Origin of the sequence: Mycolicibacterium hodleri (assembly GCF_025822245.1) — a bacterium.
Taxonomy (GTDB): Bacteria; Actinomycetota; Actinomycetes; order Mycobacteriales; family Mycobacteriaceae; genus Mycobacterium; species Mycobacterium hodleri.
Genome location: NZ_JACKTL010000036.1, coordinates 57,672 through 113,860 on the forward strand (window position 1 = coordinate 57,672; position 56,189 = coordinate 113,860).

The 56,189-nt window shown below is 69.0% G+C and carries 55 protein-coding genes, 2 pseudogenes and 2 riboswitches (2 of these 59 cut by a window edge); of the genes and pseudogenes, 35 read left to right on the forward strand and 22 right to left on the reverse strand.

The features are described 5' to 3' along the window. Together H7J06_RS15795 and H7J06_RS15800 are read right to left on the reverse strand one after the other, a co-directional pair. Positions 1-1,667, reverse strand: partial view of an alpha/beta hydrolase gene (locus tag H7J06_RS15795; RefSeq protein WP_264039905.1) — the 5' portion only. 145 nt of this gene lie to the left of the window's left edge; the window shows 1,667 of its 1,812 coding nt (coding positions 1-1,667); it begins with the start codon at positions 1,665-1,667; its stop codon lies beyond the left edge, outside the window. A gap of 28 nt (positions 1,668-1,695) precedes the next feature. Further along, positions 1,696-1,995, reverse strand: a complete 300-nt coding sequence (locus H7J06_RS15800) for a type VII secretion target (protein WP_264039906.1) — start codon at positions 1,993-1,995, stop codon at positions 1,696-1,698. Between the two features lie 143 nt (positions 1,996-2,138). Between H7J06_RS15800 and H7J06_RS15805 the strand changes: the two genes are divergently transcribed. The 5 genes from H7J06_RS15805 to H7J06_RS15825 all read left to right on the forward strand — a co-directional run bounded on the left by H7J06_RS15805 (position 2,139) and on the right by H7J06_RS15825 (position 8,330). Then, positions 2,139-3,662, forward strand: coding sequence for a PucR family transcriptional regulator (locus H7J06_RS15805; RefSeq protein WP_264039907.1), 1,524 nt, complete (start codon positions 2,139-2,141; stop codon positions 3,660-3,662). Between the two features lie 126 nt (positions 3,663-3,788). Beyond that, entirely contained in the window at positions 3,789-5,054 is a 1,266-nt protein-coding gene (locus tag H7J06_RS15810; protein ID WP_264040117.1) for an NAD(P)/FAD-dependent oxidoreductase, read from the forward strand. A gap of 95 nt (positions 5,055-5,149) precedes the next feature. Then, complete coding sequence (locus H7J06_RS15815; RefSeq protein ID WP_264039908.1) at positions 5,150-5,644, forward strand: GreA/GreB family elongation factor; 495 nt, start codon at positions 5,150-5,152, stop codon at positions 5,642-5,644. A gap of 388 nt (positions 5,645-6,032) precedes the next feature. Further along, positions 6,033-7,478, forward strand: coding sequence for a hypothetical protein (locus tag H7J06_RS15820; RefSeq protein ID WP_264039909.1), 1,446 nt, complete (start codon positions 6,033-6,035; stop codon positions 7,476-7,478). A gap of 60 nt (positions 7,479-7,538) precedes the next feature. Beyond that, on the forward strand, positions 7,539-8,330 hold the full coding sequence (locus H7J06_RS15825; protein ID WP_264039911.1) for a bestrophin-like domain: 792 nt from the start codon (positions 7,539-7,541) through the stop codon (positions 8,328-8,330). 3 nt (positions 8,331-8,333) lie between these two features. Here the strand turns inward: H7J06_RS15825 and H7J06_RS15830 are convergent, their stop codons facing one another. Beyond that, positions 8,334-9,242 (reverse strand): hypothetical protein, encoded by a 909-nt coding sequence (locus H7J06_RS15830; protein ID WP_264039912.1) that lies wholly within the window; start codon positions 9,240-9,242, stop codon positions 8,334-8,336. Between the two features lie 106 nt (positions 9,243-9,348). On the opposite strand from H7J06_RS15830, the gene H7J06_RS15835 reads away from it, so the two are divergent. Beyond that, the gene (locus H7J06_RS15835) at positions 9,349-10,683 is read left to right on the forward strand and encodes an acyltransferase family protein (protein ID WP_264039913.1); all 1,335 of its coding nucleotides are present in this window, start codon (positions 9,349-9,351) and stop codon (positions 10,681-10,683) included. Here H7J06_RS15835 and H7J06_RS15840 read toward each other — a convergent pair. Then, positions 10,631-12,085: an FAD-binding oxidoreductase gene (locus tag H7J06_RS15840; RefSeq protein ID WP_264039914.1), complete on the reverse strand. Its 1,455-nt coding sequence runs from the start codon at positions 12,083-12,085 to the stop codon at positions 10,631-10,633. The two genes, H7J06_RS15835 and H7J06_RS15840, sit on opposite strands and share 53 nt — an antisense overlap. Positions 12,086-12,153: 68 nt before the next feature. Here H7J06_RS15840 and H7J06_RS15845 point away from each other — a divergent pair, with 68 nt between their 5' ends. The 3 genes from H7J06_RS15845 to H7J06_RS15855 are packed head-to-tail and all read left to right on the forward strand — an operon-like array spanning position 12,154 to position 16,257. Continuing rightward, positions 12,154-14,508: a Tex family protein gene (locus H7J06_RS15845; RefSeq protein ID WP_264039915.1), complete on the forward strand. Its 2,355-nt coding sequence runs from the start codon at positions 12,154-12,156 to the stop codon at positions 14,506-14,508. A 44-nt stretch (positions 14,509-14,552) separates the two neighbouring features. Continuing rightward, complete coding sequence (locus H7J06_RS15850; RefSeq protein WP_264039916.1) at positions 14,553-14,945, forward strand: DUF4267 domain-containing protein; 393 nt, start codon at positions 14,553-14,555, stop codon at positions 14,943-14,945. A gap of 31 nt (positions 14,946-14,976) precedes the next feature. Continuing rightward, a complete protein-coding gene (locus tag H7J06_RS15855) occupies positions 14,977-16,257 on the forward strand; it encodes a threonine/serine exporter family protein (RefSeq protein ID WP_264039917.1) in 1,281 nt (426 codons plus the stop codon). A gap of 9 nt (positions 16,258-16,266) precedes the next feature. On the opposite strand, the gene H7J06_RS15860 is transcribed toward H7J06_RS15855, so the two are convergent. Beyond that, positions 16,267-17,331, reverse strand: coding sequence for an aldo/keto reductase (locus H7J06_RS15860; protein ID WP_264039919.1), 1,065 nt, complete (start codon positions 17,329-17,331; stop codon positions 16,267-16,269). 196 nt (positions 17,332-17,527) lie between these two features. Between H7J06_RS15860 and H7J06_RS15865 the strand changes: the two genes are divergently transcribed. Further along, complete coding sequence (locus tag H7J06_RS15865; RefSeq protein ID WP_264039920.1) at positions 17,528-17,713, forward strand: hypothetical protein; 186 nt, start codon at positions 17,528-17,530, stop codon at positions 17,711-17,713. Between the two features lie 116 nt (positions 17,714-17,829). On the opposite strand, the gene H7J06_RS15870 is transcribed toward H7J06_RS15865, so the two are convergent. Further along, positions 17,830-18,414, reverse strand: coding sequence for a C40 family peptidase (locus H7J06_RS15870; RefSeq protein WP_264039921.1), 585 nt, complete (start codon positions 18,412-18,414; stop codon positions 17,830-17,832). Between the two features lie 332 nt (positions 18,415-18,746). Next, positions 18,747-19,532 carry an SDR family NAD(P)-dependent oxidoreductase gene (locus H7J06_RS15875; RefSeq protein ID WP_264039922.1) on the reverse strand — a complete coding sequence of 262 codons (786 nt, stop codon included), beginning with the start codon at positions 19,530-19,532 and terminating at the stop codon, positions 18,747-18,749. Positions 19,533-19,800: 268 nt separating this feature from the next. Here H7J06_RS15875 and H7J06_RS15880 point away from each other — a divergent pair, with 268 nt between their 5' ends. Next, positions 19,801-20,652, forward strand: a complete 852-nt coding sequence (locus H7J06_RS15880) for a cyclopropane mycolic acid synthase family methyltransferase (RefSeq protein WP_264040118.1) — start codon at positions 19,801-19,803, stop codon at positions 20,650-20,652. Here the strand turns inward: H7J06_RS15880 and H7J06_RS15885 are convergent. The 3 genes from H7J06_RS15885 to H7J06_RS15895 form a co-directional block, all read right to left on the reverse strand. Further along, positions 20,636-22,291, reverse strand: coding sequence for an acyl-CoA synthetase (locus H7J06_RS15885; RefSeq protein WP_264039923.1), 1,656 nt, complete (start codon positions 22,289-22,291; stop codon positions 20,636-20,638). The genes H7J06_RS15880 and H7J06_RS15885 overlap by 17 nt on opposite strands. A gap of 51 nt (positions 22,292-22,342) precedes the next feature. Further along, positions 22,343-22,774 (reverse strand): hypothetical protein, encoded by a 432-nt coding sequence (locus H7J06_RS15890; protein ID WP_264039925.1) that lies wholly within the window; start codon positions 22,772-22,774, stop codon positions 22,343-22,345. An 89-nt stretch (positions 22,775-22,863) separates the two neighbouring features. Further along, positions 22,864-23,235 carry an Rv0313 family protein gene (locus H7J06_RS15895; protein WP_264039926.1) on the reverse strand — a complete coding sequence of 124 codons (372 nt, stop codon included), beginning with the start codon at positions 23,233-23,235 and terminating at the stop codon, positions 22,864-22,866. 118 nt (positions 23,236-23,353) lie between these two features. On the opposite strand from H7J06_RS15895, the gene H7J06_RS15900 reads away from it, so the two are divergent. From H7J06_RS15900 to H7J06_RS15910, 3 genes are read left to right on the forward strand one after another with little or no spacing between them, the layout of a single operon-like run. Next, positions 23,354-24,151 carry a nuclear transport factor 2 family protein gene (locus H7J06_RS15900; RefSeq protein WP_264039927.1) on the forward strand — a complete coding sequence of 266 codons (798 nt, stop codon included), beginning with the start codon at positions 23,354-23,356 and terminating at the stop codon, positions 24,149-24,151. Between the two features lie 15 nt (positions 24,152-24,166). Next, positions 24,167-24,727 (forward strand): hypothetical protein, encoded by a 561-nt coding sequence (locus H7J06_RS15905; RefSeq protein ID WP_264039928.1) that lies wholly within the window; start codon positions 24,167-24,169, stop codon positions 24,725-24,727. 37 nt (positions 24,728-24,764) lie between these two features. Next, the gene (locus H7J06_RS15910) at positions 24,765-25,172 is read left to right on the forward strand and encodes a DUF732 domain-containing protein (protein ID WP_308205796.1); all 408 of its coding nucleotides are present in this window, start codon (positions 24,765-24,767) and stop codon (positions 25,170-25,172) included. Here H7J06_RS15910 and H7J06_RS15915 read toward each other — a convergent pair. Then, complete coding sequence (locus H7J06_RS15915; protein ID WP_264039929.1) at positions 25,140-25,943, reverse strand: SGNH/GDSL hydrolase family protein; 804 nt, start codon at positions 25,941-25,943, stop codon at positions 25,140-25,142. The genes H7J06_RS15910 and H7J06_RS15915 overlap by 33 nt on opposite strands. A 59-nt stretch (positions 25,944-26,002) precedes the next feature. Here H7J06_RS15915 and H7J06_RS15920 point away from each other — a divergent pair, with 59 nt between their 5' ends. Further along, a complete protein-coding gene (locus tag H7J06_RS15920) occupies positions 26,003-26,614 on the forward strand; it encodes a GIY-YIG nuclease family protein (protein ID WP_264039930.1) in 612 nt (203 codons plus the stop codon). Positions 26,615-26,618: 4 nt separating this feature from the next. Continuing rightward, on the forward strand, positions 26,619-27,086 hold the full coding sequence (locus tag H7J06_RS15925) for an NUDIX hydrolase (RefSeq protein WP_264039931.1): 468 nt from the start codon (positions 26,619-26,621) through the stop codon (positions 27,084-27,086). Positions 27,087-27,091: 5 nt separating this feature from the next. Here H7J06_RS15925 and H7J06_RS15930 read toward each other — a convergent pair whose 3' ends face one another. From H7J06_RS15930 to H7J06_RS15945, 4 genes and pseudogenes are all read right to left on the reverse strand, one after another. Beyond that, a complete protein-coding gene (locus tag H7J06_RS15930) occupies positions 27,092-28,192 on the reverse strand; it encodes a PDR/VanB family oxidoreductase (protein WP_264039933.1) in 1,101 nt (366 codons plus the stop codon). Beyond that, entirely contained in the window at positions 28,192-29,094 is a 903-nt protein-coding gene (locus H7J06_RS15935; RefSeq protein WP_264039934.1) for a metal-dependent hydrolase, read from the reverse strand. The genes H7J06_RS15930 and H7J06_RS15935 overlap by 1 nt, the downstream gene beginning before the upstream one ends. A gap of 77 nt (positions 29,095-29,171) precedes the next feature. Further along, complete coding sequence (locus tag H7J06_RS15940) at positions 29,172-29,594, reverse strand: hypothetical protein (RefSeq protein WP_264039935.1); 423 nt, start codon at positions 29,592-29,594, stop codon at positions 29,172-29,174. Between the two features lie 65 nt (positions 29,595-29,659). Continuing rightward, positions 29,660-29,899: pseudogene (locus H7J06_RS15945) on the reverse strand (4-alpha-glucanotransferase); the annotation flags it as partial. A 367-nt stretch (positions 29,900-30,266) separates the two neighbouring features. Between H7J06_RS15945 and H7J06_RS15950 the strand changes: the two are divergent. Beyond that, positions 30,267-31,400, forward strand: a complete 1,134-nt coding sequence (locus H7J06_RS15950) for an MFS transporter (RefSeq protein WP_264040121.1) — start codon at positions 30,267-30,269, stop codon at positions 31,398-31,400. Here the strand turns inward: H7J06_RS15950 and H7J06_RS15955 are convergent. Together H7J06_RS15955 and H7J06_RS15960 are read right to left on the reverse strand one after the other, a co-directional pair. After that, entirely contained in the window at positions 31,369-31,692 is a 324-nt protein-coding gene (locus H7J06_RS15955; RefSeq protein WP_264040122.1) for a DMT family transporter, read from the reverse strand. The genes H7J06_RS15950 and H7J06_RS15955 overlap by 32 nt on opposite strands. Next, positions 31,692-32,027, reverse strand: coding sequence for a DMT family transporter (locus H7J06_RS15960; RefSeq protein ID WP_264039936.1), 336 nt, complete (start codon positions 32,025-32,027; stop codon positions 31,692-31,694). The genes H7J06_RS15955 and H7J06_RS15960 overlap by 1 nt, the downstream gene beginning before the upstream one ends. 36 nt (positions 32,028-32,063) lie before the next feature. Here H7J06_RS15960 and H7J06_RS15965 point away from each other — a divergent pair, with 36 nt between their 5' ends. The 4 genes from H7J06_RS15965 (at position 32,064) to H7J06_RS15980 (ending at position 36,507) form a co-directional block, all read left to right on the forward strand. Continuing rightward, positions 32,064-33,611 carry a carboxylesterase/lipase family protein gene (locus H7J06_RS15965; RefSeq protein ID WP_264039937.1) on the forward strand — a complete coding sequence of 516 codons (1,548 nt, stop codon included), beginning with the start codon at positions 32,064-32,066 and terminating at the stop codon, positions 33,609-33,611. A 66-nt stretch (positions 33,612-33,677) separates the two neighbouring features. Then, positions 33,678-35,084, forward strand: a complete 1,407-nt coding sequence (locus tag H7J06_RS15970; protein ID WP_264039938.1) for an NAD(P)/FAD-dependent oxidoreductase — start codon at positions 33,678-33,680, stop codon at positions 35,082-35,084. Positions 35,085-35,172: 88 nt separating this feature from the next. Further along, the gene (locus H7J06_RS15975) at positions 35,173-35,868 is read left to right on the forward strand and encodes an Rv1815 family serine proteinase (protein WP_372515320.1); all 696 of its coding nucleotides are present in this window, start codon (positions 35,173-35,175) and stop codon (positions 35,866-35,868) included. A gap of 6 nt (positions 35,869-35,874) precedes the next feature. Continuing rightward, a complete protein-coding gene (locus H7J06_RS15980; RefSeq protein ID WP_264039941.1) occupies positions 35,875-36,507 on the forward strand; it encodes a SecDF P1 head subdomain-containing protein in 633 nt (210 codons plus the stop codon). Positions 36,508-36,517: 10 nt separating this feature from the next. Here H7J06_RS15980 and H7J06_RS15985 read toward each other — a convergent pair whose 3' ends face one another. Continuing rightward, positions 36,518-36,955: a nitroreductase/quinone reductase family protein gene (locus tag H7J06_RS15985; RefSeq protein WP_264039942.1), complete on the reverse strand. Its 438-nt coding sequence runs from the start codon at positions 36,953-36,955 to the stop codon at positions 36,518-36,520. Between the two features lie 112 nt (positions 36,956-37,067). Here H7J06_RS15985 and H7J06_RS15990 point away from each other — a divergent pair, with 112 nt between their 5' ends. Genes H7J06_RS15990 through H7J06_RS16000 form a run of 3 tightly spaced genes read left to right on the forward strand, consistent with a single transcriptional unit; the run spans position 37,068 to position 39,754 of the window. Beyond that, positions 37,068-37,751, forward strand: a complete 684-nt coding sequence (locus H7J06_RS15990; protein ID WP_264039943.1) for a TetR/AcrR family transcriptional regulator — start codon at positions 37,068-37,070, stop codon at positions 37,749-37,751. A 57-nt stretch (positions 37,752-37,808) separates the two neighbouring features. After that, positions 37,809-38,303: a VOC family protein gene (locus tag H7J06_RS15995; protein ID WP_264039944.1), complete on the forward strand. Its 495-nt coding sequence runs from the start codon at positions 37,809-37,811 to the stop codon at positions 38,301-38,303. Then, entirely contained in the window at positions 38,300-39,754 is a 1,455-nt protein-coding gene (locus H7J06_RS16000) for an FAD-binding protein (protein ID WP_264039945.1), read from the forward strand. Before H7J06_RS15995 ends, H7J06_RS16000 begins: the two co-directional genes overlap by 4 nt. Before the next feature lie 852 nt (positions 39,755-40,606). Here the strand turns inward: H7J06_RS16000 and H7J06_RS16005 are convergent. The 4 genes and pseudogenes from H7J06_RS16005 to H7J06_RS16020 all read right to left on the reverse strand — a co-directional run. Next, positions 40,607-41,251: pseudogene (locus H7J06_RS16005) on the reverse strand (DUF222 domain-containing protein); the annotation flags it as partial. Positions 41,252-41,476: 225 nt separating this feature from the next. Beyond that, positions 41,477-43,372, reverse strand: a complete 1,896-nt coding sequence (locus H7J06_RS16010) for an ABC transporter ATP-binding protein/permease (RefSeq protein ID WP_264039946.1) — start codon at positions 43,370-43,372, stop codon at positions 41,477-41,479. A 29-nt stretch (positions 43,373-43,401) separates the two neighbouring features. Next, a complete protein-coding gene (locus H7J06_RS16015) occupies positions 43,402-45,321 on the reverse strand; it encodes an ABC transporter ATP-binding protein/permease (RefSeq protein ID WP_264040123.1) in 1,920 nt (639 codons plus the stop codon). Positions 45,322-45,375: 54 nt separating this feature from the next. Next, the gene (locus tag H7J06_RS16020; RefSeq protein ID WP_264039947.1) at positions 45,376-47,286 is read right to left on the reverse strand and encodes an ABC transporter ATP-binding protein/permease; all 1,911 of its coding nucleotides are present in this window, start codon (positions 47,284-47,286) and stop codon (positions 45,376-45,378) included. 124 nt (positions 47,287-47,410) lie between these two features. Between H7J06_RS16020 and secA2 the strand changes: the two genes are divergently transcribed. From secA2 to gcvP, 11 genes are all read left to right on the forward strand, one after another. Then, positions 47,411-49,747 (forward strand): accessory Sec system translocase SecA2, encoded by a 2,337-nt coding sequence (gene secA2, locus H7J06_RS16025; protein WP_264040124.1) that lies wholly within the window; start codon positions 47,411-47,413, stop codon positions 49,745-49,747. 9 nt (positions 49,748-49,756) lie between these two features. Further along, entirely contained in the window at positions 49,757-50,365 is a 609-nt protein-coding gene (locus tag H7J06_RS16030) for a CDP-alcohol phosphatidyltransferase family protein (RefSeq protein WP_264039949.1), read from the forward strand. Further along, on the forward strand, positions 50,358-51,281 hold the full coding sequence (locus H7J06_RS16035; RefSeq protein ID WP_264039950.1) for a DUF881 domain-containing protein: 924 nt from the start codon (positions 50,358-50,360) through the stop codon (positions 51,279-51,281). Before H7J06_RS16030 ends, H7J06_RS16035 begins: the two co-directional genes overlap by 8 nt. Next, complete coding sequence (locus H7J06_RS16040) at positions 51,278-51,610, forward strand: small basic family protein (protein ID WP_149482834.1); 333 nt, start codon at positions 51,278-51,280, stop codon at positions 51,608-51,610. Before H7J06_RS16035 ends, H7J06_RS16040 begins: the two co-directional genes overlap by 4 nt. A 2-nt stretch (positions 51,611-51,612) precedes the next feature. Further along, a complete protein-coding gene (locus H7J06_RS16045) occupies positions 51,613-52,401 on the forward strand; it encodes a DUF881 domain-containing protein (protein ID WP_264039951.1) in 789 nt (262 codons plus the stop codon). Positions 52,402-52,417: 16 nt separating this feature from the next. Beyond that, on the forward strand, positions 52,418-52,813 hold the full coding sequence (gene gcvH / locus H7J06_RS16050; protein ID WP_264039952.1) for a glycine cleavage system protein GcvH: 396 nt from the start codon (positions 52,418-52,420) through the stop codon (positions 52,811-52,813). 138 nt (positions 52,814-52,951) lie between these two features. Then, positions 52,952-53,434: a glycogen accumulation regulator GarA gene (gene garA, locus H7J06_RS16055; protein WP_264039953.1), complete on the forward strand. Its 483-nt coding sequence runs from the start codon at positions 52,952-52,954 to the stop codon at positions 53,432-53,434. Continuing rightward, entirely contained in the window at positions 53,434-54,171 is a 738-nt protein-coding gene (gene ftsR, locus H7J06_RS16060) for a transcriptional regulator FtsR (RefSeq protein ID WP_264039954.1), read from the forward strand. Before garA ends, ftsR begins: the two co-directional genes overlap by 1 nt. Before the next feature lie 59 nt (positions 54,172-54,230). Beyond that, positions 54,231-54,725, forward strand: a complete 495-nt coding sequence (locus tag H7J06_RS16065; protein WP_264039955.1) for a bifunctional nuclease family protein — start codon at positions 54,231-54,233, stop codon at positions 54,723-54,725. A gap of 229 nt (positions 54,726-54,954) precedes the next feature. Continuing rightward, positions 54,955-55,578, forward strand: coding sequence for a MerR family transcriptional regulator (locus H7J06_RS16070; protein WP_264039956.1), 624 nt, complete (start codon positions 54,955-54,957; stop codon positions 55,576-55,578). A 42-nt stretch (positions 55,579-55,620) separates the two neighbouring features. Next, positions 55,621-55,718: riboswitch (glycine riboswitch) on the forward strand. Next, positions 55,719-55,824: riboswitch (glycine riboswitch) on the forward strand. A gap of 34 nt (positions 55,825-55,858) precedes the next feature. Continuing rightward, on the forward strand, positions 55,859-56,189 hold the beginning of the coding sequence (gene gcvP / locus H7J06_RS16075) for an aminomethyl-transferring glycine dehydrogenase (protein ID WP_264039957.1). 2,552 nt of this gene lie beyond the right edge of the window; only the first 331 of its 2,883 coding nucleotides appear in the window; it begins with the start codon at positions 55,859-55,861; its stop codon lies beyond the right edge, outside the window.

Sequence of the window (56,189 nt, forward strand, 5' to 3'; positions counted from 1 at the left end):
CCGAGCGCGTCGCCGTGCCCGGACACGATGTCGCCGATGCTGAACAACGACTCCGATCCGTTCTTGAAGTACGAGGTGTGCTCGTCGATCGGGTTCGGACTGAAGTCCGCCACCTCTGCGTGAAAGCGGGTGGAGCCGAAACCGTCCATGGCGGGGTCCCTGCCGAGTCCTACCCCGGGCACGTTGACGTGTTCACGTCCGAGGTTGGTGACGACGTCCGTCGACGCCGAGCCCACGTAGACGTGCCCGTCGGGTCGCAGGTGAAAGTCGGCCGCCGACTTCGCCAAATCGGTGCCCGGACACCCGACGAGGACGACGTCGTCGGCGTGCATTCCGTAACCCGCCGCGGCGTCGGCGACCGTCGTCGAGCCGTAGGAGTGACCGATCACCGTCGTGTGGGACGGGCTCGAATCATGCGTGACGGCAAGGGCGTTGACGTCTGGGGCCAGTATCTGGGCACCGTTGCGCGCCATGTTCGGCTCGGCCACCGCGAGATCGTCCGGTGCGTCGTAGCCCATCCACTGGACGACCGCCGTCGAGTGGTTCCAATCCGCCCGGTTCGCCTCGTTGTAGACGTTGACGCCGCTGCCGTCGGAGAGCGTCCCGGCCGACACCGACGTGGTCAGGCCCGAGACCATCACCGAGGTGTTCGCGGCCGTGTCGGGGTCACCGATGGCGATCGCGGCGGCGCCGTCACCGCCGAACGCCTCGGGCTCGTACTTCATCAGCAGGATTTCCGGGGTGTTGCCGTAGGCGTCGGTGGCGTTGGCGGCGTCCTTGTCCAGCGCGTCTTGGACCTTGAGGGCGTTGTGGTAGCGGTCCATCATCGTGCCGGCCATGCCGTACTTGTCGGGGTGCGCCAGGACTTCCTCGGTCGTGACCCCTCGAGAGGACGCGACCTGGGCCGGGCGATCGAGGTCTCGTCGCAGCAGGGCCTCGTTGGCGGTGCTGCGGTCGGCGACGGGAATGCCGTTGAGATTGCCCAACCTGTCCGGCCAGGTCGCCAACAACCGCGTGCGTTCGCCGTCGCCGAGCGAGGTCCACCACGCGTTGACCTGTTCAGGGCTCTTCCCGACGGGAATCTCGGCGCCCGTGTCGTACGGCGGTGGCGCCTCCGCCAGCGGCCCACCCGCGAACCGCGCCGGCGTGCGGTCAAGACCGGCGACGGCAGTGCGCAGTCGCCGGCTGACCGCGTGGTCGGCGGCGTCAAAACCCGCCAGCAGGGCCTTCACCCTCACCGAGTTGCTGGCCGCCAGCTGTCGCATCTTCATGGCGTTGACGGGACTGGTCTGGGCGTACCGATCCAACGGGCTGCCTGGCCGAACGGACACCGTTCCGTCTGGGGCGACCTGCCAGCCCTGAGCGGAGAACGTGCCGACGGTATGCAACAGCACGGTTCGGTTCTTGCCTAGCGCGGCACCCCCCTCGTGCAGGGCGGTCTGCGCCGTGGTCATCGCGTCGCGAATGTGCTGCATCCGAAGCAGGGTGGGTTGGGCCTTGGCGATGGCGGCATCTGCGGCGGTGCCCTGCCAGCCGGACCGCAACTCCGTCAACGTGGCGCGCTGGGCGTCGATCCGGGCGGCAAGGCCCGACGCTCGAGCGCCCAGTTGAGCGGCCGAGTGGCACAGCCCCTCCGGCCGGGACGCCTCGACCAGAGGAATCGTCACGGTCACGGCGACTGTCCCTCGGTCGGAGTCACTTCGCGATCTTGCTCAGCCGCCGACCGAGGTCGCCGTCGGTGTGGTGGTATCGGTCGGCGGCCGCCGAGAGGTTCGTGGAGTGGGCCGTCAGCTCCTCGTAGACGGCTGAGGCGGCGGTGTCGAACATCGTGGCGGCGAAGCGACAGGCGCCCTCGACGAGCAGCCCCGCCATGCCCGTGCCCGCGTCCGCCATCGACGGGCCCGTGGCCATGGCCGCGACGTAGGTCCCGACGTCGTTCTGTGCCGCCGCGGCGGTCCGAAGTCGGGCTGGGTCGACTCGCAAGACTCCTCCCACGCCCACGATCCTAAATCCGCCGCAGACGGGCCCCGTGCACCATTTTTCTAGGCCGCCGCCGCGCGACCTGCGGCCGCTTGAGTTCCCGGGTCGCGGACTATTGACTGGCATCCGGGTATATCCGCATCGATCAGGAGGCACGCGTGATCACGCTGGACAGGCTGGTCAACGTGCTCGGCGGTCACGGCGTCCAGATGCGCTCCTGCGCGATAGCGCGATCCACCGAATTGGGCAGCGTCGTGCTGCACGAGGCCGCGGACGGTGCGACGGTGACCGGCGACGTGCTGTTGGCCATCGGGGCGCGGTCGGCCGAGGAGGCGGTGCCGTGGGCGGTGGCGGCCCGCGCGGCGGTGGTACTCGTTCGCGACGACGGTTCCACCACGCTCGCGGCGCCGGTGGCGGGTGTCGCGGTGTTGGTCGTCGAGCCGGCCGTGCGGTGGAGCGAGCTTGCGGCGGTGGTCTACGGGCTGGTGCTGGAGGGCCGCGAAACCGAATCCGGCCGCGGCCCCACCGATTTGTTCGCCCTCGCCGACAGTCTCGCCGAGTCGACGGGTGGCGCGGTCACCATCGAGGACGCGATGGCCCGCGTCCTGGCCTACTCCAGACGGCAAGGTGGGGCCGACCCGGCCCGCGTCGCGACGATCATGGGTAGGCAGGCACCGGAGTACCTTCGCGAATCGTTCTCGGCGCGTGGCGTGTTCGCCCACCTCGCCGCCTCCGACGAACCCCTGTTCGTCGAACCCGACGTGGAGCACGGCTTGTCGGGGCGCATGGTCGTCGCCGTTCGGTCGGGGCGGGAACTCATGGGATCGGTGTGGGTCTCGTGCCGTGAACCCATGGTCGAACCCGAAGTCACCGCGCTGGCCCACGGCGCGCGCACGGTGGCGCTGCACCTGCTGAGGTCGCGCGCCAGCGCCGATCTCGAACGTCAGGTCGAATCGGAACTGGTGATCCGATTGTTGGACGGCAGCGCCGACGCCGCCGCATCGGCCAGCCGGCTCGGGCTGCCGCAGGGACCGATGCGAGTGGTCGCCGTGCAGGCGTCGATCGACGCGGAACGGGATGCGGCTCTGCTCTTGGCATTCGAGCGGGCCACGGCCGGGTTCGGATGGTCGCGTCCGGGTCGGAGCGCCTTGGCCGGAAACACCGTCTACACCCTGCTGCCCGGCGAACCCGCCACGGCCGCACGCACGTGGGTCGCGGGACTTCGCGCCGCTCTGCCGGACGAGACGACCGTGTCCGCCGGGATCAGCAAGGCGGCGACCCCGACCGACCTTCCCGCGGCCCGCCAGGAAGCCGACGAATGTTTGGCTCTGCACGACAGCTGGCCGACCGGTTCCGAGCCGCCGGCCTACGACGAGTCCTGGGACGCGATCCTGTTGCAGCGGCTCCGCGCCGCGGCCCACGTGGGCCGCACTCCCGACCGCGGACCGATCGCCGAGTTGCGCCGCCATGATCGAGCCCATGCCACGGAGTACGCGTCGACGCTGCGGGCATGGCTGGAAGCCCTCGGCGACCCTGCCGCCGCCGGTATCCGGCTGGGCGTGCACGAGAACACCGTGCGCTACCGGATGCGCAAGATGGCCGAGGTCACCGATCTGCCCCTGCACGACTCCCGGAAGCGCGTGGCGATGATGGTCGAACTCGCCGCCGTCCTCACCGACTGAACCCCGCGCTTGTCGTGATCCGACAACGAGGTCGTCGGATGTTGTCCCGAGCCGCCAAGTAAAGCCACGCCGTCCACCGCACCATGGAGTCATCGGGAGACGGTGACGAGGCGAGGAGGCATCACGATGGGCCACGACGGGCGGATCGACGGCGGACCACGATCGGCGATCGTGGTCGGCGCCGGCATCGTCGGATTGTCGACCGCGTGGTTCCTGCAGGAGCGCGGGGTCGAGGTGACCGTCGTGGACGGCTGCGGTGTCGCGACCGGCGCGTCCTGGGGCAACGCCGGTTGGGTGGCCCCCGCACTCACGATGCCCCTGAACTCCCCGGCGGTGCTGCGGTACGGCCTTCGCTCACTACGCGACCGCTCCGCCCCGCTGCACATCCCGATGAGCGCCGACGGCCCGATGTGGCGCTTCCTCGCCCTGTTCGCCGCCAACTGCCGTCAGTCCGCCTGGGACCGCGCGGTGCGCGCCAACGTGCCACTCAACGAGGAATGCCTCGAGGCCTTCGGGGTACTCGTCGCCAACGGGGTCGACGCACCGATGACCGACGCGCCCATCACCGCGTTGTTCCGCAGCGCCCTCGACGCCGAACGCCTGATGCGAGAGGTGCATTGCCTCGCCGACGCCGGCCAGAGCCTGTCGGTGACCGAGCTCTCCGGCGAGGCCCTTCGCGCCCAGGTTCCGCTGGCGTCGCCGGCGATCACCGCCGCGGTCAACGTCAACGGACAACGCTTCGTCGATCCGGGCCGCTTCGTGATGGCTCTTGGTCACCAGGTAATCGCCCGTGGGGGAACTCTGCTCACCCACGACGTCGCCGACGTCGTCAGCGCGGGCCACGGTGTGGTGGTGCGATCGTCCCGCGGTGCGCAGCTGGTCGCGGACAGCGCCGTGATCGCCACCGGGGCATGGTTGTCGCGACTGGCCGGCCGCCGCCTACGCGTCCCGGTGGGGTCGGGTCGCGGCTACTCGTTCACCGTCCCCGTCGACCGTCCGCTGCCCGGCCCCGTCTACCTTCCGGACGTCCGCGTGGCCTGCACCCCCTATCGCGGTGGTCTGCGGGTGGCGGGGACGATGGAGTTCCGCGGCCCGCACCACCCCGTCGTCGACGACCGGGTGAACGCGATCGTCGCCTCCGCGAGCCCCCTGTTGCACGGCGTGCGGTGGGAGGAGCGCAGCGACGTCTGGGTGGGTCCCCGTCCGGTCACCCCCGACGGTCGCCCACTCATCGGCGAACTGTCCCCACACGTGTACGTCGCCGGCGGTCACGGCATGTGGGGACTGGCCCACGGTCCGGTGACGGGTCGCCTTCTCGCCGAACAGATCACGACCGGCAAGCAGCCCGACGTGTTGCGCCCGTTCGACCCGCTGCGACGCGCCATCGCCTGACCCCCCGAACTCCGCCCCTCGAGGGCGCCACGAGTCGTCAGGGGCGGCGCACCTCCATCGCCCGCCCCTGACGGCAACCCAGGAAAGGACCCAAAATGACGACGACCCAGCGCATCTGGATATCAGCGGACGCCCAGGACCGGCTCAAGCGCGAATTCGCCACTCTGCGCGAGCTGTGCGCAAGCGCTCCCGACGAACACGCGGACGAGAACGCGATGGCCGTCAAGCGCGCCCGCCAATCGCGCATTCAACGAATTCACGACCTTCTGCTCAACGCGGTCGTCGGCGAGGATCCACCCGACGACGGCGTCGCCGAACCGGGGATGGTCGTCACCGTCCGCTACGGCGACACCGACGAAACGGAGACGTTTCTCCTCGGAGTTCGCGGCGCCGAGCACGGCGACGTGGAGGTCTATTCGGTCCACTCACCACTGGGCGCCGCGATCGTCGGCGCTCGACCGGGCGAGCGGCGCACGTACCGCCTGCCCAACGGCACCGACCTCGCCGTCACGATGCTCACCGCCGTGCCCTTCGGGCTGCACGACGGATGCCGCAACGCTCGAGATGCCGAAGCGCTGACGGCGAGGTAAGTTCCGTTTCGCGGGGCTGCGGTGACGTGGCCTGCGGCCCCGCCCTCAAACCTGCTGCAACCCCGAACCGCTCATTAGCCGGGGTTCGCTTCCAGCAAACGTGGCCCGGGATACATCACACCCGTCGGCGGTTTGCTGAAACGTCAAGTGGTCTACCCATGTGGTGGCGAAGACGGTCAGGGCAGGTTGCGTCCGATCGGCTGCCTTCGCAAGGCATGGGGTCGAGGCAATCCGATGTACCTGCAGGGGAGGACAGGCCGATCGCTCCCCCTTGCCGCTGGCGCATTCACGGGTCCGTCCCGGCCTGGATGCGTATACGATTCCTCGGTCGAGGACCGCTGAGAAGCACGCGTCAACCCTCGCGACGAGCGGATCCAGGGGGACGGCCATGGGGCGGCACAGCAGATCTACCCATCCGGCGCGGCACGCGGCGGAGACGAGCCCGAGTGCAGCGAACTACGTCGGCCGGGTCGGCGCACTGGCGCTGGCGCTGGGCATCGGCGTCGCCGTCGCCAGCGGCACCGCGGTGGCGCACGCCGACGGAACGACTGCTGACGGCTCGGCCGCAGGGGGACAAGCGCAGTCGTCGGCCAAGACGTCGGTCGGCGAGGCATCGTCCAGCGGACCCGCGGCGGTCGGCTCAGCCGCAACGGCGGCCGACGAGCCGACCGGTTCCATCTTCGGCAAACCCGGTACGACGAAAACCACGACGGCCCGGCATTCACCGCCCGTAGCGGTCGTCGGCGCCACCAAGACCGTGGGGATCACGACCACAGCCAGTCACACGTCGAGCGACGACACCCGTCACGACGACCCGGCTCCCAGCGCCGCCGACCGACCGTCACGTGCCACGCCGACTCAGGCCACCGTCGCCGGCCTTTCCACGGCGTCCACCGTGTCCTCGACCACCCACACCGGCGACGCACCGGTAGCTCCGGCACCGGACGTGCTCGGGGCGCTGCAACTCATTCGGCGCGAGACCGAGGGAACCAGCCTCGTCCGGCCCGCCGCCGCGGTGACGGGCGGGACGGGACTGGCCCAGCCCGACGTCGTCGCGCCCGTCGCCGGCACGGGTACGCCCAGCCCCACCGACGTCGCGCACACCGCCTACGGCGACATCGGCACCTGGCTGATCCAGCCGAACGGGCAGATCGCGAACTACGGGGGAGTGCCACACGACGGCAAGACGGTCCTGGAGCCGGTCAACGTGATCATTCTGGACCCGAGTTCGACCACCGCCGCGGAGTCGGCGGCCCGCCTCGACGCCGCCATGACCCGAGCCGGGTTCCCGGCCCAACCCATCCACAGCGTCGGCTTCTCGGGGATCATCGACGGCACGACCTACGGCCAGCAGCCCGCCGGATTCCTGCAGGCCTTCTCAGACAACTTCTTTCTGTTTCCCAACGATCACGGCCGGGTGTTCGGGGCCGCTCCCGCGGTGAACGGAACGGGCTACGTGTGGTCGGGTGCGTTCAGCACCGAGCAGCTCAACCCCGCCAACCCCTTCACCCACGAGTACGTCTCGTCCGACGTCGCCCGCGCGGAGCTCGCTCGCCGGCTCGTCGCCAGCGGGGCGGCGACCGTGGTCGGCGTCGTCCCCCTCGGCAACGCCTATGACGACGGAACGTTCACCACCGGCGATCACGACGGCTATGCCGTTGTCCTGCAACTGACTCCGGGCGTGGTCGCGGTGCTCCCGACGGGCGGCGTCCTCGGTGCCGCCTGCGGACTCGTCGACGATCTGCCCGGACCCGTGACCCGCCAGCTCGCCACGGCCGTGTGCGTCGTCGCGGCACAGGTGTCCAATGCGTTCGGGTTGCGCTCGATCATTTGACGGAACGGTCATAATGGCGAGGCGGACGGCTCGCGTCCGCGCGACTGGGGGACGCTGCCCGTGATCTGGCTGCTGCAGATGCCTGCTCCGCTACTCGGGTTCCTGGCCGTCGGCATCGTCGTCGGCGTCTCGGTGGGCGGACTGCTGATCTTCCGAAAGCTGGTGTCGCACACCAGGCTCGAGAACGCGAACCTGGTGTCTGGTCAGGTCTTCCAGCTCGCCGGCGTGCTCTACGCGGTGCTCGTCGCGTTCCTCGTAGTCGTGGTGTGGGAACAGTTCGGCGACGCCGAGGACGCCACCCAGGCCGAGGCGAGTGCCATCGCGGAGTTGCTTCGGGATTCCACCGCGATACCCGCGGCGTCGCGAGTGGAGGTGCAGCAGAGCCTCATCGCCTATACCCGCGACGTGATCGACGACGAATTGCCGCGCATGCGGCGCGGACAGACCGTCGAAGAGGAATCCGGACCGATGACCGACGTCTGGTCGGCGTACCTGGGCGTCCAGCCGCAGAGCCGCAACGAGATTGCGTTCTTCGACCACGACATCGTGAAGCTCAACGACCTGAGCGCCAACCGCAAGCTGCGGGTGTCGGCCGGCGAAGCGTCCGTGCCCGGTGAGCTGTGGGTGCTGTTGATCGGCGGCGGCGCGGTGGTCATGGCGTTCACGTTCCTGTTCGGCACGCGCGATCTTCTTCTGCACGCCTGCGCGGTGGGCCTGACCGCGGGACTGATGGGTTTCGTCATCTACCTGATCTTCGCGCTCGAGCATCCGTTCGTCGGAGCGCTGTCGGTCAGTCCCAGCCCCTACGTCAACGTGCTTCAGACGTGGGAACACCAGCGCCCCACGCCGTAGGCGTCACCCGCCGAAGGTCTTGACTCCCTTGGGTGTCACCTCGAAGGCGTACACCGCACCGTCCAACGTTCCCGTGCAGGCCACCCCGCCGGGGATCGCCATGCACTCCGCGCCAATCCCATGCACGCGATGTCCGACGGGCAGCTGCTTGACCGGGCCGGGATACGCCGGCGTCGTGAACCTCGGGACGTCGGTACGGCGGATCCCCGCGGCGCCGGGCAATTGGAGGAACACTTCGTTCTCGCCGCCGGAGACCCCCGGTAGTGGTCCGTCACAACCGATTTCGCCACCACTGAACATGATGATCGAGCAGGTGAGGCCACCCTCGACGGTGAAGACGGGGAACAGGTTCTTCGCGCCCTGGCCGACGATGTAGGTCTCGTCGCCCAGGACGAAGTCGTTGGGGTCGGGGAAGCCCGGCGGCAGACCGTCGGTCCTGGGTCCGATGCCGGTGCCGTTGGGGGACAACACCATCCACTGCGAGGCGGGCTCACCCTTGACGCACGCGGTGAAGGAGTTGGCGCCGACGGCGCATTCGAAGTCGCCGAAGGCGATCTTCTGTCCCTCGCGCAGCAGCGGCGCGGCGTTCCCGGTGGACTTCACGAAGCGGTGGTTGGTGGTCGCCAGCAGGCCCCGGGTGCTGGCGTCGGGGGTCAGGGCGATCTCGTCGACCTCTGCCGGCGTACCCGGCAGCCGTCCGTCGCACCCCGCTGCGCCGCGGGCCGGCTGAATCGCGCAGAGCAGCCCGTCGGGGGTTTGGAAGTACACCTCGTTGCCCATCACGAAGGGATACGTCGACACCGTGGCGTAGCCACTCAGATCGGGCAGCGCCTGCACGTCGGCTCCCGCGGGAGCGACGGACGACGCCATGACGCCGACGAGGACGGTGAGAAAGATCAGTACGGAACGCATTACGAGCAATGTAGGCGAATTCGACCCGCCGTCCCAAAGTCGTGATCTCCAGGACACACGTAGTCCTACTCATCCGCGCCCGCCTCCGGCGCGTCATGCTGGGGTCATGGCATCGCCCAAGTCGAGCTCGGACGCACCCACGATCGCCGACGACTCCGCACCCGTCCGCGACCGCGCGGTCGACGTCGCGCGCCTCGCCGCGCTCATAGTGGTCATGTTCGGGCACTGCGCCCTGCTGCTCGCGACGATCGACGCCGGCGGCCTGCGCATCGGCAACCTGCTGGGTGAGCTGCCCCCGCTGGCCCCGATCACCTGGATCGTGCAGGTCATGCCGCTGTTCTTCCTGGCCGGCGGGGCCGCCGGCGCCTACGGGTGGCGGCCGGGCACGGCCTGGGGCACCTGGCTGTTCACCCGGTCCCAACGACTCTGCCGCCCGGTGTTCTGGTACCTCGCGGCGTGGGTGCTGGGCCTGCTGGTGACCCGGATGGTGCTCGGCGCCGAGTCGGCCGCCGGATTGGGGCGCGAATCGGTCGCGCTGCTGTGGTTCCTCGGCGTGTACCTGGTGGTACTCGCCTTCGTGCCGGCCATGACCCGGTTGCAGACCGGGCGGGCGGTCGCCCTCGTCGTCGTCGCCCTGCTCGCCGCCTCGGCGGGGATGGACGCGATCCGGCTCGCCGTCGGCTCGCCGGACGCCGGAGTCGCCAACTTCTTGTTCGTCTGGCTGATCCCGGTGGTGATCGGCGTCGCCTACGCCCGCAATCTGGTCAACCGCGCCGTGGCGCTCGGCGCGGCGGCCGTCGCCTTCGCCGCCGCGATCGCGGCCGTCGCCCTTGGACCCTACGAGGTCTCCCTGGTCGTGACGGGCGCCGAGCGGCTGTCCAACGTCAGCCCGCCGACGCTGCTCCTGGCGCTGCACTGCACCTGGATGTCGTGCCTGTTCGTCGTGGCGGCGGGTGCGGTTCGGCGGTGGGCGGCTCGCCCGCGGGTCTGGAAGGCCGTGGTGGTGGGCAACGGGGGAGCGATGACGCTCTACCTGTGGCACATCCCGGCGATCGCGGTGGCCACCTTCGCGTTGCACGCGGTCGGGGTCGACGCCTACGACGTGCACGCACCCGGTTTCTGGGGTCGTCTGGCGCTGCGGGCCGCCGTGTTCGCCGTCGTCATGACCCTGACCTTCGTGCTGCTCTCGCCGCTGGAGCATCGCCGGTTGCCGTGGTGGGACGCTCCGGCGCGGGCGACGGGCGTCAGGTCGGCCGCCGCCGGGGTGTTGGTCTGTCTGGCGGGTGTCGCAGTGCTGCTGATGGCCAAGGACGGGCTCAGCGACGGCGAGGGGTGGTCGTCGCTCGGCGGCTTCGTGGCCATGGTGGGGGTCGCGAGGTGCTGCGCCGTCACCAGTCGAAGCTCGAGAACATCAGTCGCCCGGGGTCGTAGCGCCGCCTGAGCTCGCCGAGCCGAGGCAGGTTCGCCCCGAAGTACCGGGCCGCCGGGGTCGACGGCTCCAGGTAGTTGACGTAGCCGCCGGCCGAGTGTGCGCCGACGGCGGCGTGCGCGACGCTCAGCCAACCGTTGGCGGCGTCGACGAGCTGCGGTGTGGGGGTTTCGACGTACCACTGCACGGACGCCGCGTGGCGCCGCCACGGGAAGGCGGTGGCGTCCGGAGCGACGTCCTGGATTGCGCCACTGAGGGATTCGACCACCATGGTCGCCGGCGTCAGCTCGTGCGGCCAGGCCGACGTGGCGGCGACGAGGGCGTCGGCGGCCGAGCGCGTCATCCCCTGCACGACGTCGGATCCCGCGACGAACGCCCGCGGTCGCACGGCGTCGGGGCCGCCGCCGAAGTAGTCCACGAAGGCCGGGTGGTCCAGGGTTCGGACGCTGTGGCTGGTGGCGCGCACGCCCATCGCCGAGGTGACGGCGTCGGCAAGGCTCGGACCGTCCCCGGGTGGGGTGGCGAGCACGACCGAGCAGCGACCGGACCCGGGGCCGACGGTGACGTTGACCATGCCCCAGACCGCGCGGTCCGCCGCGGTGAGCCAGGCGTGCCAGCCGAGGAGAACGTCGGCCGTCGCCTCCTCGTCGAAGGCCAGCGTGACGACGTCGCGATCGGTGGCGGGAAACGTCGCAAAGGTACACGAGGTCACGACGCCCCAGTTTGCCCCGCCGCCACGCAGTGCCCAGAACAGGTCGGCGTGCTGGTCGGCCGAGGCGGTCACCACCTGACCGCTGGGTAGCACGACCGTCGCGGACGCCAGCGCGTCACACGTCAGCCCGTCCCGCCGGGCGTCGGCGCCCAATCCGCCGCCCAGGGCGAGGCCGGCAAGGCCGACCGACGGACAGCTGCCGGTGGGGATCGACCGGCCGTGGGGGCTCAGGGCCCGCTGCACCGAGGCGACGTCGGCGGCCGCGGACACCGTCACCAGCCCGGTGCCCGCGTCGTAGGCGATCTCACCGGGCAGGCCGCGTAGGTCGAGCACCATCGTGCCGTTCGCCGTGGACGCCCCGACGTAGGAGTGGCCGCCGCTGCGCGCGGTGACGCCGACGCCGTTGGTCGCGGCGAAGCCGATGGCCCTCCGCACGTCGTCGACCGACCTCGCGGTGACGACCGCCACCGGAGTCGAGCCGGCGAAGCGGGTGTTGAACACGGTCTTGACGCCCGCGTAGTCGGGATCCGACGGCAGCACGACGAGATTGCCAAGATCGCCCCAGTGCGGCGGGGCGGGTGTCGGCTCCGCCGCGGGCGCCGGGCCGGACGCCGGGGGAGAGGCGCACGACGCCAAGACCACCGACGCCGCCACGCCGAGCGCGCCGCGCACGAAGGCCTGCCGGGAGAGCTCTGAGGTCATGGCCTGCCGATTCGATCACACCGCGTCGGTCACCGGGTCGCGTCGGGGGCATTGGGTAGGGTCTCGGCGTGACTCCGAGCCTTACCGTCAGGTCCGTAAACGCCCGCCTTGCCGACGAACTGGCCGTACGAGAGGCCCAGGTCGCCGCGACCGTGCGGCTGCTCGACGAGGGCGCGACGGTGCCGTTCATCGCCCGCTACCGCAAGGAAGTCACCGGCAGCCTCGACGACGGGCAGCTGCGCCTGCTGGAGGAACGCCTCGGCTACCTGCGTGAACTCGACGCCCGCCGGACCGCGGTGATGGCCTCCATCGACGAGCAGGGCAAGCTCACCGACGAGCTGCGCACGGCACTGCTGGCCGCGGACACCAAGTCCCGCGTCGAGGACATCTATTTGCCGTACAAGCCCAAGCGCCGGACGAAGGCGCAAATCGCCCGCGAGGCTGGCCTGGAGCCGCTGGCCGACCGGTTGCTGGCCGATCCCACGCTGGTGCCGGAGACCGAGGCCGCCGAGTTCCTCGGCGAGGACGTCGCCGACGCCGCCGCGGCCCTCGACGGTGCCCGGCACATCATCATCGAGCGCGCCGCGGAGGACGCCGAACTCGTCGGCGCCGTGCGCGCCAAGTTCTGGGTCGACGGCGCCCTGCGGACGTCGCTCTCGTCATCCGATGCCGCGAAAACCCCTGCGGCGCAGAAGTTCAGGGACTACTTCGAGTTCTCCGAGCCGCTGGAGAAGATGCCGTCGCACCGCGTGCTCGCCGTGATGAGAGGGGAGAAGGAGCAGATCCTCTCGCTGAACCTCGACGGCGGCGACGAGGAGGTCTACCACGCGATGGTCGCCCAGACCCTGGGCGTGGACCTGACCGCGAAGACCCCCGCCACGCCGTGGCTGGCGACGACGGTCAAGCTGGCATGGCGGGTCAAGTTGATGGTGTCGGCGGCGGTCGACGCGCGCGTCAAGCTCAAGCAGCGCGCCGAGTTGGACGCGGTGTCGGTGTTCGCCAAGAACCTCAAGGACCTGCTGCTCGCGGCGCCGGCAGGTACCCGCACCACCCTTGGTCTCGATCCCGGGTTCCGCACCGGTGTGAAGGTGGCGGTGGTGGACGCGACGGGCAAGGTGCTCGACCACTGCGCGATCTTCCCGCACCAGCCGCAGCAGAAGTGGGACGAGTCCAAGGCGATGCTCGGCGCGCTGGTCAAGCGGCACGGTGTCGACCTGATCGCCATCGGCAACGGGACGGCGTCCCGCGAAACCGATGCGCTGGCAAGCGAACTCATCGCCGACATCACGGCATCCGGAGCCAAGGCGCCGGTCAAGGCCATGGTCAGCGAGGCGGGGGCGTCGGTGTACTCGGCGTCGGCCTACGCCGCGCACGAGCTCCCCGATCTCGACGTCACCATTCGCGGCGCGGTCTCGATCGCCCGGCGGCTGCAGGACCCGCTGGCGGAGCTGGTGAAGATCGAGCCGAAGTCGATCGGCGTCGGGCAGTACCAGCACGACATCACGCCGGGCACGCTGGCGCGCAGTCTCGACGCGGTGGTCGAGGACGCGGTCAACGCCGTCGGCGTCGACCTGAACACGGCGTCGGTGCCGTTGCTGGCGCGGGTGTCCGGGGTGACCGACACGATGGCCGAGGCCATCGTGGCTCACCGGGAGTCGACCGGCCCGTTCCGCAACCGCACGGCGCTCCTGAAGGTTCCGCGCCTGGGGCCCAAGGCATTCGAGCAATGCGCCGGCTTCCTTCGCATCAACGGCGGCGACGATCCGCTCGACGGGTCCGGGGTGCACCCGGAGTCCTACCCGGTGGTGCGGCGCATTCTGGACCGCGCGGGCGTCACGCTGGCCGAGCTCATCGGCGACTCACGCACGTTGAAGTCGTTGCGGCCCGCAGACTTCGCCGACGACCGGTTCGGCATCCCGACGGTCTCCGACATCCTCGCCGAGTTGGAGAAGCCGGGCCGCGACCCACGGCCGGCGTTCTCGACGGCCACCTTCGCCGCCGGGGTGGAGAAGGTCGCCGACCTGAAGGTCGGCATGGTCCTCGAGGGCGTCGTCACCAACGTGGCCGCGTTCGGGGCCTTCGTCGACGTCGGCGTGCACCAGGACGGCCTGGTGCACGTCTCGGCGATGTCCGACCGCTACGTCTCCGATCCGCACGAGGTGGTGAAGTCCGGCCAGGTGGTGAAGGTGAAGGTGCTCGAGGTCGACGTGGACCGGCAGCGGATCGGGCTGACCCTGCGCCTCAAGGACACCCCGCCGCAACGCGGCGGACAGCAAGGTGGCGGTCAAGGTCGGGCACCCGGGCAGCAGCCCCGCGGCGACCGGCCAAAGTCGAACCGGCCCAAGGACTCTGGTCGGCGCGACTCGGCGCCGCCGTCGGGTTCGATGGCCGAGGCGCTGCGGAACGCCGGCTTCGGGCGGTAGTCAAACCGCCAACGGGCGCCAGCGGGAGGCCCTAGGCTCCGGTCATGTCGATTGATCGCGCCGCACTCGTCGTGGGTGGCATCCGGCTGGCGTCCGGACTGTCCTTCCTCGTCGACCCCGTCCGCGCGAACCGGTGGTGGGGCGACCCGGAGGAGCCCGTGGGCGGGGCGCGCCTGCTGCTGTACTCGATGGGCTACCGCGACGCCCTCATCGGCGGATTGCTGACGACCGCCGCGTTGCGCGGACGCGACACCAGGGGCTGGTTCCTGGCCTCCGGCGGCGCCGACGCCGCAGACCTGCTCGGCGGGGTGAACGCACATCATCAGATGCGGCGGTCGCAGCAGGTCGTCGGGCTCGGCGGCGCGGTGGTCGGAATCGGGGTGGGGTTGTGGGGCGCGACGCGGCGGCGAATCCGGCCCGACCGACCGGCAGTCTAGAGGGCGGCACTGGCCCGTCACAATCACCGGTATGAGCGATGACGCGCGGTCTCCCCGGGGGTTCTTGCAGTCCCTCCGCAAGGAAGTGCCCCGGGCACTGACCGGGGGACCGGTCGACGACGACGCCGAGGTCGCGGCGATGCTGCGGGAGCTCGGAATTGCCTTGATCGAGTGTGAGCAGCCCACGCATCAGGTGGAGGCGCGCCTCCGGTCGATCGCCAAGAACTACACCGGTGAGACCGTTCGCGTGGTGGTGCTGCCGACGGCCCTGGTCGTCCAGGTGGGCAACGTGGCCTACGAGGTGGAGACGGTGGTCAACCCCACCACGCAGCTGAACCTGGCCGGGCGGGTCGACGCGATCGCCGAGCTCGCCGAGTTCGGCGCCATCACCGCCGCCGACGCGGCCCGCGAAGTCGCCGCAGCCCGATCCATGAAGCCGCGGTTCGGTCCGGTGGTCACGGTGATCGGCTACACGGTCACCACGCTTGGCTTCGGGATGGTGATCAACCCGACCTGGGCGTCGCTGTGGGGATACGTCTTCCTGGGTGCGGTGGTCGGGGCGATCGTCATGCTCGGCCGGCCGTTTCCCACCCTGAACGCCGTGCTGCCGACGCTGGCGGCGGCGGTGGTGACGCTGCTGGCGACGTGGTTCGTCGCGGACGCCGCCAACGACGGTCTGCTGCGGGTGATCAGCCCACCGCTGGTGGCCCTGCTGCCCGGATTGGCGTTGACGATCGGTGCGATGGAGCTGGCCAGCGCCCAGATGGTCAGCGGCGCCACCCGGTTGATGTACGGCGTCATGCAGTTGATGCTGCTGGTGTTCGGCGTGGGTATGGGCATTCACCTCGGCGGGGATCTCCTCCCGCAACAGCCCTCGGCGCAGATGGGCGGCTGGTCGCTCTACGTCGCGGTGGTCGTGATCGCGATCGGGTTGTACGTCTACCTGTCGGCGCCCAAGGGGTCGTTCGCATGGCTGGTACTCATCGTCGGTGTCGCCCTCATCGGGCAGAAGGTGGGCGGACTGTTCCTGTCGCCCACGCATTCCGGTGCGCTGGGAGCCTTTCTGGTGGTGCCCGTCGCCATGCTTGGCGCGCGGATCAAGACCTCGCCACCGGCCATCGTGATGATGCTGGCGGCCTTCTGGGCACTCGTACCGGGGGCGCTGAGCTTCGAGACGCTCGGCGAGGCCGTGGCCGGAGGTGGCGACATCAGGACGCTCGGCAGCACGGTGGCGGCGATCTTCTCGATCGCCCTGGGCACGCTGGTGGGGTGGAGCGTGTTCGCGACGATCAATGCGCGGTTGCGGCGGTGAGGGTGTGGGTTACACCGTGCGACGCCTCCGCAGGAACGGATCCGTCAGCGCCGGCGGTTGATAGCCCTGGTCGGCACTCGAGATCGTCACCCCCGGCGGCACGATCTCGTCGATCGCGTCCAGCACGTCGACCGACAGTGTGACCTCGGTGGCGCCGAGCTGGGACTCCAGGTGCTCCATGGTGCGCGGGCCGATGATCGGCGCCGTGACGGCAGGATGCTGCAGGACGAATGCCAAAGCCAGGTGGACCAGCGACACTCCGGCCTCGTCGGCCAACCGACCCAAGGCGTCGGCGGCGTCGAGCTTGCGTTGATTGTCCGGGCTGTTCAGGTCGAAGCGTGCCGGCATTCGACTGCGGCGCTTGGACTCTGGCAGGTCCTTGCCCTTGCGGTACCCGCCGGTGAGCCAGCCACCGGCCAGCGGGCTCCACGGCAGCACGCCCATGCCGAACTCCTGTGCCACGGGCAGAACGTCGGCTTCGATGCCCCGCGCCAGCAGCGAGTAGGGCGGCTGCTCGGTGACGAAACGGCCCACACCCCTTCGCTCGCTGACCCATTGGGCCTGGACCATCGCGTGCGCCGGGTAGGTCGACGAGCCGAAGGCGCGAATCTTGCCCTGGCGCTGCAGGTCGGTCAACGCGGCCAGCGTCTCCTCGACGTCGGTGTCGGCGTCGGGCCGGTGCACCTGGTAGAGGTCGATCCAGTCGGTGTTCAGCCGGCGCAGGCTGTTCTCGACCTCCCGGACGATCCAGCGTCGAGAATTGCCACGCTGGTTCGGGTCACCCGCGGTGCCCATCGGCGAATCCACCGGGACCCCCATCTGCCCGTGGAACTTCGTGGCAAGCACGACGTCGTCCCGCTTGCCGTTGGCCAGCGCCTTGCCGACGATGACCTCCGACTCGCCTTGGGAGTACACGTCGGCGGTGTCGACGAAGTTGACGCCCGCGTCTAGCGCGCGGTGGATGACCTGGATCGACGTGTCGTGGTCGGGCTCACCCCAGGCGCCGAACATCATGGCGCCCAGACAGAGCGGGCTGACGTGCATTCCGGTCCGGCCGAGGCTGCGGTAGTCCATGCGGCGATGCTAGGCGCGCCTCCTGGCAGTACCGATGATCAGCCCGCCGTCACGTCCTCGACGTAGTGGTCCGACGCGACCAATCCCTCGAGCCAGCTCTTCGCTTCGGCGTCATCCGAGCCAGTGTGCGCCCGACGACGTCAACGGCGACCGTCCAGGAAGAGTCGGGCACGGGACACCGACTACTCTCGACCTCATGCGCATCGCCATTCTGGGCCTGGGAATCGTCGTCGCCTGCTTCGGCGCACTGTGGGCCCTGCAGGGGTTCGGCGTCGTCGGCGGCAGCCCGATGTCGAACACCACCACGTGGTCGATCATCGGCCCCATCACCGTCGTGATCGGCATTGCCATCGCCGCGTGGGGAGCGCGGCGCCGAAAGTAGGCTCGGCTCCGGAGATTTGAAGCTCGCCCTGGTCAGCACCGACACGTGGGCGGCCCGCAGCAACTGTCTCGGACCGAAGCCCCACGGCTGCGACCGGACCGGTGGCGCCGGTCGGCCTAGATGGCCGTGGGGCCCGCGTCGGGGGCGGGCGGCAGGTCGGGTGCCGGCGGGGGCAGCTCGGGTCCAGGCGGCGGAGGCGGCAACTGGTCGGCGACGCCGTCCACCGCAGGGATGTCGGCAGGCCCGGGTGCCGGCGGCGGCGGTGCGAACGGATCGGGTGGTGGCGGCGGCGCCAGCGGATCCTGGGCGGGCTCGTCCTGGGCGACCGGGAGGTACATGTGCCGGGTGAACTGTGGTTGGAACGCGCCGCCGCCACCGATGCGGACCCCGCCACCGCTCTCTCCGGACGACACCGGAGTGCCGTCGGGCAGGGTGACCGCGGTGTGTCCCGAATTCCAGCCGATGTTGAGGGCGCCCGGCTGCGTGCCGTACTGGAAGCCGCGGGCCAGCAGCGCCTGCTCCTCGTTGCCGGTGTGGAAGCGGTCACCGTAGATCGGGCGGCCGGTGGCAGCATTGGCCACCCACGACGCGAGTCCCGAGCAATCGGTACCGGACGGTGAGTCGCCGCCCGTGCGGTACGGCGTCCCCGAAACCTGGTTGACCAGAGAAATCAAAGCGGTGGTCGCGATGGCATCGATCATGACGTCGGACGGTAGCAACGGATTTTCGGCACCACCAAAATCTGTGGCAGCCATCACTTCTCGCCGTCAGTCCGGGTCAACTCTCAAATCCCGTTGCGAGAGAGCCGATCTCGCGTGCCCGATTGCGCTGGAATCGTATTCGGGTGAAGGCGTCGTCGACTCTACGAAACACCATGTCAAAGCGCAAATTCCAGGTTTGCAACGGGCGAGTGTGGCGGCGCGTCGGCGCGCGTCGTGGACGACCGTCAGCACGGCGACATCGTCGACGTACTTTATCGGTCAAGCAGCCGATGTCGTTCGGTTACTGGCAGTTTGATGTGTGTGCGGCGCGCTCAACGGAAGACGCCCATTCCTCCGTCGACCATGATGGTCTGACCCGTGATGTAGCCACCGTCGTCACCCACCAGGAACGCCACGACAGCCCCAATGTCCTCGTGGATGCGGCCCACCCGCTTGAGGGGCACGCCGCGAACGGCTCGTTCGTAGTCCTTGGGGGCGATCTCCTGCCAGAACTGCACGCCGGGGGAGTCGGCGAACGGGCAGACCACGTTCACCCTGATGTTGTCGCGGCCCCATTCCAGCGCCGCGGCCTTCGACATGCCCCGAATGGCCTCCTTGGCGCCCGCGTAAGCCGCGAATTGCGACTGACCACCCGTTCCGGAGCCCGAACCGAGGTTGACGACGACGCCGGCGCCGGCCGCCTTCATCACCGGATGCGCCGCCTGCATCAGGAAGAAGGTCGCCCGCGGCCCCACGTCGAACACCAGGTCGTAGTCGTCGGCGGTGATGTCCGCCAATGCCTTTGGCTCATTCGTGGCGATCGCATTGTTCACCAGCGCGTCGATGCCGCCCAGCCGCGTCACTGCCGCGTCGACGATTGCGCCCGGGCTGACGGGATCGCGCAGATCGGCCACCAGGAACTCCGATGACCAACCCTCCCTGGCGAATTCGCCCACCGTCCGCGCGAGCAGGTCCGGCTCGCGGTCGACCAGCAGCACCGACGCGCCGCGTTCCAGAAGCGCACCGGCGATGCCCTTGCCCACCCCCCGCGCGGCGCCGGTCACGATCACCGCGCGCCCAGACAACGCCCGCGGGTGCGAGTACGTGCTTGGAATCATGTGTCTCCCAACGCCTTCGATTCGCGACGTCGACGCCGTCGCCGCGATGGCGACGCCGACGCCCGGACTGTTCGACGCCAACTTACCGGTCCATCGCTCGCCGCATGCGGGTTTCCCCATGGGGCCGTCAGCTCCCTCGGCGGCCGGAAATGTTTCCCCACGCTCCCAGGTGGGCACCGTGGTAGGGGAACCCGCAGCTAACCCGCGTAACCTTGCCGCGGGGCACGACGAGGAGGCATCCGTGGCTAACAAGCGCACCAGGTCGGACATGACACCGGCCTTCGACGACATTCAGGCGCACTACGACCTGTCCGACGAGTTCTTTCGGCTGTTCCTCGACGAGACCCAGACCTACAGCTGCGCCTACTTCGAGCGCGACGACATGACGCTGCGGGAGGCGCAGCTCGCCAAGATCGACCTGTCACTGGGCAAGCTGGGGCTCGAACCCGGCATGACGCTGCTGGACATCGGCTGCGGGTGGGGCGCCACCATCAAGCGCGCCGTCGAGAAGTACGACGTCAACGTGATCGGCCTGACGCTGAGCCGCAACCAGGCCGCGCACGTCGAAACCGTGCTCGCCGACATCCAGAGCGACCGGAGTCGCCGCGTCGAGCTACGGGGCTGGGAGGAATTCGACGGCAAGGTCGACCGCATCGTCTCCATCGGCGCCTTCGAACACTTCGGCTACGACCGGTACGGCCGCTTCTTCGACATGGCGTATCAGGCGATGCCCGACGACGGCGTCATGCTGCTGCACACCATCACCCGGGCCAGTCCGCAGGATCGGGTGGACAAGAACCTGCCGGTGACGATGACCCTGCTCAAGTTCACCAAGTTCATCGCCGACGAGATCTTCCCCGGCGGTCAGATTCCGGTGATCGCCGAGGTCGAGAAGTTCGCCGGCGAGGCCGGATTCGAGATCGACCGCATCCACCGGCTTCGGGAGCACTATGCCAAGACCCTCGACATCTGGTCGGCGACGCTGGAGTCCAAGCACGACGAGGCCGTCGCCCTCCAGGGCGAGGAGATGTACGAGCGGTACATGAAGTACCTGACGGGATGCTCGAACTTCTTCCACAAGGGGTACACCGACCTTTGCCAGTTCACGCTGAAGAAGTAGCGATCTCCTTGGCCCACCGGTAGTCCGCCTTGCCCGCGGGGGAGCGCACGACCTTCGGGACCCTGACGAAGGCCTTCGGGATCTTGTAGCGCGCGATCGCCGTGCGGCACACCTCGACGAGTTCGTCGTCGGTCGCGTCGGCGCCGTCGGCGAACTGCACGACGGCGATCACCTCGCTGCCCCAGCGCTCCGACGGACGTCCCACCACGACCACGTCGTAGACGCTCGGGTGCGCGGCGATGGCTCGCTCGACCTCCTCGACGAAGATCTTCTCGCCACCGGAGTTGATGGTCACCGAGTCCCGGCCGAGCAACTGAATTCGACCGTCGGACAACACGTTTGCGCGGTCGCCCGGAACCGACCAGCGCACCCCGTCGATCGTCGGGAACGTCTTGGCGGTCTTGGCCTCGTCGCCCAGATAGCCGAGCGGGATCAGATCGCGACGGGCCAGCCAGCCCTGGCCCTCGCCGGGTGCCAGCACCCGGTCGAGTTCGGCCGAGACGACTGCCGTGTCGTGCTGCGGGGTGAACGTGGCGGGCTGCACCTCGGCTCCGGCCGTCGTCGCCGTGCTCATCTGCGCGCCGGACTCCGAGGCGCCGACCGCGTCCAGCAGCATCAGGTGGGGCAGCGCCGTCAGAAGGCGCTCCCGCACCGTCGGGGACAGCGGGGCGCCGCCGTTGGTGATGGTGAACAGGCTGGACAGGTCGTAGTCGCCGGCCTCGATCTCGTCGAGCAGCGGGCGGGCGATCGCGTCGCCGACGACCGGCATGCTGAGTACCTTCTCCTCGGCGGCCAGGCGCAGCACCTCGGCGGGCCGCATCCGCTCGACGTCGTCGGGGATGACCACCCGGCCGCCCATGGTGACCGCGTTGAAGGCCGCCCACTGGGCGGCGCCGTGCATGAACGGCGGAATCATCATCATCGACACCGCTCCCGCGGACGCCCTGGCCTTCTCGGCCAGCTCCGCGTGGGAGGCGAGCGGCTGGTCGCTGCCCCACGGCCGCCCACCCATCGACGACAGGAAGATGTCGTGCTGGCGCCACAGCACTCCCTTGGGCATGCCGGTGGTGCCGCCGGTGTAGAGGACGTAGAGGTCGTCGCCCGACGGCGTCGGCAGCCCCTCGGCCGGCGCCAGCGTGGCCAGGATGGTCTCGTAGTCCACGGCGCCCGGCAACAGTGGGTGGCCGGAGTGGTCGGCCACCTGGATCAGCACCCGTAGGCGGGGGAGGCGGTCGAGGATGGCGGCCACCCGCGGCGCGAACTCCGCCGGGTAGACCAGCGCCTGCGCCCCGGAGTCGGTGAGCAGGTACAGCAGTTCGTCCTCGACGTAGCGGTAGCTGACGTTGAACGGCGCGACGCGGGACCGGAAGGCGCCGATCATCGATTCGAGGTACTCGTTGCCGTTGCGCAGATAGATGCCGAGGTGGTCCTGGCCGGACTCGTGACCCGCCAGCCCGGCGCGCTCGGTGTGGCAGCCGAGTCCGACCGACGTCAGATAGTTGGCGAGGCCGTCGACCCGACGGTTCACCTCCGCGTAGGACAGTCGCCGGCCGCGCCACACCAGGAACGTCTGATCGGGAATCGCCTCGGCGACCGTGCCGAAGACGTCGGAGAGGTTGAAGTTAGTCCCACTATCCATGAGACCCGACCATACAGGCGTCCGTCATGCGTATGGTCGAGGTTGGCGGGATCAGCCGGGGAAGAAGCCCGCCCCGGTCAGGGTTCCCGGCTGCCAGCCCTGATCGCCGAGGCACACCATCGGGCGTCCGTCCGGCGCCTGCGCCGCGCCCTTCGGGCCGTCGCACGGCGCCCCGATCTGCTGGACGCCCTTCAGCGGATACGACGACACCCAGAAGCCGGTGTAGACCGGGGGCCATTGATTGGGAATCCAGTGGCAGACCACCGTCGAACCGCCGCGGCTGCGCCCAAAGGTGAACAGCTGGTAGTTGTCGCACGGCGCGCCGAGCGACGCCTGGTAGTTCATGCCGGGCACGTCGGTGGCCGACGTGTCGTAGTGACTGGGATCGTCTGGGTACATCGGACCCGGGTCGGCCGCAGCCGACGGTGCCAGTGCGATGGCGGCCCCGGCGATCGCCACGGCGACCGTCAGTTCACGAATCATGATGTGGAGCCTCCTGAAGAACACGGCGACGTTGCGGGCAAAGCGTAGCTGGTCCCGACGACGAGGCGCGTGCTTTCGGGCGAGCCCTCCTAGTCGCCGTGCTCCAGCCCGCCGGCGTCGAGCACGCTGACGGCAATCCCGTACGGCAGGAAGCGGACCTTGCGGCCCGGATCGGTGTTGTTCTTGTTGGCGCGCAAGGCGTCCAACTCGGTCGGGTACACCTCTTCGATATGGGCGCCACCCGCCTCGTCGACGGTGTAGATCGACCACACGCCGTCGCCCGTCTCACCCGCGGTCTCGGGTTCGGTCTTCGGACGGGTGCCCTTGGTGAACTCGTCGAGCAATGTCGCCCACCCCGCTTGCCTGCCCATGCGACCAAGTGCGTCGCGAAGACCGTCGCCGGCCTCCCGCATGACGCGGTCGAGATCCTCGGGGTCGATACCGAACGGATTCTGGCTCATGACGGACTCCTCGTCTGCGCCGACTCGAACTCCCTGGCGCTCCCACCAGTGTGCAGGTCCGAGGCGAAGTTCGCCACGACGTTCACCCGGCTGGCGCCGGAGTGGTAAGTGAATGGGCATGGTGCCGCCGATCGCCGACATGCTCGCCGCCGTCGAACGCTCGCCCGAGGCTGCGGGTGCCCACGACCGGGACGGTTGGATCGGGCTCTTCGGGCCCGACGGTCGCATCGAGGATCCGGTGGGTTCGCGTCCGCACGTCGGCAGTGCCCAGATCGCGCGGTTCTACGACACGTTCATCGGCCCGCGGGACATCACGTTTCACCGCGGCGCCGACGTCGTCTCCGGCCACACGGTCGTCAGGGACCTGACCCTCGACGTCCGCATGGGTGCCTCGGTGACGATGTCGATCCCCGCCTTCCTGCGATACGACCTGGACGACTCGCTGAACGTCGTTCGGCTACAAGCCTTCTGGGAACTGCCCGCCATGGTGTGGCAGTTCGCCCGCAACGGGGTCGGCGCCCTGCCCGCCGGTCTGCAGCTGACCCGCGCCCTGCTGCACAACCAGCGGCTGGCGGGAACGGTGGGGTTCCTGGCCGGTTTCCGCGGCGTGACCAGCCGGGCGAAGCCGCACCTGGCCAGGCTGCTCGACGACGCGTGTGCCGGGGACCAGGTGGCCGTGAAGCGACGGCTCGGCGACGCCGCCCAGCTCACCAGGGGAGACGACGACCGCATCGGCACCTCCGAACTGGTAGGCCTGGTGCACGGGGCCCGCTGGGACGGCATGGTCCGCGCCGGGAGCGTCGCCGTTGCGCGCCTGCGTCGCGACGGGCGGCAGCTGGTGCTCTTCGCCGACGTCGAGACCCGACCGACGCGCATCCGTGCGGTGCGGGTGTTCGCCGACGAGCAGTGGACGTGACAAGGTATTCGAACCATGTCCTACGACTCCATGACGTACGAGGAATTCGGCCGCCGGTTCTTCGAGATCGCCGTCACCGAGGAGCGCGTCGCCGCGGCGATCGGTCAGATCGCCGGCGACGAGTTCACCATGGGGCCCATGGCCCAGGGGCCCGGCAAGTTCGCCAAGGTCACCGCCAAGGTCAGGGTGCAGGACCCGGCGGTGACGCGTCATCAAGGCGAGCAACTGACCTTCGACATCCAGATCCCCCTCGAGATCGAGCTGATCATCGACCTGCGCATCGACAAGCCGCGCTTCAAGGTCTTCGGCGAGATCGCCCTGCACGCCACCGCGATCGCCGCTCACCCGTTGGCGCTGGTCCTCGACGTCGGCAAGCCCCGGCCCTCCGACATCTCGATCCACATCACCTCGACGACGCTGCGCGCGGAGCTGGTGCGCATCGTCGGTGGCGTCGACGCCGAGATCAAGCGCTTCATCTCCCAGCACGTGGCCGGCGAAATCGACAGTCCGGAGTCGGCGAAGGCCAAGGTCATCGACATCGGCAGCCAGATCGACGAGGTGTGGACCGGCGTCTGATTGGGCCAATCAGCGCAATCCGCCGTACCCTTCGACCGTGGACAGGACAAGTAGCTTCGCGGGCCGCAAGAGCGCGACGACCCGGATCGCACTCGTGACCGGCGGGGCCATCTGCGCCGCCCTGGTGGCTGCCGCCCCCGCCTCGGCGGACCCGACCTCGGACTTCATCAATTCCGTCGACGACGCGGGCATCGGCAGCGTCGACCCCGCCCAGGCCGCGGACCTCGGTCGATCGGTGTGCCCGATGCTGTCGCAGCCCGGCCAGGACATGGCCGACACCGCCTCGCGCGTCGCCGACGCCGGTGGCATGTCGCTGGGACCGGCCACGATGTTCACCGGGCTGGCGATCTCCGCGTTCTGCCCCGGTGCGATGGCCTCGCTGGCCAACGGCGAGTCCCCGATTCCCCTCGGCCTACTCGGTGGTCTCGGCGGCTTCGGCAACTAGGGCCACGGGCGTCAGCCGAGGGCGTTTCGCCACGCGCCCGTTGCCGCTGGACAGCCCCCGCAGGTGCCGCCACATCCACGGCATCAGCAGATTCTGCGTCCACAGCACCTGCGAGTACATCCGCGACTGAAAGCCCGGCCTCACGACTTCGGTCTTGGAGACGGCCCAATCATGGTTGCTGCCAGGCAGATCGAGTGCCTCCGCGGCCGCCGCGGCGAACAGCTCGTGCCCGGCCGGCGAGCCGTGCACGCGGTCGGGGCTCCAGACGTCGGGGTCGCCCATGGACTCCGCGTCGTAGAGGTCGACCAGCCGGAAGCCATGCCGGGCCGCCGCCGCTCGGACGACGGCGTTCATCTCCCGCACGCGCGCCCCGAGGAAGCGTCCGACCGGCAGGATCCGTTCGAGGTCGGGAAACGTCGTGGTGACCACGGTGGCACCGGTCTCGGCGAGCCGGTCGTGCAGCAGGTCGACGTCCGCGAGTGCCGTCGCGAAGGACCGGCCGGGCCTGGTGACGTCGTTCATCCCGATGCAGCTGGTGATCAGGTCCGGCGCCATCGCCACGGCCGCAGGCAACTGGTTGTCGAGCACGTCGCGGATACGCCGTCCGCGGACGGCGAGGTTCGCGTACAGGACCCCGGGGTGCACGTCGTCGAGCCGCGCCGCCAACCGGTCGGCGAAGCCCGCCACGCCGATTTCGTCGTCGCCGTCCCAGAGACCCTCGGTCTGGCTGTCGCCGAGGGCGACGTATCGCCTATATGACTCGTTCGCCACGAGGGCACTCTAGCGGCGGGCCAGGTCCGGTGTGACGGCCGGTTGTGAAAGGCTGAGGTATGCCTGACGCACCACGCCCGGACTCCGTCGCGGGTTTTCTTGACGCACAGCGATTTACACGCGAGCAGGTATTCGCCGAGCCCGGTCCCGTTCCGAACGCACCCGGCGCCTACGGGTGGTGGTTCCGCACGTTGCCCGCCGCGGTCGACGCTGAAGGCTGCGAGGTGCGCGACGGCCTGACCCTGCTGCACGTCGGAATCAGCCCGACGCCCCCGCCCGCCAACGGCAAGCGTCCGGTCAGCCAGGACCTGCACAAGCGGATCCGCTACCACTTCGGCGGCGCTCGCGGCAACGCCGACGGCTCGTCGCTACGCAAGTCGCTCGGTGTGCTGCTCGCCCGTGAGCTTGGCCTCGAACTGCGACGCGTCGGCTCCGGCAAGCAGATCACCCTCGCCGGCGGTGAAGCCGTGCTCAACCAGTGGATGTCGGACAACACCCTGGTGTCGTGGGTGGTCCGCCCCGAGCCGTGGGTGTTCGAGGAAGAGCTGATCGCCAACCTCGTCCTGCCGCTGAACCTGCAGGGCGACACCGACTTTCACCAGGAGCTCAAACGTCTTCGGCGCGACGCGATGGTGAAGGCCGGCAAGCTCCGCGTGCTCAAGGAGTGGTAGTCCCATGCCACGGATGAGTGCGGGCCTTCTGTTGTACCGACGCGGTGCCGACGGCTACGAAGTCCTCATCGGACATCCGGGCGGCCCGTTCTGGGCGCGCAAGGACGACGCCGCGTGGTCGATCCCCAAGGGCGAGTACACCGACGACGAGGAACCATGGGTCGCCGCGCAACGCGAGTTCGTCGAGGAGATCGGCCTTCCCGTGCCCGACGGGCCGCGGGTGGCCCTGCCGCCGGTGAAGCAGTCCGGCGGCAAGATCGTCACCGCGTTCGCCGTCGAAGCCGACCTCGACGTCACCGACAGCGTCAGCAACACCTTCGAGCTGGAGTGGCCCAAGGGGTCCGGCACGGTCAAGGAGTTCCCCGAGATGGACCGCGTCTCGTGGTTCCCCATCGCCGAGGCACACGTGAAGCTCCTCAAGGGACAGCGTCCGCTGCTGGATCATCTGGTCGCCCACCTCGAGGACGCCTGACCCCGCTACAGGTCGAGGATCAGCTCGCCGTCACCGGCTGCCCGGGACACGCAGACCAGCATCATCCCGGCGTCGCGTTCCGGGTCGGTGAGCAACGTGTCGCGGTGGTCGACTGCACCACCGAGCACGCGGACGCGACACGTCCCGCAGAACCCCTGCTGGCACGAGTAGGGCGCGTGCACGTTCTCCCGCTTGAGGGCCGCCAGCAGTGTCTCGTCGGCGCCGACCCGGACCACGTTCCCCGTCGAGGCCACCGACACCGAGAACTCGGTGCCGTCGACCACGGGGGGAGCGGCGAAGCGCTCGAAGTGCAGTTCGACGTCGTCGCGCCCCGCCAACGCCGAGCGCAGGCCGGTCAGCACCGGGGCCGGGCCGCACGCGTACACCGTGGTGCCGCCCGGGCACTCGCCGAGGAGTTCGGCGGGCGTCGGCAGGCCGGACTCGTCGTCGGTGCGGATCTGAATGCGGTCACCGAAGCGGGCCAACTCCTCGAGGAACGGCAGGGTGTCGCGACGGCGGCCGGTGTAGACCATCGACCACTCGACGCCGAGGCTCTCCGCTTGGGCGAGCATCGGAAGGATGGGAGTGATGCCGATGCCGCCGGCAATGAACCGAAACCGTTGTGCGGGTGAGCCGTATCCCGGCACGGTCAACGGGAACGCGTTGCGCGGTCCGCTGGTGGTGATCGTCGTGCCGACGACCAGCTCGTCGTGCACCTCGACGGACCCGCCGCCACCGCTGGGGATGCGGCGCACCGCGATTCGGTAGGAATCGGTGACGCCGGGATCGCCGCAGAGCGAATACTGCCGCACCCGGCCGCTGGGCAGGTGCACGTCGACGTGCGCGCCGGGATGCCAGCGCGGCAGGTCCCCACCACCGGGGGCGGTGAGCGTCAAGGCGATCACGTCCTGGTCGTGGGCGACGACCCGACGGTCGGCCACCACGAGCGGGAAGTCGCGGTCGACGTCCGGCAACGGCGCCGGATTACGCACGGCCGCAGAGAGATTGAAGAACCCGGTGAGGACCGTGGCCGCGAGGGTGAGCGGCACGTCGTGGCGAGATCGCCCGGAGGCGCTCGGCGGCACCTCCCGAAAGCGCGCGAACATCAGAGGTGGGCGGCCCGGGCCGCGGGGGAGGTGGCCAGGTAGGCGACGGCCTGCGCCGTCGACCCCATGTCGTCGGGCGAGAAGCCCGGCCGGAAGTACGCGAAGGTGTTGGACCCGAACAACTTCCGGTACTTGGGCAGCAATCCCAGCTTCGAGTCGCGCATCCGCAGGCGCTGCATCCGAAGCCAGCCCAGCTCGACGGTTGGGTCGTGCTTCGACAGATACCAGGCGCCGCGCTGGAAGAACGTCGCCATCAGGACGCCGGCGATGGCCATGGCGCGGATGCGGTCGAGGTAGCTGTCGTGGAAGTAGTGCGCGACGTCGTGGGCCACCATGCGGTGCTCGACCTCTTCGCTGCCGTGCCAGCGGAACAGGTCCACCATCGTCGGGTCGGCGCCGTGGTCGTCCCAGGTGCAGTTCAGCGAGAAGTCGCCGAGCACCGCGGTGTAGTGCTCGATCGCGGCGATCAACCACAGCCGGTCGCACAGGTGGTTGAGCGTGCGTTTGGGGTCGGTGATCGACGGGTCCGGCGCCAGCACCTTCTCGAAGACGAACTCGATCTGGTCGAGGATCGGCTTGACGTCGACCCCGTGGCCGACCATGTACTCGCGGAGCACCTTGTCGTGGACGTCGGCGTGCGTGGCCTCCTGGCCGATGAACCCGCGCATGTCCTCGGCCAGCTTCGGATCCTTCACCAGCGGCAGCGCCTCGTTGTAGGCGGCGACGAACCAGCGCTCCGCGGCGGGCAGGATCACGTTGAGCAAGCTGATCATGTTCGACGCCACGGGATGGTCGGGAATCCAATGCAGTGGAACGTCGTCGACGCCAAAGTGGACCCGCCGGGCCTGAATCTGCACCGGCCCTGGATCGATGACCGTGTGGAATCGCCGTGGTCGCAACATCGCAGCCCCTTCGTCGTCAGCGGACGAAGAGCGAGTCTACGCGGCTCGAGCCGTTACCTGGGAACGCGGGTACCGGGTCAGCCGACGGGGACGGGAACCCCGATGGGGCCACCGTAGGTGCCCTGGCCGCCGCCCGAAGACGTGCCGGGGGCCGGTGCGGCAGGCGCCGGAGTGGACCCCGCCGCATCCTTGGCCGCCGCCGTGGTGCAGTCCAGCATCAGGATCATCTTGCTCTTCAGGGCCTTCTGCTGGCTGACGATGCACTGCGATTGCGGCAGGTCGCTGCCGAACGAGCCGCCGAAGGACGCCCGCAAGCCCTGGCTCTTCAGGATGCTGACGGCCTTGTAGTACGGCTCGCCGACGACGTTCGCCGAGGCGCCGGTGGCCGGGGCGGCACCGGCGACGGCCGGTCCGAACAGGGCTACCGACGCGAGGGCCGTCGAAGCGATGGCGGCTGGAACGACGAGCCCGATGGCTCCCAGCCCGATGATCTTCTTCACGTGCCCTCCGAATGTCGCGGTGCGGCTGCGAACATATCGCAGTTCAGCCTCTTGAGAAACTTCGGTCACTCGCGTGCGGGCGTTACTTGCGCGCGCATCACCTCGGCCAGACCTGCCGCCCGTGAACTGGCGAAGACGTCCTCCACCAGCACTTCCCTACCGTCGGGACCGGCGAGTTTGACCCGCCAGTTCGGATATTCGTCGGTGGTCCCCGGTTGATTCTGGGCGCGCACGTCGCCCACCGCATCCGGAAGGGCCAGCGCGAGCAGCCGCGACGGGGTCCGCCCCAGATATGCGTACAAGGCGCACCCAGAACGACGCCGCTCGTCCCGTCCGGGTCACGACGGTGGGGGGCAGGACGCGGCGCCAATGGTCTTCGTCGAGGGCGCCGAGCGCGCGCTGACGGTCGTCCTCGGTGGTCGCCGTGACGCCGAGCGCGGTCAGTACGGACACCAGCGTCGACTCGGAAACCGCCTGGTGGCCGCCGGTCCAGTCGTCGTAGGTGACCGCCACGCCATAGCGGCGCGCGAGTTCGACCAAGGACCCGGCCAGTGCAGTCATGGCGACGATCTTGCCGGTTCGGGCGCGCCAGTGCGTACCAGTATCGTCGTGGCAGTGGTGACAGCCGACGTCGAGCGCCGCACCAGCAGGGCCAGGATCGCCATCTCGGCGATGTTCCTCACCAACGGCGCCATCTTTGCGAACCTGGTCCCGAGGTTCCCGGAACTCAAGACCGAGCTGGCCCTGTCCAACACCACCTACGGCATGGTGGTCGCCGCATTCCCCGTCGGTGCGTTGGTCGCGGGCATCGCCGCCGGCGCGGTGATCCGCAGACTCACCTCGGCGCGCACGGCGCTGCTGTGCACCGTCGGGATCGCCGTCCTGGTGTTCGGGGCCGGGCTGTCGACCTCTCCGGTGCTGCTGGCGGCACTGCTGTTCGCCGGCGGGGCGTGCGACGCGGTGACCGACGTCGCGCAGAACACCCACGGCCTGCGGGTGCAGCGCGCCTACGGGCGGTCGATCATCAACTCGCTGCACGCGACGTGGTCGATCGGAGCGGTGCTGGGTGCCGGCATGGCGGCGGGCGCGATCGCGCTGCACGTCCCGATCGGCGTCCACCTCGGGGTCAGCGCCGCGGTGTTCGTCGGCGTGGCGCTGGCCGCGTATCCGTTCCTCCTCAAGGGCCGTGACGAGGCCGCCGACCCAGCGGCCGACGCGGGCGCCGCGGATCGGCCCGGCTGGCGGGTGTACGGCGCCCTGTCCGCGCTGGTCGTCATCGCCATCGGCGGCGCCGTCATCGAGGACGCCGGCAGTTCCTGGGCGGCGCTGTACCTGGGCGCCGGGCTGGGCGCGGCGGGAGCGGTCGCCGCACTCGGGTACGTGGCGCTGCTGGGGTTTCAGTTCGTCGGACGCATTGCCGGCGACCGGGCGGTGGACCGCTTCGGGGAACGCGCGGTCGCCCGGGGTGGGGGGTTGCTGGTGGCGGTCGGGATGAGTCTTGCGCTGGCCTTCCCGAGCGTGCCGGGCACCATCGCGGGCTTCGCCGTCGCGGGTCTGGGCGCGGCGACCGCCATCCCGGCCGCCATGCACGCCGCCGACCGGTTGCCCGGGCTGCGGGCCGGCACCGGTCTGACGGCGTTGGCGTGGCTGATGCGCCTCGGCTCCGTCGGCGCGCCGCCGATCGTCGGGATGGTCTCCGACGCGACCAGCCTGCGGGTCGGGCTGCTGGTGGTGCCGCTCGCCGGACTGGCCATCGCCGCCGCGGCGGCTGTGCTCACCGGACGGCGCCGGCCAGTTCGATCGTGAGGACGCCGGCGATGACCAAGGCAATGCCGATCAGCATCCTGACCGTCAGCGGATCCCCGAAGACGTAGCGCGCGATCACCGCGACGAGGGCCACGCCGCACGCGGTCCACACCCCGTAGGCGACGCCCACGGGCATGCCGAGCTTCAGCGTCAGCCACAGCAGGTAGAACGACGCCACGTAGCCCGCCGCGACGGGAACGATCCACGCCCGCTTGCGGAAGCCGTCCGACGCGCGCACGCCGAGCGTCGCGAAGACCTCGACGCCGATCGCGAGCGCCAGCACCAGCCACATCATGGCGTGGGAGCCTCTTGGCGCGAACCGAACTCGATGAACAGCACGCCGGCGATGATCAGGACGATGCCGAGCGCGATCGGCCAGGTGAACGGGTCGCTGAAGATCACCGCTGCCAGTACCGCCGTCAGCGCCGTGCCGGTCGCACCCCAGATGCCGTAGGTCACGCCCACCGGCACGCCTTCGCGGAGGACGAGGGTCAGCAGGGTGAACGCGCATGCGTACCCCACGACGACGGCCACCATCCAGGCGCCGTGGTCCTGAGACGCCCGCAGCGACAGCGTCGCGGCGACCTCGGTCACGATCGCCGCCCCGAGCAACACCCACTTGCGCACCAAAACAACTTAGTCGGGCACGATATCGTCGTTTCCATGGCCGACCCGACAACCGCACCGATCGTCGACACGGCGTACGGGCCCGTGCGCGGAATCGACGACGGAAGCGTCAAGTCGTGGCGGGGTGTTCGCTACGCCGCGCCGCCGGTGGGGGAGCTGCGATGGCGTTCGCCGCAGGCTCCCGAGCGCTGGATCGACGTCGCGGACGCCTCGCGCGTCGGCCCCGCCTGTCACCAGCCCACGGATCCGCGAATACCGCTCGATCTCGGCGCGCCGCAGGGCGACGACTCCCTGACGCTGAACGTCTGGGCGACCTCGGACACCGAGGCCGGCGCCGGCAAGCCCGTGATGGTCTGGGTGCACGGCGGCGCGTACGTCCTGGGTTCGGCCGCGCAGACCCTCTACCGCGGGCGGGCCCTGGCCGCCGGCGGCGCGGTGATCGTAACCGTCAACTACCGGCTCGGGGCGTTCGGGTTCCTCGACCTGTCGTCGTTCAGCACCGACCGCACCCGGTTCGAGAGCAACCTGGGCCTACGGGACGTCCTGTTCGCCCTCGAGTGGGTGCGCGACAACATCGCGGCGTTCGGCGGCGACCCCGACCGGGTCACGCTGTTCGGCGAGTCCGCGGGCGGGGGCATCGTGACCACGCTGCTGGCCAGCCCGGCGGCCCGTGGACTGTTCTCCGCCGCCATCGCCCAGAGCTCCCCGGTGACCTCCGTGTACGACGCCAGCCGGTCGCGCGGAGTCGCCCAGCAGTTCCTGGAGACCCTCGGCATCGGCGCCGACGACGTCGACCGCCTGCCCGACGCCCCGATGAGCGAGGTGCTGCTCGCCTCGAAGCGACTGTTCGACGAGGTGCCGGTGCGTTCACCCGGCACGCTGGCCTATGCGCCGATCGTCGACGGCGAGCTGGTGCCCGACTATCCCGTCGCAATTGCGCGGGCCGGCGGCACGCATCCGGTGCCGTTGATCATCGGCACCAACAAGCACGAGGCGGCGCTGTTCCGCTTCATGAAGTCGCCGCTGATGCCGATCACGCCGTCGGCCATCAAGTCGATGTTCGACGGGATTGCCTCCGAGCAGCCCAGCCTGCAACTGCCGAGTGAGGCGGATCTGATGTCGGCCTATCCGGGCCGGGGCAAGAACCCCGGCTTGGGCGTCGCCCGCGACATCGGTTTCCGGATGCCGACGATCTGGTTCGCGGAGGGGCATGCCTCCGTCGCGCCGGTGTTCACCTATCGGTTCGACTGGGCGACGCCGATGCTCAAGCTGCTGCGCCTCGGCGCCGCGCATGCCACCGAGCTGCCGTACGTGTGGGGCAATCTCGTTGCGGGAAGCAAGGATCCGACGTTCAAGCTGGGTGGCCTCAAGGCCGGCACCGCCCTGTCCGAGCGCATCCGCACCCGGTGGGTGAACTTTGCCGCGACCGGTGAACCGACCGGTCCGGCGGGGGAGCCGCGTTGGCGGCCCTACCGCGACGAGGATCGTGCCACCCTGCTGCTCGACAAGCGCGACGTCGTGGTCGAGGATCCCGACCGCCCGCTGCGCGCGGCGTGGGGCAACGACGTCTTGAGCTTTCGCTAGCCCCGACGTCAACGGCGCCCGGCTGGGCGCCGTCGCGGCACTGGCGGCCGTCGGTAGGGTTGACCCGTGGAAACCGTCTTCGATGGATACGTCGACCCCGCGCTGGTCGAGCGGTCGCTGACCGGCAGCGCGTTCGGGTCGATGTGGTTGGACCTCGAGCGTCCCGAGCGGCCGACGCTGTCCCAATCGGTGAGCTGTGACCTGTTGGTCGTCGGGGGCGGCTACGTCGGTCTGTGGACGGCACTGCATGCCGCGCAACGGGATCCGGATCGGCGCATCGTGGTGATCGACGCCCACCGCGTCGGGTGGGCGGCTTCGGGCCGCAACGGCGGCTTCGTCGAGGCCAGCCTGACCCACGGCCACGAAAACGGAAAGACGCGCTGGCCCAACGAGATCGATCGACTCGAGGCCATGGGGGTGGAGAATCTCGACGGCATGCAGGCCGAGATCGAACGACTCGGCCTCGACGTCGAATGGCAACGCAGCGGGATGCTCGCCGTCGCGACCGAGCCGCACCAGGTGGCGTGGCTACAGGAGTCCGCGGCCGAGGGGGACGGCGAGTTCCTCGACGGCGAGGCGGTGCGCGCGGAGGTTCATTCGCCGACGTTCCTGGCCGGGCTGCAACACGCCGACACGTGCGCGATCGTCCACCCCGGCAAGCTCGCCCTCGAACTGGCCCGCGCGTGTACCGAGGCCGGTGTCACCATCTACGAGCACACCAACGCGACGTCGCTGAGCTCCGGCACGGCGTCGATAGAGGTGACCGCCGGCGGATCCGTGATCACGGCCAAGCAGGTGGTCCTGGCCACCAATGTCTTCCCGCACCTGCTGCGGCGCAACCGTTTTCATACGGTGCCGGTCTACGACTACGTGCTGTCCACCGAGCCGCTCACCGACGCCCAGGTGCAAGGCATCGGCTGGCAGAACCGGCAGGGCATCGGCGACTCGGCCAACCAGTTCCACTACTACCGCATGACCAAGGACAACCGGATCGTGTTCGGCGGCTACGACGCCGTCTACCACTTCGGTCGCAAGGTCGACGCCAAGTACGAGGACCGGCAGGAGAGCTACCGCAAGCTCGCCGCGCACTTCTTCATCACCTTCCCGCAGTTGGAGGACGTCCGCTTCAGCCACCGGTGGGCGGGCGCCATCGACACCAACACCCGGTTCTGCGCGCACTGGGGTCTGGCCCGCGACGACCGGGTCGCCTACGTCAACGGGTTCACCGGGCTCGGCGTCGGCGCCGCCCGATTCGCCGCCGACGTCTGCCTGGACCTGCTGGGCGGGGTACCGACCCAGCGCACGGAGCTGCAGATGGTGCGTCAGAAGCCGCTTCCCTTCCCGCCCGAACCGCTGGCGAGCGTCGGGATCCAGGCGACGCGGTGGTCACTGGACCGCGCCGATCACTCGGCGGGTCGTCGCAACGTGCTGTTGCGCACCCTGGACGCCCTCGGTTTGGGCTTCGACTCCTAGCGACCACGGCCCCCGGCCCTTTGGGTGCGGGGCGGCTTTGCCGTCGGTACGCTAACCACCCAACGATCCCTAGCGAGCGGAGACGACGTTGCGCCGAAGGCGTGTGCGTGCGGCCGTGTTGGCCTCCGCCGCGGCGGCATCCCTGGTGTCGCTCGCCGCACCGGCCGGTGCCGATCCCGGTGTGCTGGTGTACCCGGGCATGGAGATTCGGCAGGGCAACAACCTGTGCACCCTCGGGTTCGTGGACGTGGTGGCGCGCACGGCGTACACCGCGGGCCATTGCCGCGGCGACGGGAACGTCACAGACAGGGACGGCCACGTCCTGGGTCATCAGGAGACCTACCGCGACGACACTCCCAACGGTGCGGTCGTCGCCACCGATCACATGATCTCCGACTGGGAGACCATCACCTTGGCACCCGACGTACAGGTGAACGACATCCTGCCGGGTGGACGCACGTTGGCCCTCGACCCGGCGATGGTGCCCCAGCAGGGACAGCCCGTCTGCCACTTCGGGGTGGTCACCGGCGAGAGCTGTGGCACCGTGCAGTCGGTCAACAACGGGTGGTTCACGATGGCCAACGGCGTGGTCAGCAAGAAGGGTGATTCTGGTGGCCCCGTCTACGTTCTGGCCGACGACGGGCGCGCCGTCATCGTCGGAATGTTCAACAGCACCTGGGGTGACTATCCCGCCGCGGTGTCGTGGTCGGTCACCGATCAACAGATCCGCCAACAGGTCTTCACTTCCGCGGCCGGCACCGTGCCGGCCCCGCCGCCCGCGTAGGCGTCGATGAGGTACCGACTGCTCTCGTGGTTCTCCTCGGGTGAGAAGTGGACGGCACGGCGGTTCGGCGTCGCGGTGCTGGCGTCGATCGGCATCCTGGCGGTGGTCAGCACCATCGTCGTCGGCGCGGCGATGGCCTTCATGACCAAGGACCAGGATCGAAATGCTCAGCGCCCCACCGCGATGCCGACCAGGCCGACCCCCGCGGTGATCGGGATTCCGCTGGCGGTGCGGCCAGTCCTCTCGCCGCCGCTGGTGGCGAATCCGCAGGACTGCCCACCCGTTCCGCCTCCGACGCCGTCCGAGGCGCCGATCGAGGTGTGCGACGTCGACCGGGCCGCCGTGTACCGGCTCGGGCCGGTGGGCTTGGCGCTGAACCTGACCGGTGCCACCGAGACCAAGTTGCCGGACAGCGAGTTCCACACGGTGCAGATGTCGATGGATCAGGCGTCCAGCACGGCCTTCGCGCAGTACACGGGGGCCAACGTCGGCAAGCAGCTGGCCTTCGTCCGCAACGGCGTCGTGCTCGCCGCGCCCGCCATCACCCAGGCCGTCGACGGGCAGTCCATTCAGATTTCGGGCGAGCTCCGGGCCGCGACGGCCGCCACGATCGCGCAGATGCTGCGGGACGGCAGCTGAGCTTCGGCCGTCACAGCAGCTCGAGGATCGGGATGGACGGGGCGACGGCACGGATCTGCTCGTCGGTCGAGTCGGGTGTCAGGCCGCCGACGTGTCCCTTCACCTCCCAGTACCACCGGTCGAGATAGCGCCGGAGCAGGTCGGTCTTGGCCTCGTCGGCGACCTCGAGGACCCGGACGGTCCGAGTCCGCCACCGGGGGCCCAGCTCGACCTCGCCGGCGGCCCTGGCGTTGCGCACCCACTGGGTGTTGCCCCGCGGCGAGACCACGTAGTGGCGGTCGCCGACTGTCATCAGGTTGACGACGACGCCCCGGAGCTTGCCGGTCGTGCGGCCGCGGACGCGAAGTGCGCGCGTGCCGGCAACGCTGACGCCTGCCTCGGCCAGCCAGCGGAACACCACGTTGGTGGCACGGGCGGCGCGGTTGGGTTCGTCGTATCGGGTGGTCATGTCGATCTCCTCTGTTGACGGGCCACTGCGAGAGCAGTGCTCTCATTCGAGAGTGGCACACCCGATCGACCAAAGCAAGAGCATTGCTCTCGAAATGTGCGACACTCGACCCATGGGGAAGCGTCAGGAGGCCCGCGACCGGATCGAACGCGAGATCGTCGAGGTCGGGAGGAGGCATCTGATCACCGACGGCGCGGCCGGCCTGTCGCTGCGGGCCATCGCCCGCGACCTCGGCATGGTCTCCTCGGCGGTGTACCGCTACGTGGCAAGCCGCGACGACCTGTTGACCCTCCTCATCGTCGACGCCTATACCGACCTGGCCGACACCGTCGACCGGGCCGCCGCGTCCGCCGAGGGGCCGTGGCAGGACAAACTGCTGGCCATGGCTCGTGCCGCCCGCGCCTGGGCGCTGGACCAGCCGGCGAGTTGGGCGCTGATCTACGGCAGCCCCGTGCCGGGGTATCACGCCCCCGCCGACATCACCGTCGGCCCCGGCACCCGCGTCGTCGGCGCCCTGCTGGCCGTGGTCTCCGACGGGGTCGCCGCGGGCGACGTGCCCGACTCCGGTCCCCAGCCGTCGTCGGCGACGACGGCTGACTTCGACGTCATCCGCGGCGAATTCCCCTTCACCGGTGGGGACACGGCGATGTTGAAGGGCTTCCTGCTGTGGGCTGCGCTGGTCGGGGCGATCAGCCTCGAGACCTTCGGTCAGTACGGCGCGGACACGTTGTCGGACCCCGCCGACGTCTTCGACGGGCAGATTCGGCTGGTCATCGCCGCGACGACACTCGGCTGACCGCCGAACTAGAACACGTTCTAGCCAGCGGTGCCCGCCGGAGATATCCTCGATGCGATGCCCAACCAGACACCTGTCCAGATCGCCTGGGTGACGCGCGACCTCGGCGCCACCGAGACCGCGCTGACCCAGCTGCTGGGCGCCAAGAAGTGGGTCCGGATGTCCGACGTCCACTTCGGCCCGGACACCTGCACCCACCGCGGCCAGCCGGCCGACTACGTGGCGCACGTGTCGCTGTCCTATGCCGGGGACACCCAACTCGAACTCATCGAACCCGTCCGGGGCGAGAGCATCTACACCGAATTCCTCGACGCCTCGGGACCCGGGCTGCATCACGTCGCGATCGAGGCCGACGACCACGACCACTTCGACGCGATGCTGGTCGACGCCGAACGCGACGGCGCGGCGGTGGTGTGCCGCGGCACCATGCCCGGCGGGATGAGGTTCGCCTATCTGTCCGCCGCCCAGGCCGGCGTTCCCTACCTCGAGGTCGCGTTCGTTCCGTCCGAGATCCGAGCCTTCTTCGACTACGTAAAACAGGAGCAAGCGTGAGCATGCAGATCCCCGACACCGTCGCCGCACCGACTGTCGGCGACTGGTCCGACGAGGTCGACGTCGTCGTGGTCGGCTTCGGCGTCGCCGGCGGGTGTGCGGCGGTCAGCGCGGCCGCGGCAGGCGCGCGGGTGGTGCTGTTGGAGCGGGCCGCCGCGGCGGGCGGCACCACGTCGATGGCCGGCGGGCACTTCTACCTGGGCGGCGGCACCGCCGTGCAGAAGGCGACCGGTCACGACGACACCGCCGACGCCATGTACGACTACCTGGTCGCGACGGCCCGCGAGCCCGAACTGGACAAGATCCGGGCCTACTGCGACGGCAGCGTCGAGCACTTCGACTGGCTGGAGGATCTGGGCTTCCAGTTCGAACGGAGCTACTACCCGGGCAAGGTCGTCGTCCCGCCCGGCACCGAGGGGCTGTCCTACACCGGCAACGAGAAGGTGTGGCCCTTCTTCGAGAAGGCGACGCCCGCCCCGCGGGGTCACTCCGTGCCGATGCCCGGTGAGCTGGGTGGGGCCGCGATGGTGATCGACCTGCTGGTCAAGCGGGCCGCCGAGCTCGGCGTGGACGTGCGCTACGAGACCGGTGCCACCGGGCTCGTCGTCGACGACGGAGACGTCGTCGGCCTGACGTGGAAGCACTTCGAGGACACCGGTGCGATTCGCGCCAAGGGCGTGATCATCGCCGCCGGCGGGTTCGTGATGAACCCCGAGATGGTCGCCACGTTCACTCCGAAGCTCGCGGAGAAGCCCTTCGTCCTCGGCAGCACCTACGACGACGGCCTCGGCATCCGTCTCGGCGAATCGGCGGGCGGCGCCACCAAGCACATGGATCAGATCTTCATCACCGCGCCGCCGTACCCGCCGGAGATCCTGCTCACCGGGATCATCGTCAACAAGGACGGCCAGAGGTTCGTCACCGAGGACTCCTACCATTCCCGGACCTCGGCTTTCGTGATGGAACAGCCCGACAGCGCGGCCTTCCTCATCGTCGACGAGGCTCATCTGGAGCGTCCCGAGGTGCCCCTGATTCCGTTGATCGACGGGTGGGAGACCGTCGAGGAGATGGAGGCGGCCCTCGGCATTCCGGAGGGCAACCTGGTGCAGACCCTGAACCGCTACAACGAATTCGCGGCCAAGGGGGAGGACCCCGACTTCCACAAGCAGCCGGAATTCCTTGCCGCCCAAGACACGGGGCCGTGGGGGGCGTTCGACCTGTCCCTTGGCAAGGCGATGTACGCCGGGTTCACCGTCGGCGGCCTGGCCACCTCACTCGACGGTGAGGTGCTCCGCGAGGATGGAACCGTGGTGACCGGTCTGTACGCCGCCGGCGCGTGCGCCTCGAACATCGCCCAGGACGGCAAGGGGTACTGCAGTGGCACCCAGCTGGGCGAGGGATCCTTCTTCGGTCGGCGTGCCGGCGCGCACGCCGCCGCGCTCGGGTCCTGAGGCAGACTGCGTGTTCGAATTGCGTTCGCGATGAATGGCTTTGATGCGTTCCGCGGCGCGGGTGGTCTTGCGCCGCGGCATGGCCAGCCCTGTCGTGTGCGCAGGCGGCACCCCGTTCGCGACCACCGGCGCAGTCGGCTCGGATAGTTCTGGGAAGAGCAGGCGGCTGCCCGGGGTGGTGGTGTGGGTGCGGCCGTCGGGTGCGGTCCACACGATGGTGCCGTCGTCGAGTTGGGTTTCGCGCCAACCGTTCTCGCCGCCCCAGAACGTCTTCAGCAAGGGGTGTCGACGGCACAGGCATTTCAGGTTGGACGCCGCCGTCGGCCCGTATGGCCACGGAATGCCGTGGTCGACGTCGCAGTGTGTTGCGGGCACGCTGCAGCCCGGGAAGCGGCACGTCTGATCGCGACATCTGACGAAGTCGGCCAGCTTCTTCGAGGGTCGGTAGCGAGGTTCCGGTGGTGCCTGCCCGGGGTGGACGATCGGGGTGATCGTTGCCCCCACCGCGGCGCGGCAGGCGATCGCCCCGGGGAGGAACTGTCCGCCCATCATTGCCGCGGGCCGCAGCTGGGCGAGACGACCAGACGTGGGGGTGAGGGCTTCGGTGAGGGTCAGCTCGCGTAAAGGCTTGGTGAACATCGCCGGGGATTCACCGTCGAGGGCGGTGCGCTCGCCGGAAGAATGCTCTGGGGCATGGTGATTCGCCGTCGCGGAGTCGTCGGCCGGGCTAGGAGCAGAGGGCTCCAGAGTCTCGGGCGCAGGCAGCGGCGGTGCGGCTGGCGCCGACGGCTCCGCGAGCGTCTCCGCGCTGGTGATCACGTAGACCACCACCCCCGTCGCCGGTGGGTTCTGCGCGGCCGCGCAGCCTTCAGTCCCGCACAGGCAGGCCAGGCGGTCCGCGCCCTGGGACATGGCGCCCATCGCGTCGGCTCGGCGCTGATCGCTGGTGCGGGGGTCGGCCGGGCAGACGGTGCGGGCCAGGGCGTCGGCCCTCGAGTCAAAGGCCTTGGCGTCGTGGGCGCACAGCGTGGCGAACACGGTGGCCATCCCGCTGCCGTCCTCGTCGATCACAACGTCCACCGAACGCCCGCGGGCCTTGGTCTCGGTGCGACGGACCGCGTGGGGGTCTACCTGGGCGACGAACGCGTCGATGGCCTTCTCGGTCTTGTCCACCGACATCGGTTCCCAGGCTCCGAACGCCTCGGCCAACGCAACGTCCAGCGCGCGCAGCGCATCGGGATCCACGACCAGCGCGCCGCGCTGCACCACCGTCCGCACCAGTGGGTAGGTGATCACACCCTGGGCGAAGACGGCGGTGACGTGGGGGAATCGTTCGTGCAACGCGACGGCGATCAACAACTGGTGGGTCGCGGCGCCGGTGGTGATCCGCAGCGCCGCCCCGACGTGAGCGGCCACGGCGTCGAAGTTGTCCAGGCACCACTGATCCCGCTCCGCGGACCCGTCGGCGGCATACGCAGTCTCGAGCATCCCGGCCATCGCCGCGACCTTGCGGCGCACGCGGCGTTCTCCACCCGCGCCCACGCTGCCAACGCACCGGCACCGGACGTGCCGGCCGCAGTGTCCACCAAGCTGTCGAACATACTTTCGACTTTATGACGTCGGCCGACGAAAGTCATTCCGCTGCAAGCGTTCTGTGGATGAACGCCGAGTCTGTGGACAACTCCGCAGGACGACCAGGAGTGTCGGAGCCACGTGCTAGGGCTACGTCGTCGAGCCCAGTCGCCAGCGACCGGCACCAAGAAGCTCGAGCCGCTCGTCGTGGTGCTGCTCGACGGTGCCGCGGTGGCTCACGCTGACCACGATGCAGTCCGGCAGGCGTTCGCGCAGTGTCCGATACAGCGCGAACTCCTGGCCCTCGTCGAGCGCCGAGGTGGACTCGTCGAGGAACACCGCCCGCGGTGCGTTGAGCAACACCCGCGCGAAGGCCACCCGCTGCTGCTCACCGGGGGACAGCACCTTCGACCAGTCGGCGACCTCGTCCAGGCGGGCCCCGAGGTGTCCGAGCGTCACTCGCTCCAGCGTAGAGCGAATGTCGTTGTCGCCGAACGACTCCGACGGTGCCGGATAGCATACGACGGTGCGGAGGTCGCCCAGCGGGGCGTAGGGCAGCTGTGGCAGGAACATGGCACCCGCGGCGGTCGGATAGCGCACGGTGCCCGAGGCGTACGGCCACAGTTGCGCGAGGCTGCGCAGCAGGGTGGTCTTGCCGGTTCCCGAGCGCCCCGTGATGACCAGTGACCCGCCCGCGACGAGTCGCACCACCAGCCCGTCGACCAATGCGTCGCCGCCCGGCGACCGAACGGCGACGTCGTCGAACTCCACGCCTCCCGCCGTACTGACCTCCACCGCGAGAGTGTCCAGCGCCCTTGCTCTTTCGTTCGCGGTGAGTAGGCCGTCGAGGCGAATGATGGTCGCACGGTAGCTGGCGAACGAGTCGTACACCGCCCGGAAGAACGACAGCGACGCCTGCACCGACCGGAACACGCTGGAGGACTGGCTGACGTCGCCGAGGTTGATCTCACCGGCGAACAGGCGCGGGGCCTGGACGATCAACGGCAACGGGTCGACGATCTGGGACATCGCCTTGTTCCAGCCGAGGAAGGCCACCCCGCGCCAGACCAGGGCCCGATAGTTGACGATGATTCGACCGAAACGCTCCGCCAATCCCCGTCTTTCGACCCGCTCACCGCGCGAGAAGCCGACCGCCTCCGCGGCGTCGCGCACCCGAACCAGGGCGTACCGGAACGCGGCGTTGGTCATCTCGTTGCGGAAGCTCAGTGCGATGATGGGCCGACCGATCCAGAACGACACCGCCGTCGCCCCGGCCACGAACAGCAGCACGATCCAGAACAGCGCCTTGGGCACCGTCACCCCGAAGAAGGTCAGGGGACCGGCCAGATTCCACAGGATCGGGGTGAACGCGACCACCGACACCATCGAGTACACCGCGCCGAACAGCAGCGTGGTCGACGTCCCCACCGTGGGGGTGTTCGTCTCCGGCCCAGTCCCCGTGGTGAACACGTCGACGTCCTGCTGGATGCGCTGATCGGGGTTGTCGACCGGGTCGCCGTCCACGAACCGGCCACGGTAGTACGCGCAGCCGTCGAACCAGTCGCCGGTCAACCGGTCGGTGAGCCAGATCCGCCACCGAATGATGAAGAACTGCATCAGATACAGGTCCAGTAGCGTCTGCGCGAGGTAGGCGACGACCAGCAGGGCGAACACCAGAATCGAGAACCAGAAGCCCCGGATTCCCGAGTCGCGGACGGCGTCGTCGCCCGCGCTCGCACCCTCGAACGCGACCTGCAGCGCCGCGTACTGGTCGTTGCCGTAGTAGCTGAACAGGACGTCCATCCGCACCGAGACCATCACCGACATCAGCAGGACGCCGACCATCGCCCAGACCGGAATGCTTTGCCGCCCAGTGAAGTACGGACCGGTGATTCGCCAATACTGACGACCCCAGGTGGTGAGGCGCGCGAGGAGCACCAGCAACGTCAGCGTCACCGCGGCGCTGATCACCCAGGCCTTGGCGACCCAGATCAGCGACGCGACGACCTCGTTGCCCCAGTCGAGAGACGGGGTGAACATCTCCATCCCGGGAAGCTACTCCCGGCCATGCGGCGCTACACCGGAACGGGCTCGGGCTCCTCGCCGAGATCGGTGACCTGCCATTCGCCGTCGCCGAGCAGGCGCAGTTCCTTGTCGTGGTGCTGCTCGACGGTCTTGCGATGGCTCACGCTCACCAGAATCATGTCGGGCAGTTCGGTCCGGACGAGCTGATACAGCGTCATCTCCAGGCCCTCGTCGAGGGCGGACGTCGACTCGTCGAGGAAGACGGCCTTGGGCTTGGTCAGGAGGATGCGAGCGAAGGCGATGCGCTGCTGCTCACCGGGGGAGAGCACCTTGGCCCAGTCCTGGACCTCGTCGAGACGGTCGTTGAGGTGGGGCAGCGCGACCCGCGTGAGGACGGACTGCAGCTCGGAGTCCGAGATCTGGCCCTCCTCGCCAGGGTAGGAGACGACGGCCCGCAGATCGCCGAGCGGCACGTACGGCATCTGCGAGAGGAACATCGTCTCGTTGGGCCCGCACGGACGGGTCAGCGTGCCGGAGGTGAACGGCCACAGCTCGGCGAGGCTGCGCAGCAACGTGGTCTTGCCGCTGCCCGACTTGCCGGTGATCACCAGGGTGTCACCGACGTCCAGCCGCAGGTCGAGCGGGTTGATGAGCTGCCGGCCGTCGGGCGTGCGGACCTCGACCTTCTCCAGCTCCACGGTGCCGTCCTGGCAGGCCGCGGTGGTCACGGTCGGCAGGTCTCGACCCTCTTCGTTGGCGACCACCAGACCCTCGAGGCGGATGATCGCGGCGCGGTAACCGGCGAACTGGTCATAGGCGTTGCGGAAGAACGACAGGCCGTCCTGGATGCTGCCGAACGCCGACGCGGACTGGGTCATGTCGCCGAGCTGGATCTCACCGGCGTAGAACCGCGGGAACTGCAGCACGTACGGCAGCGGCTGGATGACCTGGCTGAGCGACAGGTTCCATCCGTAGAACCCGATCATCCGGTTGATGTAGCGCTTGTAGTTGGCGACCACGGACCCGAAGCGCTGCCGTAGTCCGGTGCGCTCGGCGAGCTCACCGCGGTAGAAGGCCACCGCCTCCGAGGCGTCGCGCAACCGCACCAGTGCATAGCGGAACGCCGCGTTGAACTTCTCGTTGTCGAAGGCGAACCAGATGATCGGCTTGCCGATCCAGAAGGCGATCACCGAGGCGAACACGACGTACGCCAGGCCGATCCAGAACATGGCCTTGGGAAGGGTGATGCCGAACATCGTCAGCGGGCCGGACAGGCTCCAGAGGATCGCGGTGAACGAGATCATCGAGGCGACGGCGTTGATGGCGCCGAACAGCAGGGTCGAGCCGGTGGTGATGTTGGGCGTGTTGGGCGTCGGGCCGACGCCGGTGGTGAAGATGTCGATGTCGGTCTGGATGCGCTGATCGGGGTTGTCGATCGTGTCGTCGATGAACCGGGCGCGGTAGTAGGCCTTGCCGTTGAGCCAGTCGCCGGTGAGCCGATCGGTCAGCCACGCGCGCCAGCGCAGGATGAAGCGCTGCATCAGGAACAGGTCCAGCATGACCCGCGCGACGTAGATGGTTGCCAAGACGCAGAAGACGGCGATGGAGAACCAGAAGCCGTGCTTGCCGGAGGCCTTGACCGCCTCGTCACCACTCGCCAATCCGGCGGCCACGACCTGGAAGCTGGTCGACAGGTCGTTGCCGTAGTAGCTGAGCAGAACCGACAACCGGACGCCGAGGATGACCGACAGCAGCAGGCCCGCCAACCAGGCCCAGACCACGATGCTCGAGCGGCCGGTGAAGTACGCCCCGGTGACGCGCCAGAACTGGCGGCCCCACGCGGTGAAGCGGCCGATCAGCGTCAAGATGATCATCGTGGACACGGCGGCGATCGCCCACGCCTTGACGATCCACCACACGGACGTGAGCCACTCGTTGCTCCAATCCAGCGTTGGAGTCCACAAGTCCATTCCGGTCATCCGGAGAACGTACCTTGGCCAGCTGGCGACAGCCGGTCCAAGGGGTCAACTAGCGGTCGAGACCGGATCGAGCCGCCAACGGCCGGCGCCGAGCAGCTCGAGCTGCCGGTCGTGATGCTGTTCGACGGTGTCGCGATGGCTGACGCTGACCAGGATCGTGGCGGGCAGTTCGTCCCGAAGTAGCCGGTAGAGCATCAATTCCAGGCCCTCGTCCATCGCCGAGGTGGACTCGTCGAGGAAGACGACCCGCGGCTCGTTGAGGAGGATCCTCGCGAACGCGACGCGCTGCTGCTCGCCGACCGACAACACCTTGGCCCAGTCCTTGATTTCGTTGATTCGAATGACGAGGTGTGGCAGCGCCACCTTGATCAGGGCCTGCTGGACGCGGGCGGCGTCGACCTCGCCCTGGGGCCGGGGGTAGGACGCGACGGTCCGCAGGTCGCCGAGCGGGATGTAGGGGAGCTGCGACACGAACATCACCTCACGCACGGCGACGGGAAACTCGACCCGGCCCGAGGCGTGCGGCCACAGTCCCGCCAGGCTCTCCAACAACGTGGTCTTGCCGGTGCCGGACGGACCGGTGATCACCACGCTGTCCCCGGGGTCGAGCTGGACGTCGAGCGCCTCGACCAGAAGTTGCCCGTCAGGGGTGCGCACGTCGACGTCCTCCAGATGCACCGCATCGCCCGAGGATTGCTCGATCGTCAGCTGTGGGACCACCCGGGTGGCCTCGTTGGCGGTGAGCAGCCCGTCGAGGCGAATGAGGGCGGCGCGGTAGCTGGCGAACGCGTCGTAGGCGTTGCGGAAGAACGACAGCGCGTCGTGGATGGCGTGAAAGGCCGTCGCCGACTGCATGACGTCACCGAAGGAGATCTGGTTGGCGAAGAGGCGCTGCGCCTGGACGATGTACGGCAGCGGGTTGATCGCCTGACTCACCGAGAGGTTGAAGCCCAGGAACAGCACCATGCGGTTGAGCCAGTGCCGATAGTTGACGATCACCGCGTCGAGGCGGGTGGTCAGCTGGCGCCGCTCGGCGTCCTCGCCACGGTAGAGGCCGACGGCGCTCGCCGCCTCCTTCAGCCGGATCATCGCGTACCGCAGGCTGGCGTTGCGGAACTCGTTGAGGAAGCTCAGCCGGATCAGCGGCCGGCCGATCCAGAACGCCACCACCGTGGCCACCAGTACGTAGACGATCACGATCCAGAACAAGGCCCGCGGCACCGTCACGTCGGCCACGGTCAGCGGACCGGACAACTGCCACATGATCACGCCGAACGACGCGACGCTCAGTACCGACTCGACGGCACCGAAGAGCAGGGTGTTGCCCGAGCCGTGGGACGGCACGTTCGGTTCCCCGGTGCCGGTGGTGACGACGTCGACGTCCTGCTGAATGCGTTGGTCGGGGTGGTCGATCGGGGAGGTCAGCAACTGTCCCCGGTAGTACGCGTAGCCGCCGAGCCAGTCGTCGACCAATCGCCGCGTGAGCCACACCCGCCATCGAATGGTGAAGCGCTGCAGCAAATACAGGTCGACCAGCGACCGCACCGTGGCGACGGTCGCCAGCACGCCGAAGATCCGCATCGATTGCCAGAATCCGTCGACCCCGGTGACCTTGCGGGACCCGTCGGACTCCCCGGGCCCCTCGAACGCCACCTGCAACGACGAGAACAGGTCGTTGCCGTAGTAGCTGAGCAGGACGGCGATCCGCACCGACAACACGGCCGACGCCAACAGCCCGGCCAGCATCAGCCACGCGGTGACCCGGGCCGGGGAGGAGGTGAAGTAGGGGCCGTTGATGCGCCAGAACTGGCGACCCCACTCGGTGTGGCGCCCGACGAGGACCAGGATCACGGCCAGGCAGACGGCGGTGACGCCGAACGCCTCCGCCACCCACAGCGTCGACGCGAGCAGTTCGTTGCCCCAGTCGACGGAGGGGGCGAACCCGTTCGTATCCATCGCCACTCCTCTGCGGGCCTACGGGACACCGCTGTGTGCGGGAAGTTACCGCAGCGCGAGCGAGCGCCTTCGGCCTTTGCGGCGCGGCGTGTCGCGGCCCGCGTACCGTGAACGCGTGCCAAAGATCGCGCCCAAGACGAAAGACCGATCCTCTGGTCGGCTGAGCAGTCGATTCTGGAAGCTGCTCGGCGCCAGTACGGACAAGAACCAAGCCCAGTCGATGGACCTGGTGCGCGCATCGGCGGAGTTCGACGACAAGGCCGCGGACCTCGACGACGAGAAGCTGGTGCAGGCCGCCAAGCTTCTCGACCTCACCGGCCTCGCCGAGTCGTCGGACATCCCGCAGTTCCTGGCCATCGCCCGGGAGGCCTCCGAGCGCGCGACGACGTTGCGGCCGTTCGACGTTCAGCTGCTCGGCGCGCTGCGCATGCTGGCCGGCGACGTCGTCGAGATGGCAACCGGCGAGGGCAAGACCCTGGCCGGTGCGATTGCCGCCGCCGGCTACGCGATCGCGGGTCGCAGCGTGCACGTCATCTCCGTCAACGACTACCTCGCCCGCCGTGACGCCGAATGGATGGGACCGCTGCTGGAGGCGATGGGCCTGACCGTCGGGTGGATCACCGCCGAGTCGACCGCCGACGAGCGGCGCGCCGCCTACGCCTGCAACGTCACCTACGCATCGGTCAACGAGATCGGCTTCGACGTGCTGCGCGACCAGTTGGTCACCGACGTCGCCGACCTGGTCTCGCCCGATCCGGACGTCGCGCTCATCGACGAGGCCGACTCGGTGCTCGTCGACGAGGCCCTGGTGCCGCTGGTGCTGGCGGGCACCACGCACCGCGAAACCCCGCGCCTGGAGATCATCCGGATGGTCGGGGAACTGGTCTCCGGCAAGGACTACGAAGCCGACGCCGACCGCCGCAACGTGCACCTCACCGACGTCGGCGCGCGCAAGCTCGAAAAGGCGCTCGGTGGCGTCGACATCTACTCCGAGGAGAACGTCAGCACCACGCTCACCGAGATCAACGTGGCCCTGCACGCGCACGTGCTGCTGCAGCGCGACGTGCACTACATCGTCCGCGACGGCCGGGTGCAGCTCATCAACGCCTCCCGTGGCCGCATCGCGCAGCTGCAGCGCTGGCCCGACGGACTGCAGGCTGCCGTCGAGGCCAAGGAGGGCATCGAGACGACGGAAACCGGCGAGGTGCTCGACACCATCACCGTGCAGGCACTGATCAACCGCTACCCGAGGGTGTGCGGGATGACCGGTACCGCGCTGGCCGCCGGCGAACAGCTGCGCCAGTTCTACAAGCTCGGCGTCTCGCCGATTCCGCCGAACACGCCGAACGTCCGCGAGGACGACGTCGACCGCGTCTACATCACGGCCGCCGCGAAGATCGACGCCGTCATCGACCACATCAAGACCGTTCACGCGACCGGCCAGCCCGTGCTCGTCGGCACCCGCGACGTCGCCGAATCCGAGGAGCTGCACGAACGGCTGGTCAAGGCCGGTGTTCCCGCCGTCGTGCTGAACGCCAAGAACGACGAGGAGGAGGCGCGCGTCATCGCCGAGGCCGGTCAGCTGAACTCGGTGACCGTGTCCACGCAGATCGCCGGTCGCGGTACCGACATCCGTCTCGGGGGCTCCGACGAGGAGGGCCACGACGACGTCGCCAAGCTCGGCGGACTGCACGTCATCGGCACGGGTCGTCACCACACCGAACGACTGGACAACCAGTTGCGTGGCCGGGCCGGCCGCCAGGGCGATCCCGGCTCGTCGGTGTTCTTCTCCAGCTGGGAGGACGACGTGGTCGTCTCCCACCTCGACCCGGAGAAGCTTCCGACGGCGACCGACCTGGAGAACGGAGACGGCCGCGTCATCGACTCGAAGGCCGCCCAGCTCCTCGAACACGCTCAGCGCATCGCCGAGGGCCGGTTGCTCGACGTGCACGCCAACACCTGGCGGTACAACCAGCTGGTCGCCCAGCAGCGCGCCATTCTGGTGGAACGACGGAACACGTTGCTGCGCACGGCAACCGCCCGCGAGGAACTGGCCGAACGCTCGCCGGAGCGCTACGCGGAACTCCTGGAGACGCTGGACGAGGAGCGGCTGGAGACGATCAGCCGCAAGATCATGCTCTACCACCTCGACCGCGGCTGGGCCGACCACCAGGCCTACCTGTCCGACATCCGCGAGAGCATCCACCTGCGCGCCCTCGGCAGGCAGAATCCGCTCGACGAATTCCACCGCCTCGCCGTCGACGCGTTCGCGTCCCTGGCTGCCGACGCGATCGAGGCGGCGCAGCAGACCTTCGAGACCGCCAACGTCGTCGAGGACGAGCAGGGCCTCGATCTGTCGAAACTCGCACGGCCGACCTCGACGTGGACGTACATGATTCACGACAACCCGTTGTCGGAGGACTCCATGTCTGCACTGAGCCTGCCGGGGGTGTTCCGCTAGGTTCATGGCATGGCTGAGCCCGAAGCGGTGCAGGGCGCAGATCGCGTTCTGACCATTCCCAACGCGCTCAGCGTGCTGCGGCTGATCCTGGTCCCCGTCTTCATCTACCTCCTACTGGTCGGCGCTGTGGCGTGGGCCGTCGCGGTGCTCATGTTCAGCGGCTTCTCCGACTGGGCCGACGGCAAGATCGCCCGACTGTTCGACAACCAGTCCTCGCGGCTCGGTGCGCTGCTCGATCCGGCCGTCGACCGCATCTACATGATCGTGATCCCGGTGGCGATGGCCGTCGACGGCATCGTGCCCTGGTGGTTGGTGGGGACGTTGATCGGACGCGACGTCGTCCTGGCGTTGACACTGCCGATTCTGCGCAGCCGTGGGCTGACCGCGCTGACCGTCACCTACGTCGGCAAGGCCGCCACGTTTGCGTTGATGTCGGGGTTCCCGCTGGTGCTGCTGGGACAGTGGGATGCGTTGTGGAGCAGGGTGATCCTGGCCATCGGCTGGGCCTTCCTGGGGTGGGGGATGGCGATGTACCTGTGGTCGGGGGTGCTGTACCTGCTGCAGACCGCGATGGTGGTCCGGCAGGTGCCCCGCCGGGTCGCCGGGAGACGTGTCTGACGGCGAGCGCGCGCTCGGCGGCTACAGCCCGGACGCCGGACGCAATGCTCACGAGGCGGGCGCACCGACGACGATTCCGGTGCCGTCACTGCTGCGGTCGCTCTTGTCCGAACACCTCGACCCCGGGTATGCCGCCGCGGCCGAGCGACGCGCCTCGGCATCGGCTGCCACCACGTCCCGGCCCGTCGCAACCTGGGGCTGGAAGATCCTGGCGGGGCTGCTGGTGACCGCGGTGTTCGCCGCGGCCGCGGCGCAGGCGACGTCCGTCGCTCCCGCGACCCAGGAGACCCGGCAGGTGCTGGCGACCGGGGTGCGTAACGCCCAGCAGGCCACCGATCGGGGCACCGACCGCCGCGACGCGCTCGCCGGGCAGGTCGAATCGGAACGCCGGGAGCGACTCGCGGGCGACGAGCAGGGCCGTCGGCTGCTGGCCGACCTCGACGTGGCCGAGTTCGCCGCCGGGGCCACCGCGGTGCACGGACCGGGGTTGAACGTCACCGTCACCGAGGCCAGTGGCGCCCGCGACCTGAGCGACGTGTCCAAGCAACGCGTCGCCGGCAGCCCACAGGTGATCCTCGACCGCGACCTTCAACTGGTGGTCGACTCGCTGTGGGTCAGCGGTGCCGAGGCCATCGCCATCGGGACCGTCCGCATCGGTCCCAACGTGACGATCCGGCAGGCCGGCGGCGGTCTCCTGGTCGACAACCAGCCCATCGGCAACCCGTACGTCGTGCGCGCCGTCGGCCCTCCGCACACCATGGGTGACGCGTTCGACCAGAGCGCGGGTCTTCAGCGGCTGCGCAACCTCGAGGCGATCTACGGGGTCACCGTCACCGTCAGTGAAGCCGACGACCTCTCGCTGCCTGCCGGTTCGGTGCGAGAAATCAACTTCGCCAAGGAGATTGGGCCCAAATGATCGGAATTGCGGCGCTCGTCGTCGGCATCGTCCTCGGTCTGGTGTTCCATCCCAGCGTGCCCGAGGCGATCCAGCCGTACCTGCCGATCGCGGTCGTCGCCGCGCTCGACGCGGTGTTCGGCGGGCTGCGGGCGTACCTCGAGCGCATCTTCGACGCCAAGGTCTTCGTGGTGTCGTTCGTCTTCAACGTGCTCGTCGCCACGTTGATCGTCTTCGTCGGCGACCAACTCGGGGTGGGCACGCAACTCTCGACCGCCATCATCGTCGTGCTCGGCATCAGAATCTTCGGCAACGCCGCCGCCCTGCGGCGCAGACTGTTCGGGGCGTGAGCATGTCTGATTCCCACCCGTCGCCCGCGACCGACCCGGGCCACGTCCCCGAGCACGGCAGACACGAACTGCCCGACGACGCGCCGCGCCCCCGCCCGCGCCGCCAGATGGCGTTCGGTGCGCTCGCCGTCGTGCTGTGCCTGCTGCTGGGGGTGGCGATCGTCACCCAGGCGCGGCAGACCGAGTCCGGCGACTCGTTGGAGACTGCCCGCCCGGCCGACCTGCTGGTCCTGCTCGACTCGCTGCAGCAGCGCGAAGCTGCACTCAACACCGAGGTGGCCGACCTGCAGCGGACGCTCGAGTCGCTGCGCTCCTCCGGCACCGACGACCAGGCCGCCATCGAGAACGCGCGGGCCCGGCTGGCCGCGCTGTCGATCCTGATCGGGACCGTCGCCGCGACGGGTCCCGGTGTGACGATCACCATCGACGACGTCGCGCCGGGGGTGTCGCCGGAGACCATGCTCGACGTCGTCAACGAGCTGAGGGCGGCCGGCGCGGAGGCCATGCAGGTGAGTTCGGCGGGCCAGCCGCCGGTGCGGTTGGGCGTCGACTCCTGGGTGGTGGGGTCACCCGGTGCCCTGGTCGTCGACGGCACCACCTTGTCGCCGCCCTATTCCATTCTCGCCATTGGCGATCCCGCGACGCTGTCGGCGGCGATGAACATCCCGGGCGGGGCCGTCGACGGCGTCGAACGGGTCGGCGGCACAATGTCGGTGCAGCAGGCGGACGTGGTGAACGTGACCGCCTTGCGGCAACCGAAACCCCGCCAATACGCTCAGCCAGACAAGTGAGCACACGAGGAGCCCAGTGAGCGAGATTCCGTCCGACCTTTACTACACCGAGGACCACGAATGGGTGCGTCGGACCGGCGACGACACGGTTCGCGTCGGCATCACCGACTACGCCCAGGCGGCGCTCGGCGACGTCGTCTTCGTGGAGCTTCCCGACGTCGACGCCGAGGTGACGGCCGGCGGCGAGTTCGGCACCGTCGAGTCGACCAAGTCGAACTCGGATCTGTTCGCACCGATCACCGCCAAAGTCGTTGCCGTCAACGGTGAAGTGGCCGACGCCCCGGAGCTGGTGAACTCCGACCCGTACGGCGCCGGATGGCTCATCGACCTGCAGGTCGACGCCGCTGCCCTGACCGAGGCACTCGACGGTCTGCTCGACGCGGACGCCTACGGCGCGACCCTCGACGAATGAGAAATTGCGGCGGTGATCCGGTGGTGGTTGTCACGGTGATCGTCGGTCCGCGGTACGGTCGTCTCCAGATGCATGACGGCTGGCGTCACGCCGGCGCGTCTGCCAACCATCGCCACAGCAGCCAGTAAGGAGCACCGGGTGACGGACAACACCACCAGTTCGGGAGCGGATCAGTCCGAGGAGGAAGTGACGGTCGAAACGACGTCGGTCTTCCGATCGGACTTCCTCAACGAATTGGACGCCCCGCCAGCGACCAGCGGTGAGAGCGCCGTGTCGGGAGTCGAGGGGCTGCCCGCGGGCTCGGCGCTCCTCGTCGTCAAGCGTGGACCCAACGCCGGGTCGCGCTTCCTGCTCGACCAGGCCAGGACGTCGGCCGGTCGGCACCCCGACAGCGACATCTTCCTCGACGACGTGACGGTCAGCCGCCGGCACGCGGAGTTCCGGCTCGAGTCCGGCGAGTTCCAGGTCGTCGACGTCGGCAGCCTCAACGGCACCTACGTCAACCGCGAGCCCGTGGACTCCGCGGTGCTGGCCAACGGCGACGAGGTCCAGATCGGCAAGTTCCGACTGGTCTTCCTCACCGGGCCCAAGGGAGACGGCGACGGCGGTTCCGGTAGCTGATGACCGCCCCCGACACCCCAGCGCTTGCCGGGATGTCGATCGGAGCGGTCCTGGAATCGCTGCGACCCGACTTTCCGGACGTGACCATCTCCAAGATTCGGTTCTTGGAGGCCGAAGGACTGGTCACGCCGCAGCGCTCGGGGTCGGGATACCGGCGGTTCACTGCCTACGACTGTGCGCGTCTGCGGTTCATCCTGACGGCGCAACGCGACCATTACCTGCCGCTCAAGGTCATCAAGGCACAGCTCGACTCACAGCCTGACGGGGCGCTGCCGGAGACCGGAACCAGTTACGGCGTACCGCGATTGGTGCAGGTCTCCGCCGAGGACGGTGCGGGCCAGAGCACATACGACACCGCCGCGGTGGCACCGGCCCAGGTTCGGTTGAGCCGCGAGGATCTGTTGTCGCGGTCGGGCGTCGACGAGGAATTGCTGGGCGCGCTCATCAAGGCCGGTGTCGTGACGTCGGGTCCCGGCGGATTCTTCGACGAGCACATGGTGGTCACCGCGCAATGCGCGAAGGCGCTGGCCGACTACGGCGTGGAACCCCGGCACCTGCGGGCGTTCCGTTCGGCGGCGGATAGGCAGTCGGATTTGATCGCGCAGATCGCCGGGCCAGTGGTCAAGGCGGGTGCCCGAGATCGGGCCGACGACCTGGCGCGCGAGGTCGCCGCGCTGGCCATCACGCTGCACACGTCACTGATCAAGTCCGCCGTGCGCGACGTTCTCGATCGCTGAGGATTAGACTCGGCTCAACGGTTTGACGACCGGCTTTCAGGCGCGGAGGGCAGACATAGATGGGCGAGGTTCGAGTAATCGGCATTCGCGTGGAACAGCCTCAGAACCAGCCGGTTCTGCTGCTGCGAGAGTCCAACGGCGACCGTTATCTTCCGATCTGGATCGGACAGACCGAGGCGCAGGCAATAGCGCTGGAACAGCAGGGGGTCGAGCCGGCCCGCCCGCTCACCCACGACCTGATCCGCGATCTGATTACCGCCCTTGGGCATTCGCTCAAGGAAGTGCGGATCGTCGACCTGCAGGAAGGCACGTTCTACGCCGACCTCATCTTCGACCGTGACATCAAGGTCTCGGCGCGGCCCTCGGATTCGGTGGCCATCGCCATGCGGGCCGGGGTGCCGATCTACGTCGAGGAGGCCGTGCTGGCCGAGGCGGGCCTGTTGATCCCCGACGAGTCCGACGAAGAGCCCACCGGTGCGGTTCGCGAGGACGAGGTCGAGAAGTTCAAGGAGTTCCTCGACAGCGTCTCGCCCGACGACTTCAAGGCCACGTAATTCGGCCACGCGTCCGCGATAGTCACGGATGCGTCTCACGCTCTCGACACGCGGAGTCGGTTTCGTCGATACATGTCGCGGGCAGCCATACTTTGAATCGCTACGAGGGGCAGTGAGTGTCGAGCAGGAAGCGTATGCTCGACATACTCGAGAGCTCGGAGCAAACGTGTTGAGTCGTCGTTGATGGCTGCCACGCATGGATCCAGTTCGATCGGCGAGAGGATGGGCAGTGGGCGACACGCCACGTCAGGAGCAGTTGGATCTCACTTCCAGCGGCACACCGGAGCCGGCAGTCACGGCAGCCCCTAGCGAACCCGTCCAGGCGGGCTTGTTCCCCGACAACTCGGTACCGGACGAACTCGTGGGCTACCGCGGTCCCAGCGCCTGCCAGATCGCGGGCATCACCTACCGCCAGCTGGACTACTGGGCCAGGACGTCGCTGGTGGTCCCGTCCATTCGCGGCGCGGCGGGCTCGGGTAGCCAACGGTTGTACTCGTTCAAGGACATCCTGGTTCTGAAGATCGTCAAAAGGCTTCTGGACACCGGTATCTCGCTGCACAACATCCGCGTCGCCGTCGACCACCTGCGCCAGCGCGGTGTCAAGGACCTCGCCAACATCACGCTGTTCTCCGACGGCACCACCGTCTACGAGTGCACGTCGGCCGAGGAGGTCGTCGACCTGCTCCAGGGCGGCCAGGGCGTCTTCGGCATCGCAGTGTCGGGCGCCATGCGCGAACTCACCGGCGCCATCGCCGACTTCCCCGGCGAGCGCGCCGACGGCGGGGAGTCCATCCCCAGCCCGGAGGACGAGCTCGCGTCGCGGCGCAAGCACCGCGACCGCAAGATTGGCTGACAGAGCCCTCTCGAGGCGGTGCGGGTAGACTCGACGACGCATCGCCCCCGCGCGGGAGAGTTCCGTGGCCGCCAGCCACGGACGCCGAAGGAGCAACACCTCTCCGTCAACCTCTCAGGCACCAGGACCGCGCGGAGCCACGATGCCTCTGGAAAGTGGTGAGCTCGACTCACCCGCCCATGGGGAAAGGCCCGACCGGCCGAATCTCTCAGGCACCCGTTACGGGCCGACGACAGAGGGGGAGGACCGCAAGCGGTTCCACGCTCTGAGAGGTCCTTCCGTGCCCGGTGCTACTTCCCACCCCAGCAACGAACACCACCAGCCCAGGTTCGCGGACAGGCACATCGGGCCGGATGCCGATGCCGTCGCCACCATGCTCGGGGTGATCGGCGTCGACACCCTCGGCGAGCTGGCCCAAAAGGCGCTTCCCAGTGGCATTCTCGACGCCCTGACCGCCGACGGGTTGGCCCCGGGCCTCGACCAGCTGCCACCGCCCGCCACCGAAGAGCAGTCGCTGGCCGAACTCCGTGCGATGGCCGACACCAACACGGTCGCGGTGTCGATGATCGGACAGGGCTACTTCGACACGCTGACCCCCGCGGTGTTGAAGC

What these genes read in the sequence shown, in the direction of transcription:
- H7J06_RS15840 (WP_264039914.1), bottom strand. Translation starts at nt 12,085, where the DNA reads ATGACCTCAGAGCTCTCCCGGCAGGCCTTCGTGCGCGGCGCGCTCGGC.
- H7J06_RS15890 (WP_264039925.1), bottom strand. Translation starts at nt 22,774, where the DNA reads ATGATTCGTGAACTGACGGTCGCCGTGGCGATCGCCGGGGCCGCCATC.
- H7J06_RS16030 (WP_264039949.1), top strand. Translation starts at nt 49,757, where the DNA reads ATGGCTGAGCCCGAAGCGGTGCAGGGCGCAGATCGCGTTCTGACCATT.
- H7J06_RS15855 (WP_264039917.1), top strand. Translation starts at nt 14,977, where the DNA reads ATGAGCGATGACGCGCGGTCTCCCCGGGGGTTCTTGCAGTCCCTCCGC.
- H7J06_RS15820 (WP_264039909.1), top strand. Translation starts at nt 6,033, where the DNA reads ATGGGGCGGCACAGCAGATCTACCCATCCGGCGCGGCACGCGGCGGAG.
- H7J06_RS15875 (WP_264039922.1), bottom strand. Translation starts at nt 19,532, where the DNA reads ATGATTCCAAGCACGTACTCGCACCCGCGGGCGTTGTCTGGGCGCGCG.
- H7J06_RS15880 (WP_264040118.1), top strand. Translation starts at nt 19,801, where the DNA reads ATGACACCGGCCTTCGACGACATTCAGGCGCACTACGACCTGTCCGAC.
- H7J06_RS15950 (WP_264040121.1), top strand. Translation starts at nt 30,267, where the DNA reads ATGTTCCTCACCAACGGCGCCATCTTTGCGAACCTGGTCCCGAGGTTC.
- H7J06_RS15955 (WP_264040122.1), bottom strand. Translation starts at nt 31,692, where the DNA reads ATGTGGCTGGTGCTGGCGCTCGCGATCGGCGTCGAGGTCTTCGCGACG.
- H7J06_RS16015 (WP_264040123.1), bottom strand. Translation starts at nt 45,321, where the DNA reads ATGGACTTGTGGACTCCAACGCTGGATTGGAGCAACGAGTGGCTCACG.
- H7J06_RS15935 (WP_264039934.1), bottom strand. Translation starts at nt 29,094, where the DNA reads ATGTTGCGACCACGGCGATTCCACACGGTCATCGATCCAGGGCCGGTG.
- H7J06_RS15900 (WP_264039927.1), top strand. Translation starts at nt 23,354, where the DNA reads ATGGTGCCGCCGATCGCCGACATGCTCGCCGCCGTCGAACGCTCGCCC.
- H7J06_RS15925 (WP_264039931.1), top strand. Translation starts at nt 26,619, where the DNA reads ATGCCACGGATGAGTGCGGGCCTTCTGTTGTACCGACGCGGTGCCGAC.
- H7J06_RS15885 (WP_264039923.1), bottom strand. Translation starts at nt 22,291, where the DNA reads ATGGATAGTGGGACTAACTTCAACCTCTCCGACGTCTTCGGCACGGTC.
- H7J06_RS15850 (WP_264039916.1), top strand. Translation starts at nt 14,553, where the DNA reads ATGTCGATTGATCGCGCCGCACTCGTCGTGGGTGGCATCCGGCTGGCG.
- H7J06_RS16045 (WP_264039951.1), top strand. Translation starts at nt 51,613, where the DNA reads ATGTCTGATTCCCACCCGTCGCCCGCGACCGACCCGGGCCACGTCCCC.
- H7J06_RS15990 (WP_264039943.1), top strand. Translation starts at nt 37,068, where the DNA reads ATGGGGAAGCGTCAGGAGGCCCGCGACCGGATCGAACGCGAGATCGTC.
- H7J06_RS15895 (WP_264039926.1), bottom strand. Translation starts at nt 23,235, where the DNA reads ATGAGCCAGAATCCGTTCGGTATCGACCCCGAGGATCTCGACCGCGTC.
- ftsR (WP_264039954.1), top strand. Translation starts at nt 53,434, where the DNA reads ATGACCGCCCCCGACACCCCAGCGCTTGCCGGGATGTCGATCGGAGCG.
- H7J06_RS15810 (WP_264040117.1), top strand. Translation starts at nt 3,789, where the DNA reads ATGGGCCACGACGGGCGGATCGACGGCGGACCACGATCGGCGATCGTG.
- H7J06_RS15815 (WP_264039908.1), top strand. Translation starts at nt 5,150, where the DNA reads ATGACGACGACCCAGCGCATCTGGATATCAGCGGACGCCCAGGACCGG.
- H7J06_RS15830 (WP_264039912.1), bottom strand. Translation starts at nt 9,242, where the DNA reads ATGCGTTCCGTACTGATCTTTCTCACCGTCCTCGTCGGCGTCATGGCG.
- H7J06_RS15920 (WP_264039930.1), top strand. Translation starts at nt 26,003, where the DNA reads ATGCCTGACGCACCACGCCCGGACTCCGTCGCGGGTTTTCTTGACGCA.
- H7J06_RS15995 (WP_264039944.1), top strand. Translation starts at nt 37,809, where the DNA reads ATGCCCAACCAGACACCTGTCCAGATCGCCTGGGTGACGCGCGACCTC.
- H7J06_RS16010 (WP_264039946.1), bottom strand. Translation starts at nt 43,372, where the DNA reads ATGGAGATGTTCACCCCGTCTCTCGACTGGGGCAACGAGGTCGTCGCG.
- H7J06_RS16065 (WP_264039955.1), top strand. Translation starts at nt 54,231, where the DNA reads ATGGGCGAGGTTCGAGTAATCGGCATTCGCGTGGAACAGCCTCAGAAC.
- H7J06_RS15930 (WP_264039933.1), bottom strand. Translation starts at nt 28,192, where the DNA reads ATGTTCGCGCGCTTTCGGGAGGTGCCGCCGAGCGCCTCCGGGCGATCT.
- H7J06_RS15985 (WP_264039942.1), bottom strand. Translation starts at nt 36,955, where the DNA reads ATGACCACCCGATACGACGAACCCAACCGCGCCGCCCGTGCCACCAAC.
- H7J06_RS15865 (WP_264039920.1), top strand. Translation starts at nt 17,528, where the DNA reads ATGCGCATCGCCATTCTGGGCCTGGGAATCGTCGTCGCCTGCTTCGGC.
- H7J06_RS15870 (WP_264039921.1), bottom strand. Translation starts at nt 18,414, where the DNA reads ATGATCGATGCCATCGCGACCACCGCTTTGATTTCTCTGGTCAACCAG.
- H7J06_RS15965 (WP_264039937.1), top strand. Translation starts at nt 32,064, where the DNA reads ATGGCCGACCCGACAACCGCACCGATCGTCGACACGGCGTACGGGCCC.
- H7J06_RS16020 (WP_264039947.1), bottom strand. Translation starts at nt 47,286, where the DNA reads ATGGATACGAACGGGTTCGCCCCCTCCGTCGACTGGGGCAACGAACTG.
- H7J06_RS15980 (WP_264039941.1), top strand. Translation starts at nt 35,875, where the DNA reads ATGAGGTACCGACTGCTCTCGTGGTTCTCCTCGGGTGAGAAGTGGACG.
- H7J06_RS15905 (WP_264039928.1), top strand. Translation starts at nt 24,167, where the DNA reads ATGTCCTACGACTCCATGACGTACGAGGAATTCGGCCGCCGGTTCTTC.
- H7J06_RS16040 (WP_149482834.1), top strand. Translation starts at nt 51,278, where the DNA reads ATGATCGGAATTGCGGCGCTCGTCGTCGGCATCGTCCTCGGTCTGGTG.
- H7J06_RS15835 (WP_264039913.1), top strand. Translation starts at nt 9,349, where the DNA reads ATGGCATCGCCCAAGTCGAGCTCGGACGCACCCACGATCGCCGACGAC.
- H7J06_RS15860 (WP_264039919.1), bottom strand. Translation starts at nt 17,331, where the DNA reads ATGGACTACCGCAGCCTCGGCCGGACCGGAATGCACGTCAGCCCGCTC.